Below are 56,362 nucleotides of genomic sequence, written 5' to 3'. Positions count from 1 at the left end.
ACGTTGACGCAGCCGTGCGAGGCGCCGTAGTAGCCCCGGGCCGCGAAGTCCGAGGAGTAGTGGACCGCTTGGCCGCCGCTGAAGAACATCGCGTACGGCATGGACGTGTGGTAGATCGTCGACACGTGGTAGCGCGACTTGAAGTAGACGCTGAACACACCCTCGCGGGTCGGCGTGTACTGCGAGCCGAACCGCACCTCCATCGTCGAGACCGTCCTCCCGTCGATCATCCAGCGCAGGGTGCGGCTGGTCTTGCTGACGCACAGCACGCGGCCCGTCATACAGCGCGGATCCGGCGGCGCGGCCGGCTGCCCGCCGTACGGGTAGAGCTCCCAGGCGGCCGGCTTGTGCGTCATCCTCCGCAGCCGCTCCCAGGTGACGGTGTCCAGCCGGCCGGTGCGCGGCAGGCCCCGTTTGCCCTGGAAGCCCTTCACGGCGTCGACCGTCGGGGCGTCGTACGTCCCCGTCGGCGCGGTGATGAGCCAGGCGACCTGGTGCAGCCGGGCCTGGAGCTCACGGATGTCGGTGCCCTTGTCGCCACGGGACCACAGGACTTTGGGGGCGGGGGCGTCGGGCTTGCCGTCCTCGGGCGTGGAGGTGGACGTGGGCGTGCGCGTCGGTGTGGACGTAGCCGAACGGCCGGCCGGAGCGGGCGGCGGCGTCTTCCCGTGCGCGTCCACGGCCTGTGCCGTACATCCGCTCACCGCGACGAGAGCCGCGACGGCGGCCAGTGATCTCTTCATACCTTTCGTCATACCTGTCGTACGCATCCGGCCCCCCCGTTTCGGCGATGTGTCACCTGAGATGCTCCCCGCGCGTGACCGGTTGCGAACTAGGCGGCATGGTGGAGAGCGAGACCATGCAACAGGTCCGTGAAGCGGTCTGTGAGGAAGGTCCCAGCGTGGGCCACTCCACCGGTCGCACGGCCGCGACTACAGTCCGTCGCGAGGGTCGGGTCCTACTAGTCAGTAGCATCAGCGGGAGGCACAGCACATGGCGCGCGAATCCGAGTCCGGTCTGCCCATCGAACCGGTGTACGGGCCGGAGACGCTGGAGAGCTGGGACCCTGCCGAGAAGCTGGGCGCGCCGGGCTCTTACCCCTTCACCCGTGGCGTGTACCCGTCGATGTACACGGGCCGTCCGTGGACGATGCGGCAGTACGCCGGTTTCGGTACGGCCGTGGAGTCGAACGCCCGCTACAAGCAGCTGATCGCCAACGGCACGATGGGTCTCTCGGTCGCCTTCGACCTGCCGACCCAGATGGGCCACGACTCGGACGCCGCCATCGCACACGGTGAGGTCGGCAAGGTGGGCGTGGCGATCGACTCGGTCGAGGACATGCGGATCCTGTTCGGCGGCATCCCGCTGGACAAGGTCTCCACGTCGATGACGATCAACGCGCCCGCGGCGCTGCTCCTGCTGATGTACCAGCTGGTCGGCGAGGAGCAGGGGGTGCCGGCCGACCAGCTGACGGGCACGATCCAGAACGACGTGCTCAAGGAGTACATCGCGCGCGGGACCTACATCTTCCCGCCGAAGCCCTCCCTGCGCCTGATCGCGGACATCTTCAAGTACTGCAAGGCCGAGATCCCGAAGTGGAACACGATCTCGATCTCGGGCTACCACATGGCGGAGGCGGGCGCGTCGCCCGCACAGGAGATCGCGTTCACGCTCGCCGACGGCATCGAGTACGTCCGTACGGCGGTCGCGGCCGGCATGGACGTGGACGACTTCGCCCCCCGGCTCTCCTTCTTCTTCGTCGCCCGCACGACGATCCTGGAGGAGGTCGCCAAATTCCGCGCCGCGCGCCGGATCTGGGCCCGGGTGATGAAGGACGAGTTCGGCGCGAAGAACCCCAAGTCCCTGATGCTGCGCTTCCACACGCAGACGGCGGGCGTGCAGCTGACGGCGCAGCAGCCGGAGGTGAACCTGGTCCGCGTCGCCGTCCAGGGCCTGGCCGCGGTGCTCGGCGGCACGCAGTCGCTGCACACGAACTCCTTCGACGAGGCGATCGCGCTGCCGACCGACAAGTCCGCGCGGCTGGCCCTGCGGACGCAGCAGGTCCTGGCGTACGAGACGGATGTGACGGCGACGGTGGATCCCTTCGCGGGCTCGTACGTCATCGAGAAGATGACGGACGACGTGGAGGAGGCCGCGGTCGAACTCATGGCCAGGGTCGAGGAGTTGGGCGGCGCGGTCAACGCGATCGAGAACGGCTTCCAGAAGTCCGAGATCGAGCACAGCGCCTACCGCATCGCCCAGGAGACCGACTCCGGCGAGCGGGTCGTGGTCGGCGTCAACCGCTTCCAGCTCGACGAGGAAGAGCCGTACGAGCCGCTGCGGGTCGACCCGGCCATCGAGGCCCAGCAGGCCGAACGCCTGGCGAAGCTGCGGGCGGAGCGGGACCAGGCCGCGGTCGACGCCGCCCTCGCCGACCTGAAGAAGGCGGCGGAGGGCACGGACAACGTCCTCTACCCGATGAAGGACGCCCTCCGCGCCCGGGCGACGGTGGGCGAGGTGTGCAACGCGCTGCGGGAGGTCTGGGGGACTTACGTGCCGTCGGATGCCTTCTGACCTGGGTAATTACTCCGTAAGGGTGATCGGGGGCGGAAACCGCACGCCCCCGGTTACGCTCGTGAAGAGTGACCCCGAAAAGGAGGATGCCGTGGCTGTACTGCAGCACGAGCTGACGTTGGGCGAAGCCGCCGATCAGCTTTCCCGTGCACTGCCTGGGCACCGCGTGGAGATTCTCCAGGGGAGGCTCACTGTGACACCGCCGCCGGACGGCTCGCACGCGCTGTCGCTGACGAAAGCGTGCCGGGCGCTCGAACGTGCGGGCATCGACGGGAGCGGGGCCGAATGGGCCCAGGGCATCGGGCTCTGGCTGCCCACACTGCCCGAGGACTTCGCGATTCCTGACCTCTCCGTCGTGGACGAGGACTTCCGCGACGCCCACGTCACGAAGAACTACTACGCCCCGAACGTCTTCCGTCTGGTCGTCGAGGTGACGTCGTCGAACTGGTCCGATGACCTCTACGTCAAGGTCGAGTGCTATGCCCAGGCCGATGTCCCGGCCTATCTGGTCGTGGACCGCAAGCACGACGAGGTGCTCCTCTACACCGACCCGGCCGACGGCAAGTACCCCGATCCGCAGCGCTTCAAGCGCGGCCAGAGCGTGCCGGTGCCGGAAGCCGTCGGTGTCCGTGTCGATCTCTCCGTGGACACCCTGCTCGACGGCTGACTGCCGTCCCCGTCCCACCCGCGAGATCCCGAAGTGGAGTGTCGTACTCGCATGCGACACTCCTTCTTATGCTCGGTGTCACTGATCTCCCCACCTACCTCGCGGGTCTTGTCCTGATCGTCCTGCTCCCCGGTCCCAACTCGCTGTATGTGCTCTCCGTCGCCGCCCGGCGTGGTGTCCGGGCCGGGTACACCGCCGCCGCGGGTGTGTGGTGTGGGGATACCGTGTTGATGACGCTGTCGGCGGCCGGGGTCGCCTCGCTGTTGCAGGCGAATGCCCTGCTGTTCGGGATCGTGAAGTACGCGGGCGCCGGGTATCTGACATGGCTCGCGGTCGGGATGCTGCGCGCCGCGTGGGGGATGTGGCGGACGCGGCGGGAGAAGACCGTCGCGGACGTCGTCGCCGCGCCCCCCGCCGAGGAGCGGCCCTTCCGACGGGCGTTCGTCGTCAGTCTGTTCAACCCCAAGGCGATCCTGTTCTTCGTCGCCTTCTTCGTGCAGTTCGTGGACCCGGGGTACGCCTACCCCGCCCTCTCCTTCGTCGTCCTCGGCGCCTTCGCCCAGCTGGCGAGCTTCCTCTACCTCACCGCGCTGATATTCAGCGGTACGAAGCTGGCGGCGGCCTTCCGCCGGCGCAAGCGGCTCTCCGCGGGCGCCACGACCGCCGCCGGCGCCCTCTTCCTCGGCTTCGCCGTGAAGCTCACGCTGGCCAGCGCCTAGGAAAGACCCACGAGGGTGGCGTACTCCGCCAGCCCCTGCGACGTAGCGCCCGCCCAGCCGACGTAACCGTCGGGCCGGACGAGGAAGACTCCGGCCCCGTACGCCTCGTAGGAGGCGATCCGCACCCTGCGGACGGCGGGGAGCGGCGGCAGCGTCGTGTCCGTGTCCGTGTCGACCGTCACCAGCGTCCAGCGCGGGCCCCGGAACGCGTCGAAGAGGCGGACGCCGTCGCGGACGCCGTCCGGGGCGCGGTCGCCCGCCTGCAGGGCGTCGTCGGGCAGGCCCGTGCGGGTCTCCGCCGCGAGCGAGCGGCCCCGGTAGCCGAGCCCGAGTTGCCGCGTGGCCGCGCCGCGCCGGACCTCGCCGCGGTGCACCCGGGTGGACAGGCCGAGCATGTCGGCGGCGATGGGCAGGCGCTCCTCCTCGTAGGAGTCGAGCAGGGACTCCGGAGCCCCGTCGCGCAGCACCGCGCCGAGCTTCCAGCCCAGGTTGTAGGCGTCCTGGACGCTGGTGTTGAGACCCTGGCCGCCGGCGGGGGAGTGGACGTGCGCGGCGTCCCCGGCGAGGAACACCCGCCCGGCGCGGAAGCGGTCCGCCATCGCGGCGCGCGGCCGGAAGTCCGAGGCCCAGCGCACCTCGGTCACGTCGTCGGGGGACAGGTGCGAGCGGGCGTCGACGACCTTGCGGATGCCGTCGAGGGACAGGTCGACGTCTGTGCCCTCCGGGAACTGCGCCACGACCTGGAAGTCCTCCGTCCCGGCCAGCGGGCAGATCGCGAGGAACCCGTCGTCGTCCCCGCGCGGCGGGAATACATGCCAGTTGTCGCGGTCGAGCCCGGTGATCCGGACGTCCGCCACCAGCATGGGATTCGGGTCCACGGTCTCCCCGGCCATGCCGATCCCGAGCGCGCGGCGCACCGCTGAACGGCCGCCGTCGGCGGCGACGGCGCAGCGGGCGCGGACAGGGCCACCGGAGGCGAACTCCACCGTCACGCCGTCCTCGTCCTGCGTGAGACCGGTGACCTCCCGCCCGAAGGCGACCTTCCCGCCCAGCTCCGCCAGCCGCTCGAACAGGATCTCCTGCGTGCGCCACTGCGGCACCATCCACGGCTCGGTGTACGGCGAGTCGCCGCTCGCCTCGGCAGGGTCGAACATCCGGTGCTCGCCCACCCGCTTGCCGTCCTGCCAGATCATTCCGACCGGGTACGTGCCGCCCGCCGCGCGGATCGCGTCCAGTACGCCGAGGTCGTCGAAGACCTCCATCGTGCGGGGCTGGATCCCCTTGCCCCGCGACCCGGGGAACAGTCCCTCGGCCCGCTCCACGACGAGTGCGTCCACCCCGCGCCGGGCCAGGTCGACGGCGAGGGCGAGTCCGGTGGGGCCGGCGCCGACGACGAGTACGTCCGTGGTGCCGATTCCGTCGGTGCCGATGATTGCGTCCGTGTTCACGCCGGTCTCGTTCACGCCGGTCTCGTTCACGGCAGGCTCCTTAACGTTGTTAAATTCGGTGCCCGGAGCATGCCCTTAACGGCGTTAAACTGTCAAGCGTGGTTACCCAGAGATCCCCCAAGCTGGACAAGAAGCAGGTCGTCGAGACCGCCCTGCGCCTGCTGAACGAGGTCGGTCTCGACGGCCTCACGCTCCGGGCGATCGCCAAGGAGTTGAACGTGCAGGCGCCCGCGCTCTACTGGCACTTCAAGAACAAGCAGGAGCTGCTGGACGAGATGGCGACGGAGATGTACCGGCGGATGGTCGAGCAAGCCCCGCCCGCCCCCGACGCCACCTGGCAGCAGCGCCTCCTGACGGCAAACCACGCACTGCGCGCCGCGCTGCTGAGCTACCGCGACGGCGCGAAGGTCTTCAGCGGCTCCCGTTTCACCGGCACCCTGCACGCCGTCGAGATGGAGCGGACGCTGCGCCTCTTGACGGACGCCGGCTTCACCCTCGCCCAGGCGGTCCGCGCGACGACGACCGCCTATCTGTACACCCTCGGCTTCGTGACCGAGGAACAGGGCGTCCAGCCCCTGCCGGGCGAGCGCCGCGAGGGATACGACGTCGAAGAACGCGCCCGCCGGATGGCCGACTTCCCTCTGTCGGCCGCGGCGGGCGCGGAGATCTTCGAGGACTACGACCACCACTTCGAGGATGGACTGGCCCTGGTGATCGCGGGGATCGAGACGCGGTACGGGGTCGGCTGAACCGACCGCCGGCTGTCAGCGCGCCCCCGAGCCCCTGCCCACGCGGGCGCTGCGGATCGCGCGGGTGAGGACGGGCGGCAGCAGGTCGGCGGCGATCCGGCGGGTGCGGCTGCGACGTGGGGCGGCGGGTCCGCCCTGCCGGGTGAGGGCCCGGTCCGCGGGGAGGTCGGGCGTGCTCGCGTACCGGGAGTGCGGGAAGCGTGGTGCCTGCATGCCCTTCTTCGACTTGAGGCGGACGATGCGGTGTCCGGCCGCCTGCTGGACGCTCAGGTGGCAGTCCTCGCGCCCGCGCACCGCCGCCAGCAGCTCCTCCTGGACGGGCCCGGGGTCGTCCCAGGTCCCGTAGAGCTTCTGCGTGCTCAGGCAGATCGGGCGCAGGCCCCTGGTGAGCACCGCCTCCCAGGCGGCCACGGAGACACCGGGCGTGTGCTCCGAGCGGAAGTCGTCCAGGACGACGACTCCGCCGGGCAGCAGCGCGTCGCGGGCGGCGCCGATGTCGTCGTACACGTGCTCGTAGAGGTGCGAGGCATCGATGTGGACGAACCGGCAGGAGCCGACGGCGATCTCCGCCGGGACCACGCTGCTGGGGCCCTGCAGGACGCGGGGCAGCGCGTCGTGGAAGGAGAGGTAGTTCTCCTCGAAGGCCTGTCGGGTGAGCGCGCCGTACGACTTCGTCGACTCCGCCTTGTTGGCGTCGTCCGGGGCGGAGCCTTCGAAGAGGTCGCACACCGTGTACCGCTCGCGGTCCTGACGATGACGGCCGAGGAAGATCGCGCTCTTGCCCATGTAGACGCCGACTTCCAGCAGATCACCCCGCATTCCCGATGACTCCTGGCGGTCCAGGAACCACTCGAAGAGCATCTGGTCGAGAACGGGGAACCAGCCGGGTACGTCGTCGAGTCGGCGGGGCGGTCGGGTCGTGCCTGGTACGAGGGTCATATGGAGAGAGCACTCCCTTGTACGGACGGGCCTGTACGGACGAGCTCGCGTGGATGAGCCTGCGCGAACTCCCCGGCGTCTGCCCGACGACGCGTGCCCCAACGGACGACCAGGTGAACGACAGGCCAATTCCTGTGCGTCACTTGTGTGGTTCACCGGTAGGCCCGCGCGCCCCATGCCGTCCCTGAGCGCGCCGCGCAGCCGGACGCCGGCGATCCCGGCGAGCAGTCCGTACAGCTCGGCGCGCAGCCCCGGGCGGGACGCAAATGCCTCCGAAGGCGTCGTGCGGAGCGGTCAGCGCCTCGGGGTCGACAGCGCCGACCGTATCTTCGGCGTCAGCCACTCCTCCACGTAGCGGTTCAGCAGCCAGGCCAGCAGCAGCATCGTGGCGACCGTCAGCAGGAATGTGCCGTACGACGGGATGTGCAACGTCTGGTGGTAGGCCTTGATGACGACCCAGCCCAGGTGTTCGTGGACCAGATAGAAGGGGTACGTCAGGGCGCCGGCGACGCTCAGCCAGCGCCAGTTCGCCCAGTTCAGCCAGCCGAGTGCGATGGCGGCCACCGCCACATAGCCGAGCGTGACGACCAGCATGATGCCGAACGACGAGCGGTAGGAGAAGAAGTCCGGGTTCGGGGCGTGCCACAGCTTCACCACGGCGTAGTGCTGGCCGATCAGCCAGCTGACCCCGACGATGCCCCAGGCGTAGGCGTCGCGCCGGTCGCGGTGGATCAGGTAGAGGCCGACGCCGCCGATGAAGTACGACGCGTACTCCGGCATCAGCACGATGTTCAGCAGGGGCTCGTTCGCGGCCTGCGCGAACGCGGCCGCCAGCGTCCAGCCCGCGCAGAAGAGGATCACCCGCTGCCGGTTGGCGCCCGGCAGGACGATGCACAGGGCGAAGAGGGCGTAGAAGCGGACCTCGGCCCACAGCGTCCAGCAGACGCCCAGCACCCGGTCCACGCCCAGGGGTTGCTGGAGCATCGTCAGGTTCACCAGAGCGTCGCTCGGCGAGACCGCCTTGTATGCGACCACGGGCAGCGCGAACACCGCCGTCACGATGATGATCGCCGCCCAGTACGCGGGAAGCAGACGGGAGGCCCGGGAAGCGAAGAACGACCGCAGGGGCCGGCCCCAGCCGCTCATGCAGATCACGAAACCGCTGATCACGAAGAAGACCTGGACGCCCAGACAGCCGTACGCGAAGTACGAGTGGAGCATGGGGAACTGATGCTTCGCGGAACTGCCCCACGCCTGCGCGATCTCGCCGTCGCGGCCGCCGTAGTGGTACGCGGCGACCATCAGCGCGGCGATGAGCCGCAGTCCGTCGAGCGCACGCAGGCGTGGCGCGTGCGCCCGGGGCAGTATCCGGGGTGGGACTCCGTCCGCACCGGTTTCCGGCGCGGACTTCGGGAGCGTGGTGTCCGCCGGAGCGGACGTGGAGGCCGACGCCGCGGCGGAGGCGGTCATCCGAGCGTCGCCCGCTTCAACGACCGGGCGCGGCGCGCCACGCGGCGTACCGTCGCGTTGCGCGGAATGAAGGCGAGCTGCGAGGGGACCGCCCCGGGCAGCGCCAGCGAGGTGAGCCGTCGGCGCTTGAAGTACCGCCAGGTGTACTGGTCCAGATGGTGCGTCAGATAATCCTCGGCGGCCTTGCGCAGGTCCGGGTAGATCTTCGGCTGCATGGCGAATCCAACGGCGCGTACGAGTCCGGTCAGGGCCGTGACGTCCAGACCGCGCCGCTGCTCGGTGACCGCCGCCTTGTCGGACAGCTCGGGCAGCAGGGCGTCCACGATCGTGACGGGGATGCGGTTGCTGTTCTCGTAGGGCGTGAGTCGGTCGAGCAGCGACTCGGTGCCGATGCGGGCGACCGGCAGGCCGTACAGCGCGGACGCGGTGAGCAGCGCGGTGGAGAAGCAGCCGACGACCAGGGCGGGGCGCATCCGCTGGTAGAGCACCTCGGCGAGGACCGGGGTGTCAAGGACGGTGAGGTCCGCGCCCAGCTTCTCGGCCTCCTTCTCCAGCAGCCGCGACCAGCGGGCCGGGGCCGAGGGGTGCGGCTTGAACACCACGCGGGTGTGACCGAGTGCGAGGGCGCCCTTCAGCATCCGCACGTGGAGGTTCTCCTCCTCCTCGGCGGTGAGGATGTCCAGCGCGGAGAGGTACTGGCCGAGCAGCAGGGCCGGTTCGTCGATCGACGGCAACGCGTCACCGGTGTCGACGAGTTCGGCGAGGACCTTCACGAAGGCGTCCGTGGGCACGATCTCCGGCTCGACGTCGAACTCCGTGAGGAGCAGCGGCTTGAGGCCGGGGACCAGGTCCAGGTGGAGCAGCCGGTCCACCCGGGTGCCGACCAGCGGGTCGATCTTGTTGCGGGTGGGGCCGTAGCTCATCAGACCGTCGGCGTACACGGTGACGGGCGCGCCGGTGAAGATCTGCGCGATGCCGAGCGCCGGGTTCACCTGGATCGACTCGACGGCCAGCTCGATGTCGTCGTCGCCGAGGTTCCAGGCGAGCCGCAGATGCCGCTCCCACAGGGGGACGTCGTCGAGCCGTGGGGCCCAACCTCCGGGGTGGAAGGGGGAGATGGTCTCGTTCCAGGAGATCACGTCGTCGAAGCGGCCGCGCAGTCGCTCGAAGCCGGGCATCTCGTCCACGCCGGGCGTCGTCTCGGGTGTCGCCGCGTTGTTGGAGACGAGCAGGATGCGCCGGTCGGCCGGCGCGAAACACTCGGTGTCCAGGGCGGCGGCGAGCGTGGCCGTGCCGTACAGCGTGGACGCCATGAAGATCTGGGTGGTCACGCGGCCACCCCCGCGGCCGGAGCGGGACGGCGGCGCAGCCGGCGCAGGCGCGTGGCGCGCTGGACATCCATCGAGTCGAGGGCGTCGTCGAGCACGTCCTGCGGCATGCGCCGAAGGGCGACTGCACTCATCGACTTGAGTTTCCGTGCCACCGCTGGCTCGAACCTTTCGATGGATCCCAGGTGATGGGAAATAATCGCGCAATACGTGCGCACGGCTTTGGGCAGGAGCTTTTCCGCGTCACGGTCCGTGGCGGTTTCGGCCACCACCTGGTCGAACGCGCGAATGAAATCGAGCTGACGCACATCACCGATCTGGGTGAGAGAGGAGGCTACGCCACGCCGGTAGAACACGCCGAGCAGCCCCACCGTGGCGAAGGATTCCGCCTCCCGGTGCAGCTTCCAGATCCACGGCCGGTCCTCGGCCGTACGCAGCCCGTCGGTGAAGTGGAGCAGGCCGCGGTCGACCAGCCTGCGGTGGTAGATGCCCGCCCAGGCGTAGGCGTAGTCGACGGAGGTGGACCGGTCGGCGGGCAGGATCGCGTCGCGCGGACGCATCACCACTCCCCGCCGGCCGTGTGGAACGCGGTGGATGCTGCGGGCTCGGGCGGTGCACTGGACATGGTCCGTACGGACGAAGTCGCAGCCCAAGTCCTCGATGGAGGCGAGGAGCTGCTCGTAATAGCCGGGGGCGAGCCAGTCGTCCCCGTCGAGGAACGTGAGGTAGTCGCCGCGCGCCTTGTCGATCCCCGTGTTGCGTGCGGTGGCCAGTCCTCCGTTCTCCTCGTGTCTGACATACACCGCGCCCGGGAGCTCGCGCTCCGCGCGCGCGAGAATGTCCGGTGTCTCGTCGCGCGAGCAGTCGTCGACGAGAATGAATTCGAAGTCTGCGCGAGCGTTCGCACGCAGGCTCTTCAGGGTGTCGGGCGCATATTGCTGCACGTTGTAGAACGGCACGATGACGGAGAGCTTGACCACCCACGTGACGTTAGGCGGCGGCCCGGCATTCGTCTTGACCGGCGGCTTGATGTCAGGTGAACGGCGCGTGGCGAAGCTGTGAACCGGGCTTTTTTGCTGTGCGTAACCGGCCCGATTCGCCATTCGTCGATGTGCTGTTAACCCTTTGTTGCATTCAGGTTGGGCCGCAACTCGAAATGGCTTCCTAGCGTCTTGGACGTGCCAGCAAGTACCACGAAGTCCCTGCGGGTCGCCGTCCTCGCGGATTCCGATACTCGGTGGAAATGGGGTTCGCTCACCGCGAACCGCATTTCTCCTGCCGAATCGGACATTCGCCTCGACGGATTCCTCCTGCGCGGCCGTGCCACTCCCACCGCCCGCCAGCTCGAAGAAGTCGGCGTCCGCGCGGATTCTCTCCGCGAGGTCACCGCTGTCGAATTCCTGCGCGAGATGGCGAAGGAGCAGTACGACGTACTGGTCCTCGCCCTCGTCGGCGGCGCCGTCCAGGCGATGCTGCACGGCCTGGCACATGCCTGGCAGGCGCGCGAGAAGCGGCCCGTGGTCGTCACCGGCTATGTCGGTGTCGTCTATGAGAAGCTCGCCGACGGCCTGCTGCTGCGGCACGGCGCGGATCTCGTCCTCGCCAACTCCCGTCAGGACGCGGACCGTTTCCGGGCCGTGTACGAAGGAGTCGGCGCCGACGCCTCGTCGGTGACCGAGGTCGCACTGCCCTTCCTGGGCGGCAACGCGTACCCCGCCGGGGGACACGACCCGTACACGGTCGTGTTCGCCGCCCAGCCCTCCGTACCGGAGAGCCGCAAGGACCGTACGTACCTGCTGAACCGGCTGATCCAGCACGCACGGCTGCACCCGGACCGCGAGGTCCTGCTGAAGCTGCGCTCCAAGCCGGGCGAGCACACCACGCACATCGAGGAGCTGCCCTACCAGAAGCTGGTGCAGAAGGCGGACCCGCCGGCCAACTTCCGCCTGGTCTACGGGCACATGGGCGAGGTCCTCGACCGCACCGACCTGCTGGTCACCATCAGCTCCACGGCGGCCCTGGAGTCCCTGCACCGTCGGGTCCCCACCGTCGTCCTGAGTGACCTCGGGGTGCGCGAGGCGCTCGGCAACCACCACTTCGTGGGCTCGGGCTGCCTCGCCTCCTGGGACCAGCTCGACGCCGGACACCGGCCGTCGCCCGACGCGGCGTGGGTGGCCCGGCAGGGCGTCGCCGCTGGGGGTCCACCCCCTGGGGGAGGGTCGTACGAGACGGCCTTCGACGTGGCCCGGTTCCGCATCACGGAGCTGCTGGAAGCGGACAAGCTCCCGGCCCTCGCCCCCTACTACACGCCCGTCACCGCGCCCGGCTATCTGCCCGGCATCCTCGCCCGCCACCACCTCGGCCCGGACGGCAGCCCGCTGCCCGGCGCGCCCGCGGCGGACAAGCAGCCCAGCCCCGTACGGCAGATCGTGCGCAGAGCGGCCCGCGGCGCCTACCGCCACGGCGTCCAGCGGGTGGCACCGGTGATCCGGCGCATGGGCGAGCTGTGAGCGATGCAGCCCAGAGCCCTGGGACCCCTCGCCCCCCTCGTCTTTCACGCCTCCCTCGTCAAGGAGAACAGCGCATGACCAACTCCGAAGCGGGCCAAGCGGCGCCAGTGCGCCGCGTGCTCGCGGTGATCCCCGCGCGCGGCGGCTCCAAGGGCGTGCCCGCGAAGAACCTCCTCCCGGTCGGCGGTGTGCCGCTGGTGGCCCGCGCGGTGCGCGAGTGCCGCGCGACCCGGCTCGTCACGGACGTCGTGGTCTCCACGGACGACCAGGCGATCGCCTCCGCGGCCCGCGAGGCCGGCGCCGAGGTCGTGCTGCGCCCCGCCGCCATCGCCGGCGACACCGCCACCTCCGAGGCGGCCGTGCTGCACGCCATGGACGCCCACGAGGCGCTGCACGGCGCGGCGGTCGACGTGGTCCTCCTCGTTCAGTGCACCAGCCCGTTCATCGTCCGCGAGGACATCGACGGTGTCGCCGCGGCGGTCGTCGAGAACGGCGCGGACACGGCCCTGACGGTGGCCCCGTTCCACGGCTTCATCTGGCGGGACGCGGCGGACGACCCGCAGGTCGTCGAGACCACCCGCACGGGTGTGGTCGGCGGCGCCACCAAGGTCGCCAACTCCACGACCACGGAGGGTGGTTACGGCGTCAACCACGACAAGTCCTTCCGCCCGCGCCGTCAGGACCGGCCCCAGGACCTCCTGGAGACCGGCGCCGCGTACGCCATGGACGCGGCGGGCCTGCGCGAGCACCAGCACCGCTTCTTCGGGCGTACGGAACTGGTGCGCACCGACCCGGCCCGCGTGCTGGAGATCGACGACCCGCACGACCTCGCCCGTGCCCGGGCCCTCGCGCCGCTCTTCGACGCGAACCGCCCCGGCACGCTCCCGACCGCAGCCGACATCGACGCGGTCGTCCTCGACTTCGACGGCACCCAGACCGACGACAGGGTGCTGATCGACTCCGACGGACGGGAGTTCGTCTCCGTGCACCGCGGGGACGGCCTCGGTATCGCCGCCCTCCGCAAGAGCGGTCTGACGATGCTGATCCTGTCCACGGAAAAGAACCCGGTCGTCGCCGCCAGAGCCCGGAAGCTGCAGATCCCGGTCCTCCACGGCATCGACCGGAAAGACCTCGCACTGAAGCAGTGGTGCGAGGAGCAGGGCATCGCGCCTGAGCGCGTGCTCTACGTCGGCAACGACGTCAACGACCTCCCGTGCTTCGCCCTCGTGGGCTGGCCCGTGGCGGTCGCGAGCGCCCACGACGTCGTGCGCGGCGCCGCACGCGCGGTCACCACCGTCCCCGGTGGCGACGGCGCGATCCGAGAGATCGCCAGCTGGATCCTCGGCCCTTCTCTCGACTCCCTCGACAAGTAAGGAACTTCTCCACCATGAGCACCAACTCCCGTCTGCGCACGTTCGGTTCGAAGACCGCCGGCCCGGGGCACCCCGTCTACGTCGTCGGTGAGATCGGCATCAACCACAACGGCGAGCTCGAGAACGCCTTCAAGCTGATCGACGCGGCCGCCGAGGCCGGCTGCGACGCCGTCAAGTTCCAGAAGCGCACCCCGGAGATCTGCACCCCGCGCGACCAGTGGGACATCGAGCGCGACACCCCCTGGGGCCGGATGACCTACATCGACTACCGCCACCGCGTGGAGTTCGGCGAGGACGAGTACCGCCAGATCGACGACTACGCCAAGAGCAAGAACATCGACTGGTTCGCCTCCCCGTGGGACACCGAGGCCGTCGCCTTCCTGGAGAAGTTCGACGTCCCGGCCCACAAGGTCGCGTCCGCGTCCCTGACCGACGACGAGCTGCTGCGCGCCCTGCGCGCCACCGGCCGCACGGTCATCCTCTCCACCGGCATGTCCACCCCGAAGCAGATCCGCCACGCGGTCGAGGTCCTCGGCTCGGACAACATCCTGCTCTGCCACGCCACGTCGACCTACCCGGCGAAGGCCGAGGAGCTCAACCTGCGCGTCATCAACACCCTGCAGGCCGAGTACCCGAACGTCCCGATCGGCTACTCCGGCCACGAGACGGGCCTGCAGACCACGCTCGCCGCGGTCGCCCTCGGCGCCACCTTCGTCGAACGCCACATCACCCTCGACCGCGCCATGTGGGGCTCGGACCAGGCCGCCTCGGTCGAGCCGCAGGGTCTGACCCGCCTCGTCCGCGATATCCGCACCATCGAGGCCTCCCTCGGAGACGGCGTCAAGAAGGTCTACGAGTCCGAGCTCGGCCCCATGAAGAAGCTGCGCCGCGTCACGGGCGTCGTCGCCGAGGCGGAGATCGCCGCGGCCGCGGGCGAGCCGGTCGCGGTCTGACGGCCCTGATTTCCTTACGACGGGACGGTCGTACGACGATGAGCCCCCGCGCCGGTTCCGCCGGCTGCCACACTCTCGCCTTCGTCGAGAGTCCGGTACAGCTCCTGAACGTGCTGGAGTGGGCGCACGTGCATGCCCACAGCACCACGGCGCCCGGCGCGGGGCCCTCCGAGGCGAGCGGGCCGGTGTCCGGCGCGGAGGCCTTTGGGATGGCCGGGCCGGTGTCCGGCGTGGGGGCCTCCGGGGTGGCCGGGCCGGTGTCCGGCGTGGGGGCCTCCGGGGTGGCCGGGCCGGTGTCCGGCGTGGGGGCCTCCGGGGTGGCCGGGCCGGTGTCCGGCGTGGGGGCCTCCGGGGTGGCCGGGCCGGTGTCCGGCGCGGGGCTCACCCTCGTCGTCCTCTCTCCCAACGACCCGATGACCCGCGGTCAGCTGCGCCGGATGGCGGAACTGGCCCGCGACGAGGGCCACCAGGTCCGCTGGGAGGAGGCGCGCGGCGGCACCACGGCCCCCTTCCACACGATCGGCGGCCTGGCCCCGCTGCTCCGCAAAGCCAAGCGCATCGTCATGGGAGACCCGTTCTCCCGTTACGTTCAGCTGTTGCTGACGATCACCCGCGCCCGCGACCTGGTCGTGGTCGACGACGGCACCGCGACGATGGAGTTCGTCGCCCAACTCGCCCGCGGCGAGCGCCTGGTGCGCTGGCACCGGCGCGGTGGCCGTCCGGGCGCCCGCGACGTGATCTTCGCCCCGGTGTCCGCGTCGGCGCGCCGCCGGCTGACCCCGAACGACCGCCGCACGGTCGAGGTCTTCTCCTCCATGCCGATCGACTCGGCCCCGGACGGCGTCCGCATCACCGCCAACGACTTCTCCTGGACCCGCGCCCGCTTCGGCCCGCCCCGCATCACCAAGGGCGCGGACCTGGTCGGCACCTCGCTCGTGGAGACGGGCGTGGTGGACCCGGACCGCTACCTGGCGGCGGTCAAGAGCCTCGCGGGGGCGCACGGCGCGACCCGCTACTTCGCCCATCGCCGTGAGAGCACCGACAAGCTGCACCGCCTGGCCGCCGAGACGGGCCTCGAAATCGTCCGCCCCGACCTGCCGCTCGAACTGATCGCCCGCCGCGGCCCCATCGGCCGTACGATCCTGAGCTTCCCGTCGACGGTCGTCCACACCCTCCCGCTGGCCCTGGTCGGCACCGAGGTCCGCGTCGCCGTCTGCGACATCGATCCGACCTGGCTGACGGAGAACGCGTCACCGAGGGCGCAGGGATTCCTGTCGGGAGTCACCGGGACGGCTCGGGATGTGCATCGGCTGTCGTCGGTGGCGGCGGTGTAAAGGCGGCTTGCAGAACCTCGGAGGCGGCTTGCAGAAGCTTCACGGGTGACGCACCGAACGGACATATGGTGTCGGGGACGGGTATATCCGTGTCCGGCACACTTTCATCCGGCACACGGTTTTCCCAAGGCCCACTCCCCGGCGGCCGTACGCGGCCCGAGGGTTCGGTGACCGGATCTTCGGGTCCCTCCGGATGCGGCAAGTCGACCTTCCCGCGCACGCTCAACCGCATGCGCGAGGCCGCGAGAAGGACGAGCTGGTCGAGCAGAGCCTGACCAGGGCCGGCCTGTGGACGGAGGTGCGGGACCGGCTGCGGCAGCCCGGCGGCGCGCTCTCCGGCGGCCGACAGCAGCGTCTGTGCATCGCCCGCGCGCTCGCCGTACGCCCCCGGGTGCTGCCCATGGACGAGCCCTGCTCGGCACTCGACCCCACGTCCACCCGCCGAGGAGACCATCCGCGAACTGGCCGGTCAGGTGACCGTCGTGATCGTCACCCACACCATGCAGCAGGCGGCCCGCGTCTCGCAGCAGTGCGCGTGCTTCCTCGCCGAGCAGGGCACCCCCGGCGGCATCGTCGAGCACGGCCCGACGGAGCACGTCCCAGCACCCCCGAGGGCAGGCGAACGGCGGACTACGTGGCGGGCCGCTTCGGCTGAGCACCGGACACGGTCCGTGTCGAAAGCGCAGCGTGGCGGTGGCGCTTCCGGAATCCGCGGAGCGAGATCTGTGGGACTGTGGGGTACGGGAATGGGCTCGGGCACTCCGGGCGTTTCCCGGACTGAGTCCGTGGGTAACCCCCGGCGGATTCGGATCATGGGATGCCCGACCGGGCTGGTTCAAGATCCAATAGCCCGGAAAGCCGGGCGAGTTTACCCATCCCCGCAGAAACCTATGCGCCGTGCGGCCAGATTTTCTTCCCCTAACGGGTTGAAGTTTTGTTGATCGTGGGTCAGTTGGCCGCCCGATCGCCTTACCCTTCAGAGGGTGAACCAACTGATGTCCCGAGAGTCCGAGGCCGATCTCCCCGGGGACCCGCAGCTCCCCGGCGCGCTGCCCGAGGCACTGCGCGCCGAACTTGTCGCGTTCCGCCGCGACTTGCACATGCACCCCGAGCTCGGCAACCAGGAGTTCCGCACCACGGCGGCGCTGAAGGCGCGCCTGGAGCAGGCGGGCCTGAAGCCGCGCGTCCTCGACACCGGGACCGGCCTCATCTGTGACATCGGCGACTGGGACGGCGTACGGCCCATGCTCGCGCTGCGCGCCGACATCGACGCGCTGCCCATTCCGGACACGAAGACCGAATGCGCGTACCGGTCGACCGTGCCCGACCGCGCCCACGCATGCGGCCACGACGTGCACACCGCGGTCGTCCTCGGCGCCGGGCTGGTCCTCGCCGAGCTGCACCGCGAGGGGCGGCTGCCCCGGCCCGTACGGCTGATCTTCCAGCCCGCGGAGGAGGTGCTGCCCGGCGGCGCTCCGGACGCGATCGAGTCGGGCGTCCTCGACGGCGTCGGGCAGATCATCGGCGTGCACTGCGACCCGAGGGTGGATGCGGGGCGCATCGGTCTGCGGCACGGCGCCATCACCTCGGCGTGCGACCGGCTCGAAGTCTCACTCGACGGCGCGGGCGGTCACACGGCGCGCCCTCACCTCACCACCGACCTCGTCACCGCCGCCGCCCGCGTCGTGACCGACGTGCCCGCTCTCGTCGCCCGGCGGGTCGACGCCCGCAGCGGGCTCGCCGTGACCTGGGGACGGATCGAGTCCGGCCACGCCTGCAACGTCATCCCGCAGCACGCCGAACTCTCCGGGACCGTGCGCTGCCTGGACCTCGACGCCTGGCGGGCCGCGCCCGACCTGGTGCACGCGGCCATCGACGAGATCGCGAACCTGTACCGCGCCAAGTCCGAGATCAACTACATCCGGGGTGTCCCGCCGGTCGTCAACGACCCGGCCGTCACGGAACTCCTCCGCGACGCCATGAGCGCCCGGCGCGGGACGCACTCCATCGAGGACACCGAACAGAGCCTCGGCGGCGAGGACTTCTCCTGGTACCTGGAGCACGTACCCGGCGCGATGGCCCGCCTCGGCGTCCGTGCGCCGGGCGACCGGACCAGTCGTGACCTGCACCGGGGCGACTTCGATGCGGACGAGTCGGCCATCACGGTCGGTGTCGAGCTGTTCACGGCGGCGGCGCTGCTGGATGCGGCGGACTGACCGGAGGCCATCGCCGGGAGGGCGGGAGGCCGAGCGCGCGAGGGGCGTGAGGGGCCGAGAGGATACCGATGGGTGGCTGATTCGATGCCCCCGTTGATACCGTTTCATCCACTTGCGTCACTCGGCCGTAACTGGTGGCGCGCAAACGTAACCCGGTGGCGGCACGGTTCGATAACGGCCACGAGAAACACCGTTCCCCTCCCCTTCTACGCGCGTTACTGTGCGCCGAAATCGCTGCGGTGACGGCGAATTGGGGATGCGGTCCGGCGACGGTGCCGTGGGGATGAAGGGTGCTTGCTGTGCGTCTGATATCTCGGAGGACGAGGTTCTCCCAAGCCGCGGTGACCGTAGCGGTCGTCGCCCTGGCCGCCGCCGGTTGCGGCAGCTCCAGCAAAGACAGCGGAAGCAGCTCCGACGAGTCCGGCAAGTACTCCGGCAAGGGCATCGGTCTCGCGTACGACATCGGCGGCAAGGGCGACCAGTCCTTCAACGACGCCGCGTACGCCGGTTTCCAGAAGGCCGAGAAGGAGTTCAAGATCGGCGGCCGGGACATCGAGCCGCAGGACGGCGAGTCCAACGCCGACAAGGTGCAGCGCCTGGAGCAGCTCGCCAAGGCGGGCTACAACCCGGTGATCGGCGTCGGCTTCGTCTACGCGCCTGCCGTCAAGGAGGTCGCGGCGAAGTACCCGAAGACCACCTTCGGCATCATCGACGACGAGCAGGACAAGGCCGCGAACGTCGCCGACATGGTCTTCCACGAGGAGCAGGCCTCCTACCTGGCGGGCGTGGCCGCGGCCAAGGCGACCAAGAAGAACCACATCGGCTTCATCGGCGGCGTGGACATCCCGCTGATCCACAAGTTCGAGGCCGGTTACGTCCAGGGCGCGCAGTCGATCAACCCGAAGATCAAGATCGAGAAGCAGTACCTGACCCAGACGGCCCAGGAGGGCGGCTTCTCGAGCCCCGACAAGGGCAAGGACGCCGCGAGCGGCCAGATCGAGGCGGGCGCCGACGTCCTCTACCACGCGGCCGGTCTCTCCGGTCAGGGCGTGATCTCCGAGGCCGCTTCCAAGAAGGTGTGGGCCATCGGCGTCGACTCCGACCAGTACTCGCAGACGGCGCTGGCCAAGTACAAGGACTACATCCTGGGCTCGGCCCTGAAGAACGTCGGCGGCGCGGTCTATGACCTGGTGAAGTCGGTGTACGAGGGCAAGCCCAAGACCGGCGTGGTCCGCGGCGGCCTCGACAACGGTGGTGTCGGCTTCGCGGACACCAACCCGAAGTACAAGGCCATGACGGACGTCGTCGCAGCCGTCGACAAGGCCAAGCAGGACATCATCGACGGCAAGGTCACCGTCAACACGAAGTGAGTGCCTGAGGGTACGTAGAAGATGCGTGAACGCCGGCGGGGGTGAAGCTCGGGCTTCACCCCCGCCGACGCGTGCCGCGCGCCCACCGCGGTGACTGAGCCCTTGTTCGCCCCCTTCGCCCCTACCCGTCCCGTATGCCTGGGGGCTGCCGCCCCCAGCCCCCCGCTGACGCGCTCGTCCTCGAACGCCGGACGGGCTGAGGATCTCCGGCGGGGTCCGAATCGTCGAGCATCGACTCGATCTTTCGGCCTCGGCAGGTGGTGGTTCAGCCCGTCCGCCGTTGGGGGCCAGGGGGAACTCTGGTGGGGCTGGGGGCGGAGTCCCCGCCGGGGGTTCAGGGGGCGGCGCCCCTGGCGGGGTCTGGGGCGAAGCCCCAGGAAGAAGGGACGGGTGGGGGCGAAGGGGGCGAAAAACCGGCTGCCCCGGCCTCGCCCAGGTACCGGCCAGGCCCCGCCCCCGAACACCCCCCTTGCCTCCCGCAAGCCCCGTCCCCGCTTCCGTACGTTGTTGTCATTCTGTGGCCACAGCTCGATAACGGACCGGACAGAAGGGGTTTTCCGTCTGGTCTACGCGCGTTACGCTGCGGCGGAACCAGCGCCTGGTTTGGGCGCTTGCACAAAGGAGTCTCGTTCCATGCGCCGGTTGTCCCGTATCGCGGTTGCAGGCGCTGCAACCGCAGCCCTTGCTCTCTCCGTGTCCGCTTGTGGTAGCAGCTCGACCAGTTCTTCCTCCTCCGCCAAGAGCGGCAAGAGCAAGGGCATCGGTCTCGCGTACGACATCGGCGGCAAGGGCGACCAGTCCTTCAACGACGCCGCGTTCGCCGGTCTGGAGAAGGCCGACAAGGCCTTCGGTTACACCAGTTCGGACGTGGAGCCGCAGGAGGGCGAGACGGACGCCGACAAGGTGCAGCGCTTGGAGCAGCTCGCCAAGTCGGGCTACAACCCGGTGATCGGCGTCGGCTTCGTCTACGCGCCGGCCATCAAGGAGGTCGCGGCGAAGTACCCGAAGGTCACCTTCGGCATCATCGACGACGAGCAGGACAAGGCCGCGAACGTCTCCGACATGGTCTTCCACGAGGAGCAGGCCTCCTACCTGTCGGGCGTCGCCGCGGCCAAGGCGACCAAGAAGAACCACATCGGATTCGTCGGCGGCGTGGACATCCCGCTGATCCACAAGTTCGAGGCCGGTTACGTCCAGGGCGCCAAGTCGGTCAACCCGAAGATCAAGATCGAGAAGCAGTACCTGACCCAGACGCCTCAGGAGGGCGGCTTCGCCAGCCCGGACAAGGGCAAGGCTGCCGCCGACGGTCAGATCGACGCCGGTGCCGACGTCATCTACGCCGCTGCGGGCCTGTCCGGCCAGGGCGTCATCCAGTCCGCCAACGCGCACAAGGTGTGGGCCATCGGTGTGGACTCGGACCAGTACAAGCAGGACGCGCTGTCGAAGTACAAGGACTCCATCCTGACCTCCGCCACCAAGGATGTCGCCGGCGCGGTCTACAACCTCGCCAAGTCGGTGCACGACGGCAAGCCCAAGACCGGCGTCGTCCGCGCCAGCCTCGCCACCGGCGGTGTCGGCCTGGCCGACTCGAACCCGGTGTTCAAGAACAACGCCGACCTGCAGGCCGCGCTGAAGAAGGCCGAGGCGGGCATCAAGGACGGCTCGATCACGGTCAAGACCTCCTGAACACGACCATGACGCCGGCCATGGTCAAGACGTCGTCACCAGGTGATAACCAGACGTCGAAACCATGGCCAAGGGCAACGCTGTAATGGCAGCGTTATGGCCACGGAACGGGGTGCGGGAAGGATGACCAGCCCGCGCCCCGTTCGCGCGGCAGAATGCTCGGAACGGATCGAGTGCGATCAGGTCCGGGCACTATTTAAAGCAGGGGCGCTACGCGCGTAGATTGGCCCCTTTTCCAAGGAGAGTGCGCCATCGACGCGTCCAGCAGCCCTCCGCTCACCGCGCAGTCGACCGCGGTCGAGCTGGCGGGGATCACCAAGCGCTTCCCCGGTGTGGTGGCCAACCACGACATCCACCTCAGTGTCCGGAAAGGCACCGTCCACGCCCTCGTCGGTGAGAACGGCGCCGGCAAGTCGACGCTGATGAAGATCCTCTACGGCATGCAGAAGCCGGACGAGGGCACCATCGCCGTCGACGGCGAGCAGGTCACCTTCTCGTCGCCCGCCGACGCCATCGCGCGCGGCATCGGCATGGTCCACCAGCACTTCATGCTGGCCGACAACTTGACGGTGCTCGAGAACGTGGTGCTCGGCAGCGAGAAGCTGTACGGCATCGGTGGCGCCGCCCGTAAGAAGATCAAGGAGATCTCCGACCGCTACGGGCTGAACGTCCGCCCGGACGTCCTGGTCGAGGACCTCGGTGTCGCCGACCGCCAGCGCGTGGAGATCCTCAAGGTCCTCTACCGCGGCGCCCGCACCCTGATCCTGGACGAGCCCACCGCCGTACTCGTGCCGCAGGAGGTCGACGCACTCTTCGACAACCTGCGCGAGCTCAAGTCCGAGGGCCTGTCCGTCATCTTCATCTCGCACAAGCTGGGCGAGGTGCTGTCGGTCGCCGACGAGATCACGGTCATCCGCCGGGGTACGACGGTGGGTACGGCCGTCCCCTCCAAGACCACGCCGCGTCAGCTCGCCGAGATGATGGTCGGCAGCGAACTGCCCACCCCGGAGACCGCCGAGTCGACCGTCACGGACAAGCCCGTGATCGAGGTCGAGGCCCTCACCGTCTACGCGAGGGGCGGCGCCTCGCTCGGCGAGCTCGCCGAGCCGAGCGCCACCGGTCTGCTCACCCAGGACACGGCCGAGACCGCCGACGCGGTCAAGCGCGTCCTCGACGACGTCACCTTCACCATCCACGCGGGCGAGGTCATGGGCATCGCCGGTGTCGAGGGCAACGGCCAGACCGAGCTGATCGACGCGCTGATCGGCCTCAAGAACGCCGACTCCGGCGCCATCCGCTTCCTGGGCGACGACATCACGTCCTGGTCCACGCGCAAGCGTCGCGAGGACGGCATCGGCTACATCCCCGAGGACCGCCACCGCCACGGCCTCCTCCTGGAAGCCCCGCTCTGGGAGAACCGCATCCTCGGTCACGTCACCGAGAAGCCCAACGCGAAGGGCGTCTGGCTCGACATCAAGGGCGCCCAGGCGGACACGCGCCGGATCGTCGAGGAATACGACGTCCGCACGCCCGGCATCGACGTCACCGCCGCCTCCCTGTCCGGCGGCAACCAGCAGAAGCTGATCGTCGGGCGCGAGATGAGCCACAACCCGAAGTTCCTGATCGCCGCCCACCCCACCCGCGGTGTGGACGTCGGCGCGCAGGCCGCGATCTGGGACCAGATCCGCGAGGCCCGCCGCGAGGGCCTGGCCGTCCTGCTGATCTCCGCGGACCTGGACGAGCTGATCGGCCTGTCCGACACCCTGCGGGTGATCTACAACGGCAGGCTCGTGGCGGACGCCGACCCGGCGACCGTCACTCCGGAGGAGCTCGGCTCGGCCATGACCGGCGCCGCCTCCGGACACCTGGAGCATGTAGAGGAAAGCGCCGCCCCGGAGGACGAGGCCCGATGAAGAAGTTCGACAAGGAGCGGGTGCTCCTCGCGGTGGCCGGCCCGGTCATCGCACTCGTCGCGGCGATTGCGCTGACCTCGGTCGTGCTGCTCGCCTCGGGCAAGAACCCGTTCGAGCCGTACTCGCTGATGCTCCAGCAGGCGACGTACTCCGACGTCCAGGTGCTGATCATCAACCAGGCGTCGCTGTACTACCTGGCGGCACTCGCGGTGGCCATCGGCTTCCGCATGAACCTGTTCAACATCGGCGTCGACGGCCAGTACCGCCTCGCCGCGATGACGACCGCGGTGGTCGGCGCGCACCTCGCCCTGCCGTCCTTCCTGCAGATCCCGGTGCTGCTGCTCGTCGGCGTGCTCACCGGCGCCTTCTGGGCCGGTATCGCAGGCGTCCTGAAGGTCACCCGGGGTGTGAGCGAGGTCGTCTCGACGATCATGCTCAACGCGATCGCCACCAGCCTCATCGGCTACCTCACCCTCGACAACATCTGGGGCGTGCAGGTCGGCAACAACAACACCACCGGCGTCATGAAGGAGTCCGGCTGGGTCAAGGGCATCAACCTCGGCGCTGACGTCGGCGAGATCTACGGCCTGGTCTTCCTCGCGATCCTCATGGGCGTCATCTACTGGATCGTCCTCAACCGCACCCGCTTCGGCTTCGACCTGCGCGCCACCGGCGCCTCCGAGACCGCCGCCGCGGCCTCCGGCGTCGACGCCAAGCGCATGGTGCTCACCGCGATGCTGATCTCCGGCGCGGTCGCCGGCCTCTCCGGCCTTCCGCTGCTGCTCGGCGACGCCCACACCTACAGCCTGAGCTTCCCGACCGGACTCGGCTTCACCGGCATCACCATCGCCCTGCTCGGCCGCAACAACCCCGTCGGCATCGCCTTCGCCGCCCTGCTGATCGCCTTCCTCGACAAGGCGTCCCCGGCCCTCGACTACGCGACTCCGGTGGCGTACGAGAAGGAGATCGCCACGATCATGCAGGGCCTGATCGTCTTCGCGGTCGTCATCTCGTACGAGGCCGTACGCGTCTGGGGCCTGCGCCGCCAGCAGAAGCGGGTCGGTGAGGAACTGGCCGCGGCCGCCGCCAACAACAACTCCCCGAAGGAGGTGGCTGCCCGATGAGCACCGCGACCGCCGCCAAGCCGCAGGCGCAGCAGCCCGGCAAGGGCCGCCGCCGTATGTCCCTTCCGGTACTCCTGCTCGTCATCGCGGGCGTACTGATCCTGACCTCGATCGTCCGTCTGATCACCGGCGCGGACGGCATCACCTCCACCGGGCAGATGTCCACGGCGCTGCGCCTCGCGGTGCCGATCGGCCTCGCGGGCCTCGGCGGTCTGTGGGCCGAGCGCGCGGGCGTCGTCAACATCGGCCTCGAAGGCATGATGATCCTCGGCACCTGGTTCGGTGCCTGGGCCGGCTACCAGTGGGGTCCGTGGACCGGTGTCGCCTTCGGCATCATCGGCGGTGCCCTCGGCGCCGTCCTGCACGCCATCGCCACGGTGACCTTCAACGTCAACCACATCGTCTCCGGTGTGGCCATCAACATCCTGGCGCTGGGCACCACCCGCTACCTGTCGAAGTTCACCTTCGAGAACGCCCCGCAGGGCTCCTCCAAGCAGTCCCCGCCGATCGACTCGCTGGGCACCTTCGACATCCCGGGACTGTCCAGCTGGCTGGACACGCTCAACGAGAAACACTGGTTCCTGATCTCGGACATCGCGGGCCTGCTCGGCGGTCTCGTCACCGACCTGTCGCCCCTGACGGTCGTCGCGGTGGCTCTCGTCCCCGCCACCTGGTGGGTGCTGTGGCGTACGGCCTTCGGTCTTCGTCTGCGCTCCTGCGGTGAGAACCCGGTGGCCGCCGAGTCCCTCGGCGTCAACGTGTACAAGTACAAGTACCTCGCCGTGATCATTTCGGGCGGCTTCGCCGGCCTCGGCGGCGCCTTCCTGTCGATCGTCGCGTCCAACGTGTACCTCGACGGCCAGACGGCCGGCCGCGGCTACATCGGTCTCGCCGCGATGATCTTCGGCAACTGGATGCCGGGCGGCCTGGCCCTCGGCGCGGGCCTGTTCGGCTACACCGACAGCCTCAACCTGCGCGGTGGCGGCACCAACGTGCACGCGCTGATCCTGCTCCTCGCGATCCTGCTGGTCTTCGGCGCGGCCTACCTGTTGTGGAAGAAGCGGACGGTCCCCGCGCTGATCACCGCCGTGGTCTCGGCGGGGATGTTCGTCTGGTACGCCGCCACCGACACCATCCCGCAGCAGATCGTGAGCGCCACCCCGTACATCGTGACGCTGCTCGTCCTCTCGCTCTCCGCGCAGCATCTGCGGATGCCGAAGGCGGACGGCCTGCCGTACCGGAAGGGGCAGGGCAAGTGACCTCCGCCGACAAGGGTTCAGCGGCCGTCGACTGGGAGGCGCTACGCGAGGTGGCGCGCGCGGCCATGTCCCGCGCCTACGCCCCCTACTCGGGCTACCCGGTCGGCGCCGCGGCCCTCGTCGACGACGGCCGGATCGTCTCCGGCTGCAATGTCGAGAACGCCTCGTACGGGATCAGCCTGTGCGCCGAGTGCGGTCTGGTCTCCCAGCTGCAGAACACCGGGGGCGGCCGCCTGACGCACTTCACCTGCGTCGACGGACGGGGCGAGATCCTCGTTCCGTGCGGGCGCTGCCGCCAGCTGCTGTACGAGTTCGGCGGGGCCGACCTGCTCCTGGAGACCCCGGCCGGAATCCTGCCGCTCTCCGAGATGCTGCCGCAGGCCTTCGGCCCGGGCCATCTCACCAAGTAATGCCCTGCGGCCCCTCCTGATCGACTGATCCCAGGGAGGGGCCGCTCCTCATTCGGAAGGAAAGCCATGGCCATGGACGCCGTCTCCGTCATCCGCACCAAGCGGGACCGCGCCGAGCTGAGCGACGAGCAGATCGACTGGGTCATCGACGCGTACACCCGCGGCGAGGTCGCCGACTACCAGATGGCCGCCCTCAACATGGCGATCCTGCTCAACGGCATGAACCGCCGTGAGATCGCCCGCTGGACCGCCGCGATGATCGCTTCGGGCGAGCGCATGGACTTCTCGTCCCTGTCCCGCCCGACCGCCGACAAGCACTCCACCGGCGGCGTGGGCGACAAGATCACGCTGCCGCTCGCGCCCCTCGTGGCCGCCTGCGGCGCCGCCGTCCCGCAGCTGTCCGGGCGCGGCCTCGGCCACACCGGCGGCACGCTGGACAAGCTGGAGTCGATCCCGGGCTGGCGCGCGCTGCTGTCCAACGAGGAGATGCTGCACGTCCTCGACACCACGGGTGCGGTGATCTGCGCGGCCGGTGACGGCCTCGCCCCCGCCGACAAGAAGCTGTACGCGCTCCGCGACGTCACCGGCACGGTCGAGGCGATCCCGCTGATCGCCTCCTCGATCATGTCCAAGAAGATCGCCGAGGGCACGGGCTCCCTGGTCCTGGACGTGAAGGTCGGCACCGGCGCCTTCATGAAGACCATCGAGGACGCGCGGGAACTCGCCTCCACGATGGTGGGCCTGGGCACGGACCACGGCGTGAAGACGGTCGCGCTTCTGACGGACATGTCGACGCCGCTCGGTCTGACGGCCGGCAATGCCCTGGAGGTCCGCGAGTCGGTCGAGGTCCTCGCGGGCGGTGGCCCCTCGGACGTCGTCGACCTGACCATCGCACTGGCGCGCGAGATGCTCGACGCGGCCGGCATCAAGGACGCCGACCCGGCGAAGGCGCTGGCCGACGGCTCCGCGATGGACGTCTGGCGCCGCATGATCTCCGCGCAGGGCGGCGACCCGGACGCCGAGCTGCCCGTCGCGCGCGAGCGGCACGTGGTCAGCGCCCCGGCCTCCGGCGTCCTGACCCGCCTCGACGCGTACGACATCGGTATCGCCGCCTGGCGCCTCGGCGCCGGACGCGCCCGCAAGGAGGACCCGGTGCAGGCCGGGGCGGGCGTCGAACTGCACGCCAAGCCGGGCGACACGGTGACGGCGGGCCAGCCCCTCCTCACCCTGCACACGGACACCCCGGAGCGCTTCGCGTACGCGCTCCAGGCGGTCGAGGGCTCCTACGACATCGCGGCGGCGGGCACGGAGTTCGCGCCGGCCCCGATCGTGCTGGACCGAATCGCCTGACCCGGGCACGCGGCGGGAGGCCGCTGATGGGCGGCCTCCGCGGGGCGAACGGGATCGGTGGACCTGCGCACGACCATCGGTCCCGTTCGGCATGTCCGGCGATGAGTTCTCGGCTCCCGGCCGGTCTACTGACTGTGGACGCCACGACCCCCGCCGTACTTGTGCTGCCCGGACCCGTCACCCGTGACGAGGTGCCGCGGCTCTGTGACGACGTACGCGCGCAGCTGGAGGCGACCGGGGTTGGGGTCGTGGTCTGCGATGTCGCGGGGCTCGGCCCGCCCGGTCTCGCCGTCGTCGACGTACTGGCGAGACTGGAGCTGACCGCGCGTCGGGCCGGCGGCCGGATCCGACTGAGGAACCCGGACCCTGCCCTGCGTGCCCTACTGGACCTGGTCGGCCTCAGCTTCGACACCATCGATTCCGCCGGCTTCATCGAGTCGGAGGGGAAGCCCGAAGAGCGGGAACCAACGGGCGGTGTCCAGGAAGCAGTGGAACCCGGTGATTCGCCCCTTTGAGATCTCCAGCGCCTGCACCGCCCAGGGTGTGTAGCCCCCCGCTTCCGGGTCGGGCTTGTACTGCGCGAAGCCCGGCAGGCCGTTGACCTCGACCGGCACCAGGCGGGAGCCCGAGCATGCGGCGCCCAGCGTCGTCATGAAGCCGGTGATGTCGTCCGTGCCGCGCAGCCACAGATCGAACGGCGGCATCGTCATGATCGCGTCCTCGTGAAGCAGCGCCGTCAGCGCCGTCATGTCGTACCCCTCGAACGCGGCGACATAGCGCTCCAGCAGCTTCTGCTGCTCTTCGTCGAGCGGATCCGAGGTGGCGGCCTCCGCGCCGGTGCCGTCGCTCTCGGCGAGGGTGGCGCGGGCCCGCTGCAGCGCGCTGTTGACCGATGCCACGGAGGTGCCGAGCAGCTCGGCGACCTCGCTCGCCTTCCATGCGAGGACCTCGCGCAGGATGAGCACGGCCCGCTGCTTCGGCGGCAGTTGCTGCAGGGCCGCCATGAAGGCGAGGCGCACCGACTCCTTCGCGACCGCCGCCTCGGCCGGGTCGCTGACCGTCGGCAGTACGCGGGCGTCCGGCATCGGCTCCAGCCAGGTGTTGTCCGCGCGGGGGGTGAGCGCCGCCTGGGCCAGCGGCGAGGGGGCGGTGAGATCCATGGGGCGGGCCCTCTTGTTGCCCGCGTTCAGCATGTCGAGGCACACGTTCGTCGCGATCCGGTACAGCCATGACCGCATGGAGGAGCGGCCCTCGAACTTGTCGTAGCTGCGCCAGGCGCGGACCATCGTGTCCTGCACCGCGTCCTCGGCCTCGAAGGAGGAGCCGAGCATCCGGTAGCAGTAACCGGTCAGCTCGACCCGGTGCTTCTCCAGCCGGACGTCCAGGTCTGTCGTCGCCGTACCGTCGCTGCTCATAGCCAACCCACCCCTGTGGCTGCGTTCTGTCCCGCGCGTCGTTGCGCCGGCACTTCGGAAGCTACCGCAGCCCACTGACAATGGCGTGCCGAGCGGGAAAAGGCGCAGGTCGCAGGAGGTTGCGCCGGGGAGCGTTTCGCCCCCGCCGCCCCTGCCCGCCCCGTACCGGCCTTTCGGCTGCCGGCCGGTGGGGGCTTGTCGCGCGGTTCCCCGCGCCCCTGAAAGGGGCGCGGGGAACCGCCCAATTTAGGGGCGGCGGGGGCGACAAACCTCTCAGTGGGCCAGGGCCGGCTTCCGGCGGGACTGGGCCCGGGCCGCGTGGGAGCCGAAGACGGTGATGGTCACGACGCCGAGGACGGCGAGCAGACCGAGGGTCACCGTGCCGGCCCAACCACTCGCGTGAAAGGCCACGGCCCCCAGCGTGCTGCCGGCACTGGAGCCGACGTAGTAGGCCGACTGGTAGAGGGCCGAGGCCTGGGCCCGGCCACGCACCGCGGTGTGGCTCACCGAAGAAGACGCCACCGCGTGCCCCGCGAAGAAGCCCGCGGTGATCAGGACCAGACCCAGCAGCACGAGCAGAAGCGAGTCGGCCAGGGACAGCAGCAGACCGGCGGTCGTGGTGCTGCCCGCCAGGTAGAGCGAGCCGCGCCGGCCCAGTCGTCCGACGAGCTTGCCCGCCGTGGACGCCGACACCGTGCCGACCAGATAGACCAGGAAGATCGAGCCGATGACGCCCTGGGGGAGGGAGAAGGGGGCGTCGGTGAGGCGGTAGCCGATGACCGTGTAGACCCCGCCGAAGACCATCATGAACAGTGCGCCGATCGCGTACAGCCGGCACAGCAGAGGGTTCGCGAGGTGGTCGCGGACCGTGCGCGCCAGAACGCGCGGCCGCAGCGAGCCCGCAGTGAAGTGCCGGGGCGCCGGGAGCAGCAGCCGGAAGGCGATCGCGCAGGCCACCGCGATGATCCCGATCGTGCCGACGGCCACCCGCCAGCCCCACTCCTGCGCCACCCAGCCGGTGATGACCCGACCGCTCATCCCGCCGACACTGTTGCCCGCCACGAAGAGGCCGATCGCTGTGATCAGGGCCTTGGGGCGGACCTCCTCGGCCAGGTACGCCGTCGCCGACGCCGGAAGTCCGGCGAGGGCAGCGCCCTGCACTGCCCGCAGCACCACCAGCGCGCCGATCGAGGGGGCGAAGGGGACCAGCAGTCCGACCGCCACCGCCACCGTCAGCGACGCCGTCATCAACGTACGTCGCCCGAACCGCTCCGACAGCGCGCTCATGGGGAGCACGAAGAGTGCCAGTGCGCCCGTCGCGGCCGACACCGTCCAGCTCGCCTCGCTCGCCGTGACTCCGAAGTCCGTGGAGACGAGCGGGAGGAGGGCCTGTGTGGAGTAGAGGAGCGCGAAGGTCGCGACACCCGCGAGGAAGAGGGCGAAACTCATCCGGCGGTAGCCGGGCCCGCCCGGAGCCATACGGGAATCGACGGACGAAGGCGCGGACGGCGCGGAAGGGGCAGTGGCGGTGGTGGCGGCGTCCACGGTGGTGGACGCCCCGGTACTGGCGGAAGGCATGCTTCGAACCTAAGGACCCGCCACTCATCCGTCCAATGCATGGAAACTCCATAATCGTTCCCATGGCGCATCAGCGGAGGTCAGAAGCTCACCTGTCACCGTACAGTGACACAGAAGACATCGTCGCGGTGCTCGCCCCACGCCTCGCGTACTTCGCCGGGGTCGCCCGCACCGAGCACGTCACACGGGCGGCGCAGGAGATGCAGGTCCCGCAGTCGACCCTGTCGCGGGCCATGGTCCGGCTCGAACAGGACCTGGGTGTCGACCTGTTCGCGCGCAGGGGACGGACCGTCTCCCTCACGGCCGCGGGGCGTACGTTCCTCGGCTCCGTCGAGCGGGCCCTGGCCGAGATCGAGCGCGCCGCCGACGAGGTGCGGGCCGACGCCGACCCGGCCACCGGCAAGGTCGCCTTCGGCTTCCTGCACACCATGGGGTCCGAGACGGTGCCGGGCCTGATCCGCGCGTTCCGCGCCGAGCATCCCCGCGTCCGTTTCAGCCTTGTGCAGAACTACGGCGAGGCGATGCTGGAGGGCCTGCGTTCGGGCGAGTTGGATCTGTGCCTCACCTCGCCCGTGCCGGACGCGCCCGACCTGGTGGGCCGCCGCCTCGACGAGCAGAAGCTCCGGCTCGTCGTACCGGCCGACCACCGCCTCGCCGCCCGCAAACGCATCCGCCTCGCCGAGGCCGCCGACGAGATCTTCGTGACCCTGGAACCCGGCTACGGCATGCGCCGGATCACCGACGACCTCTGCAAGGAGGCGGGCTTCAAACCGCGCATCGCCTTCGAGGGCGAGGAGGCGGAAACACTACGGGGCCTCGTGGCCGCGGGGCTCGGGGTCGCCCTGCTGCCACCACCTGCCGTACCCCGCCCGGGGGTTGTGGAGCTGACCGTCACCGCCCCCCGCGCGGTACGCGAAATCGGGGTGGCCTGGATGGACGGGCACCCCGACACCCCACCCGTGGCCGCCTTCAAGAAGTTCCTGCTGTCGAGGAGGGGACATCTGCTCCCCGACTGAGGGCATCGGCGGCGCCCCTGTCTTCAGGGGCGCGGGCTGTGACACATGAGGCTCCGCCGCGTGGGCGCGACCGGTCCGCTGCACCCCGCGGACACCGACGGCCTAGTGACGCAGGGCCTTCCCGAACCCGGAGGCGAGTGGCATCCGCAGCCCGAGCGGCGGAGGCGCCGCAAGCGCATCCTCGAGCGGGCGGGACAAAGTCCGGCCGAACAGCGCCCCCATCACGAAGTTCTCCGCCAGCGCAAGCACTTCCGACCGGTACTGATGCAGGGCGTGCCCGTCGGAGTGGACCTCGAAGCGGCAGATGTCCCGGTTGGCCTTCTTGGCGCGTGCCGCGAGCCGGAAGGACAGCTCCGGGTCGGTGCGCTGGTCATTGGTGCCGTGCACGATCAGCACGCGGCGCCCGGCCAGCTGCTTCACCGGTTCGGGCGGTGCCGCCACATCTTCCTCGGGCAGCCAAGGGGCGAGCGCCAGTACGGAGTTGACGGCCGTGTGCCCGCCCGCCCGCAGTGCCGCGCGGCCGCCCATGTCCACGCCGGCCAGGCACACCGGGACGTCTCCGTAGCGGCGTACGACCTCGTCGGTGGCCCAGGACGCGTCACGCGCCAGATGTGCCTCGCTGCCGTTCCAGCCGCGAAAGCGGTAGTGCACCACGTGGGTGATCAGGCCTTCCGCGTGTCCCGCGCGGGTGAGGCGGCGTCCCAACGCGCGTACGGAGGCGGTCGCCATCATGGGGGACGGTCTGCGGGCGGAGGTCTCCTCGCCGCCCGGGAGCAGCAGAACCACTCCGCTGACCGACGTCGGCTCCGGGCCGAGCGCCCTGCCCAGCCGGGCTCTGCGAACCGGTGTCGCTTGCTGTGCCATGACAGAACAGTGTCAGAAGCAACGGTGTACGCCACCCGTCCGCACGGTCACCGTTACGTATCGACGGATTCGTACAACGGGAGATCTACGCGCGTAGGGCGTACAGTGCGAAAATGACGAGCCAGATCCAGAACACCCCGAGCTCGGAACAGATCCGCCGGGCGCCCAAGGTCCTGCTGCACGATCACCTCGACGGGGGGCTGCGCCCCGGGACGATCGTCGAACTCGCCCAGGAAACGAGTTACTCCCACCTCCCCGAGACCGATCCCGACAAGCTCGGCATCTGGTTCCGCGAGGCCGCCGACTCCGGTTCCCTGGAACGATATCTGGAGACCTTCGCCCACACCTGCGCCGTCATGCAGACCCGCGACGCCCTCGTCCGGGTCGCTGCCGAGTGCGCCGAGGACCTCGCCGAGGACGGCGTCGTCTACGCCGAGGTCCGGTACGCGCCCGAGCAGCACCTGGAGGCCGGGCTCACCCTCGAAGAGGTCGTCGAGGCGGTCAACGAGGGCTTCCGGAAGGGCGAGCGGATCGCCCGGGAGAACGGGCACCGGATCAGGGTGGGTGCCCTGCTGACCGCCATGCGGCATGCGGCCCGCGCCCTGGAGATCGCCGAACTGGCGAACCGCTACCGGGACTTGGGTGTCGTCGGCTTCGACATCGCCGGCGCCGAGGCCGGCTACCCGCCCACCCGGCACCTGGACGCCTTCGAGTACCTCAAGCGGGAGAACAACCACTTCACCATCCACGCCGGTGAGGCCTTCGGGCTCCCCTCGATCTGGCAGGCGTTGCAGTGGTGCGGCGCCGACCGGCTCGGTCACGGCGTGCGCATCATCGACGACATCCACGTCCACGAGGACGGCTCCGTGGAGCTCGGCCGGCTCGCCTCGTACGTGCGTGACAAGCGCATCCCGCTGGAGATGTGCCCGAGCTCCAACCTCCAGACCGGCGCGGCCGACTCGTACACCGCTCATCCGATCGGACTGCTGCGGCGGCTGCATTTCCGGGCGACCGTGAATACGGACAATCGACTTATGTCGGGCACCAGTATGAGCCGGGAATTCGAGCACCTTGTCGAGGCTTTCGGTTATACGCTCGATGATATGCAGTGGTTCTCTGTCAATGCTATGAAGTCAGCATTCATTCCTTTCGATGAACGGCTGGCAATGATCAATGACGTGATCAAGCCCGGATATGCGGAGCTGAAGTCCGAATGGCTGTTCCAGCAGACTGCTTCCACCAGGGGGTCTGTGGAGAATCAGACCTGATCGGAGGGGTCGGAAAGCGGCCGGGTCTTCACTCCTTCTCCATGACTCGATCGCTTTTTGATGTTTGCGGAGGTCGGCTCTGCGTGTTTACGTTTTTGGACCGCTCACATCCCCGTCTCACGGATCCAAGGACGCATCCAAAATGAAGCAGTCTGCTGCCAAGACCCTCGGTGTCGCCGCTCTCGGTGCCGCCTTCGCCGCTGCCGGCGCGGGCGCCGCGAACGCGGCGCCGGCCGTGCCCGACGCCTCCTCGGCGCTGGACACCGTCACCCAGACGCTGCCGGCGGAGAACGTCGCCAAGGCGCTGCCGGGGGCCGGTGAGGCGCTCACCCAGGGAAAGAGCGCGCTCGGCGGGGGTCTGGCCGCGGCCCGGCCCGCCGCCGCGAAGGTGCTCGCCGACGGGCCGGCCGCGCCCGTGGCCGGGCTGCTCGGCGGGCTGCCGGTGCATGGGCTGCCGGTGAACGGGATTCCGCTGGGCTGAGGTCCTCCACTTCTGCGAACGCCGGTGGGGCGCACCCTGGTTGGGTGCGCCCCACCGGCGCGTGTGCGAGGGCAGCTGGGCTCACCAGGCCGTGCGGGCGGCCTTGTCCTCGGACGGGAACAGGATCCACAGCGCTATGTAGAGCAGGAACTGCGGGCCCGGGAGCAGGCAGGAGAGCACGAAGAGCACGCGCATCGTGGTCGCGGAGGTGCCGAAGCGCCGTGCCAGCGCTGCGCACACTCCGCCGATCATGCGGCCGTTGGTGGGGCGGGCAAGGGCGGTCATGGTGGCTCCTTCGCGAACCGTCGTTGAGTGCCGGGGTGTCCGGCTTCGATGTCTTCAACGCTACGGGGACGAAGTGGGCCAAGCCTCGCTCTACGGTGCGATCCCGACCCTGGGAATCGTCGGGGTCCGACCCTGAGCCGTGTCCTCCCGGGGGAGGGCCGCGCGGCGTCGGGTCTCGGCCCGGCGGCGGAGCCTGGCCCTGGCGGCGGGCACGATCGCGATATGGGCGAGTGCCACGCCGACCGTGTTGAGCAGCAGGGAGTCCACGTCCACGACCTGGCCCGGGACGCCGGTCTGCAGGAGCTCGATGCCCAGGGAGAGCAGGGCGCCGGCGGCGACCGTGCGGATGAGGGAGCCGAGCGGGGAGACGGCGAGCTTGCCGCCCGCCATCGGGAGCAGGACGCCCAGCGGCGCGAGCAGGCCCAGGCCTTCCGCGATGCGGCGGGCCGCCACCTCCGGGCCCAGTGTGAGGTCGGCTCTGATGCCCGCGAAGGGCCGCAGGTTGGCGGCGCTCACCCAGGGGACGTCCAAGGGGCGCAGTGTGATCCAGGCGACGAGGGCCAGGTGTGCGACGAGGAGGACACCTCCTGCCACACGGACGCGGGTCACGGCGCTGCCGCCGTCTGAACCTTGACGCTGCACGCCCCCCAAGACGCGGGGTGCGGCACGATCGGTTCCGGGCGGTGTGTTTTCGCCCGGTTCCGCTCGCTCCTTTGTGGGGCGCGGGGAACTGCGCGATCTTTTGAGTGGGGGTCCGGGGGTGCGGCCCCCGGGTACGGGACGGGTAGGGGCGGAGAGGGCGAACAAACTCAGCGCGCCGACACGTCACGCCCCCCCGACCGTCGTCGACGGTGGTGACTTGGTGAGGGGATCGGAGCGGACCTCGGGGGTGCACTCGTAGCTGAGGAGGGGGGACGGGGCGGGGCCGCCGAGGATGACGGAGCCGTCGTCCTGGGCCGCGGCCGAGTCGGAGAAGGTGCAGATGATCTGGGCGAGGGCGGAGGACGTGAGGTCCTCGGGCGACGTGCTCAGCCGGAGCGTGTCCTCGGGATCCTTGTCCCGGGGCCCACTGACCGTCATACCGCCGCGCACGTCCGTCGTGTACCCGGCCTGCTGCTCCGGCGCGGAGGGCGTCTCGGCGAGCTCGTCGAGGAGCCCCTGGGCCACCAGGACCCGCCGCGCCGCCTCCGCCGTACCGTCCGGGATCCGGACCGAGCGGTCGACCGTGACCAGTTGCCCGGAGCAGAGGAGGAAGACCTGGACGGGCACGCCCCGGGAGGACTGGGTGGAGATGTCCGGGCCGGACAGCGCACAGGGCACCCGCGACGGCGCCGGACCGAAGTCCGTCGGGACCTGAGTGGACCGGATGCCGCAGCCCGCCAGCAGCGCGGCGAGCAACGGAACGACCAGCCAGGGCCGCAGGCCCCGAAGACGTGGCAGACCTGCGGGACCTGCCGGACGCGGCAGGCCCGCCGGACCCGCTGAACGCGGCCGACCTGCCGGACGCCGGACACGCGGGAGCCGTGCGACGCGCCCGCCCTGCGAGCGGAGGGATCGTGCGCGTCCCGTGTCACGGAGGTGGACGAGCCGTACCTGGCTCGTGCCCCGGCGGCGAAGGAGCCGTGCGCGGCCCGCGCCTCGGCGGTGGAGGAGTCGTGCGGTCGTCATCCGGCGGTGTCCTCTGTGCTGTTCCCGCTCCCGTGTCCGTTCCCGGGGCCGTTCCCGTGCCCGTTCCCATTCGCGTCGCGGAGGTCGTCGGTGAGCAGTTCCGACGCGTCCTGCGGCAGGCGCAGCGTGAAGACCGCACCCCCCTGGGGCGCGTTCGCCGCGGTGATCTCGCCGCCGTGGATGTGCGCGTTCTCCAGGGCGATGGAGAGGCCCAGGCCGCTGCCCTCCGAGCGGGGGCGGGACGCGCTCGCTTTGTAGAAGCGGTCGAAGACGTGCGGGAGTACGTCTTCGGGGATGCCGGGACCGTGGTCCTGGACCTCGATGATCAGCTCTTCGCCCTCCACGCGCACGGACACCCGTACCGGCGAACCCCCGTGCTTGAGCGCGTTGCCGATCAGGTTCGCCAGGATCACGTCGAGGCGGCGGGGGTCGAGGCGCGCGGTGATGCCGCGCTCGGCGTCCAGGTCCACCGCGTCCAGCCAGGCGCGGGCGTCGATGCACGCGGTGATCTGGTCGGCGATGTCCACGTCGTCGAGGACGAGCCGGGCGGTGCCCGCGTCGAAGCGGGTGACCTCCATCAGGTTCTCGACGAGGTCGTTGAGGCGCCGGGTCTCGCTGACGACGAGCCGTACGGCCGGCTCGATCATCGGGTCGACACTGCCCGTCTCCGCGTCCAGTTCCTCTTCCAGGATCTCCGTCACGGCGGTGATCGCGGTGAGCGGCGTGCGGAGTTCGTGGGACATGTCCGCCACGAAGCGGCGGGACGCCTCGTCGCGGGCGCTCATGTCGTCCACGCGTTTTTCGAGGGCCTCCGCCGTGTGGTTGAACGTACGGGAGAGGTCGGCGAGTTCGTCCGTGCCCGACACCCGCAGTCGCGTGTCCAGCTTGCCCTCGCCCAGGCGGCGGGCCGCGATGCCCAGCCGGTGCACCGGCTTGAGGACCGTGCCCGCGGCGGCCTGGGCCAGCAGCGCCGAGCCGATCAGGGCCAGGCCCGTGGCGATGCCCAGGGACCAGGCGAGCGAATTGAGATCCTTCTCCTCGGGCTCCAGGGACTTGAGCATGTAGCCGGTGGTGGTGCCGCCGATCACCTTCGCGCCGCCCACGAGGTACGGCTTGTCGTGGTCGGTGATCCGCTGCCAGTAGAGGTGGTACGCGGACTTGTTGTTCGAGGACAGCGGCTGCTTCTTGTTCACCGCCTTCTGGAGGGACTTGGGTACGTCCTCCAGCGTGAAGGTGTCCAGCTCGGAATTGCCGACGACGGTCTTGCCGTTCGTGTCCTGGGCGACCAGCAGCACGCTGAAGCGCTGGCTGCTGTTCGCCATCTGTCCGGCCGTGCGCTGGAGTTCGTCCTGCGCGGGGTGCACCGGCAGCATGCTCGCGTGGTTGCGCATCTCCTGCTGGAAGTCGCGCAGCACCGCGTCCTGGGTGCGCGTCAGCACGGCCTCGCGGTTGAGCCAGTACGCGATGCCCGACGCCGACACGGCGGCCGTGAGTGCGACGAGTCCGAACACCACGACCAGCCGCAGTCGCAGACTGGTGAAGCGCAGGCCGGACAGGATCGCCTTGCGCGCCGCGGCCCAGCCGCGGAGCTCGTCCTGCGGTTCTGTCACTGAGGATTGTCCAGCCGGTAGCCGACGCCGCGCACGGTACGGATCAGGGTGGGCGAGGACGGCACGTCCTCGACCTTCGCGCGCAGGCGCTGCACGCAGGCGTCCACCAGACGCGAGTCGCCCAGGTAGTCGTGCTCCCACACCAGACGCAACAGCTGCTGGCGGGACAGCGCCTGCCCGGGGCGGCGGCTCAGTTCGAGGAGCAACCGCAGCTCGGTGGGTGTCAGTTGCAGATCCTCGCCGTTCTTGGTGACCGTCATCGCGGCGCGGTCGATGACGAGCGAGCCGAACGTCGCCGAGTCGTTCGCCTCGCGCTCACCGCGCCGCAGCACGGCACGGATCCGGGCGTCGAGCACCCGGCCCTGCACGGGTTTGACGACATAGTCGTCGGCGCCGGACTCCAGACCGACCACGACGTCGATGTCGTCGCTGCGCGCGGTCAGCAGAATGATCGGCAGCTGGTCGGTGCGCCGGATGCGCCGGCACACCTCGAATCCGTCGATGCCGGGCAGCATCACATCCAGCACGATCAGGTCGGGCCGCTGTTCACGCAGCAGCTTCAGACCGTCCTCGCCGGTGGCAGCAGTGGCCACACGGTGTCCCTGGCGAGTCAAAGAGAGCTCCAGGGCCGTACGGATGGCGTCGTCGTCCTCGATCAGCAACAGGGAAGGCACGAACGTCATTCTGGCCCATGTCATGGCCGGGTATCGACCGTTGGAGCGCTCCCACCCATCTCCCGTACAGAAGGAGGGCCCCTCTCGGGCGACGGCGAGCCCCCGAGTGGTCATCTGCGTAGTCGTACCGCTCTTCTCTGTGATCGGGCTGTGACGCGCCTGCGGATGGGCCCTGTGACAGGTCTGTGACAGTCGGCGGACACGGCCATGAAGTGGCCCGGGCAAGCTTTTCGACACAAGCAAGGAAGCACGACCGAACGAACCGAAGAACCGGGACTCCACGACGGGGGGCGCGAGATGAACACGCTGCACAGCACCAGCACTAGCGCAGTTGTCACGCGGCTCCACGATGTCACCCGGGGCTCGGAGAAGTCCGGTGCCGTGAGCGGGCGGGGGTGCGCTCGCGGCACCGGGCGTCAGCACACCGCGTACATGACGGTGGTTGACGCGTTCACGGGGGAGAGCCCCGCGGCGGCAGCTGCGGGCACGGTCGGGGGGAAGGCTCACGGGGGAGCCGCGTACGGGGAGGACACGGGGGAGCGTCGCTCGGTGTCGGAGGCGGAGTTCACCGCCTACGTCCAGGAGCGCCGCGCCTCCCTGTACGCAACCGCCTACCACCTCACCGGTGACCGGTTCGAGGCCGAGGACCTGCTGCAGAGCGCGCTGTTCTCGACGTACCGGGCCTGGGACCGGATCAGCGACAAGGCCGCGGTCGGGGGCTACCTCCGCCGCACCATGACCAATCTGCACATCAGCGCGTGGCGCCGCCGCAAGCTGAACGAGTACCCGACCGAGGAACTGCCGGAGACGCCCGGTGACACGGACGCGATGCGCGGCACCGAGCTGCGCGCCGTGCTGTGGCAGGCGCTCGCCCGGTTGCCCGAACTCCAGCGCACGATGCTGGTCCTCCGTTACTACGAGGGCCGCACCGACCCGGAGATCGCGGAGATCCTCGACATCAGTGTCGGCACGGTGAAGTCCAGCATCTGGCGGTCGCTCCGCCGCATGCGTGAGGACGAGGTCCTCAGCTTCGGCCGTGACGAGGAGGAGTCCTTCGGGGAGCTTGTCGCCTGAAGGTCTGGGGGGAAGCAAGGGGAAGCAAGGGGTAACAGGTAGTACGGGGGAGCGGTACCGGGGGGGAACCAACGGGGTCACGGGGGACCACGGGGGAAATGAGAAAGGTCCAGGCGGACGGGGGGTCCGCCTGGACCTCTTTTCGTTCTCCGTAGCTTGCCGTCCGGCCTACCGCGCCGCCTTGTCGGCCGCCACGATCGACTCCGCCTTCTCGACCATGCGCCGCTTGCGTTCCTTCACCGCCGCGAGCGTGTCCTCGTGCTCTTCGATGAGCTGCTTCTGGTGGCCGGACTCGACGGCGTGTCGGGTCACGACGTAGTCGGTGGCGGTCTTGCAGCGCACATCGGCCTGCGCCGTGCGGATCTCCTTGGCCGAGGGCGCGGGGAAGTTCGGGTGCGGGCCGTTCGGGCTCGTCTTCTGGGTGCGCCAGGTCGAGTCGTCGACGGCGGAGAGCGGGTCGGGGTAGTTCATGCCGGACTTGCGCATACAGGCGCTCCACCGCTTGTCGAGCGCGACGGTCGCCGGGTCCTCGCGGGTGGTGGCGGAGGCCTGGACGAACAGGTTCTGAACCGTCATCAGGTCGTCGGCGGCCCGGTCGGCCAGGGCCTGGCGCTGAGCCTGCCCTTGGCAGCCGCCCCGGGGAACGCCGGCCGGGACCTCGGCTGCGGCCGCGCCGCTCTTCTTGTCGGCCTGCTGCGCGGTGCCGGTGGAGACGGCCGTGGCGGCGGGAGTGATGGCCTGTTCCCGTGCCGCGTCCCGCTGTTGCGCGGCCACGGCCTCCTGCCTGGTGACGCCGTCGGGCAGCGGCGGCTTGTAGCCGTACACGCGGACCGATGCCAGGTCGGTCGGCCCGTACTTGCGCGCGTTGGTGGGAATGCTGCCCGGGGGCGCCTCGTAGGCGGGCCGGCTCACGCCGAACTTCTTCATGCAGGAACGGGTCAGGACGTCGACCGCGCGATTGACCGTCTCGGTCTCTTCCGTGGTCGGCTTGTAGGCGTCCAGGGGGTACGCCTTGGGAGCGTGGGCGAATGAGGTGGCGACGACCGGCGTGGTGTCCTCGCGGGCCGGTCCGCCCTGTGCGCCTCGGTCCGCCTGCCCGGAGGAGCAGGCCGTGGCCAGGAGGGCGACGGCGGTCGCCAGAGTGATCGTCGCGCCGGTGCGGGCCACCGTGGTCGTCCTGTTACGCATGTTTCAGGTGATCACTCGTGATGCGCACCGTCAAGTGCCCCCAGACGAAAGACAGTTCGAGTATGCGCTTTCCGGTCGTGGTCGACGATCTTTCGGCCATTCACGGGAACGTGATCCCGTACGGCGCCGGTTCCTGTGCCAGGGTCACGTGCGCAGTCGGCGCTCCCGGCCCGCGAGGGCGGGGGGCCTCACGGCGCCGGAAGGAAGGGTACGGAATGAAGAGAGCACGCGGTCTCGCGGTGGCATCGGTGATGTCCGTCGCGGCGGTCTTCGCGGCGATGACCCCCGCTCAGGCGGCCAGCAACGACGGAACGTGCAACACGGACGAAGCCTGCATCTACCGCCTCCTGGACTACTCGGGCGGCATCTACGACACGCTGTCCAGCAAGAAGAGCTACAGCGGCCTCGTCTTCCACGGCACGTCGACCACGATCGACAACAAGGCGAGCTCGGCCAGGAACAAGGACCCCGACAGCAACCTGTGGTTCTACCAGTTGGACAACTGGGCCGGCGACACCTGGGGTCTGCCGGCCGGTTCCTCCACCAACTTCAGCGGTTCGGACGACAACAAGTGGTCCTCCCACTGCTGGACCGGCGCGACCGCGGGCTGCCCGGGCGGCTGACGGAAGCGGCGGCCCCGGGAGCCGGTGACTACGCCGCCGTCGGGCGGGCGGTCGCGCGGCGCCCGGCGGCCGCGGCGGTCAGGCGGCCCAAGGCCTCGTCCTTGTCGCAGGGATGGGCGCCCAGGGCGGCCTGACGGGCCACGATGGAGCGCTCGGCGCGCATCAGGCGCCATCCGCGGCGCAGCAGGAAGGGCACCGACTTGCGGCCCTCCTTGAGATCCCGCAGGAAGCGGCGGCGGAACGTGGTGACCGGGCCCCGCGACAGACACAGGGCGTCGGCCAGCACGCCCAGCTTCCGGCAGCGCTCGACGATCTCGGCGGCGAAGATCCCCTCCGCGATGAACAGCGGCGTCCGCTCGATGCGCAGGGCCTCCGTGCCGGTACGGGCGCTCAGCGAGATGTCGTACACGGGGATCGTCGTACGCCCCGTACGGCACAGTTCCTCGATCGCGGCGACCGCCTTGTCCGCGTCCCAGGACAGCGGGTGGTCCCAGTCGATGTCGGCGCTGCCCTCCACCTGCGGAAGCGTCGCGTCCGTGCCCTCCTTGTAGAAGTCGTCGAGGCGGAGCACGGGGAGCCCGGAGTCGGCCGCGAGAAGGGACTTTCCAGAGCCGGAGGGTCCGCAGAGCAGCACCACGCGGGTGGGTATCGGGGGATGGGAACCCAATTCTCTGTACCTTCTGTGAATCGACTTGGTACGGCCGCGCATCGGACGCGTCGAGGACATTATCCCTTCCTCCGGGCACGCCCCGGACCTGGCGGGTATCGGTCGGTCCGGCTTCCCCTGCGGACTGGCGCTGATATGTCAGTTGACCCGCACAGGGGAATCCGTCGTTCGGGGCGCCCTGAAGTGGAGCCGGTCAACTACGCTGCGTGTCAAACCAGTTGCTCTCTGCTCTTCGAAGAGGAAACCTGATGGCGCGACATGCAGCCCAGCAGACCACCATGGCCCGTACGACCGCGCGCATCGCCGCCGCGGTCGGCGTGGTCGTTGCCGGTGCGGCCGCGGCCGCACCGGCCGTCGCGGACACGGACCCTGTCGTGGACGTCATGCGCACCCGGCCCACCTCGATGGGCAACATCGACCCGCAGGCGGGTCTCGCGGCCCTGACCGGCACGGTCGGCTACGTCACCGGCCCCGTCCAGGGCCTCAAGCCCAATCCGCTGGCGGGCACCGGGGTCGACCCGCTCGACAACGGGGTCGGCACCCAGCTCGCCGACTTCAAGCCGCTCTCCTCGCAGGCCTTGACGCGGCCGGTGGCGCAGGCCTCGTCGGTGGGGAGCATCCCGCTCCTGGGGCAGGCGACGGGACTGCTGCACTGAGCGACACATGAGAGGGCCGCGCTCCCCCTGGACGGAGGGGAAGCGCGGCTCTCCCGTTGACGGGGCCCCGGGGACACTGATCGGGGCCCCGAAACTCGGTGCGCCTCAGTAGGACGATCCGGAGGCGCCCAGAGAACCCGTCGGGTGCCAGACCGTCTTCGTCTCCAGGAAGGCAGTCAGTCGCTCGATGCCGGGAGTCACCGAATAATCCACAGGCTGTGGACGAAGAACGCGCTTCAGGTTGTCCGCGGCCGCGATCTCCAGCTCCTTCGCGAGCACGTCGTCCGCGCCCGCGAGGTCGATCGCGTTGACGTCCTGGTGTGCGGCCAGCGGAGCGGAGATCTCCGCCGTCCTGCCGGAGAGCACGTTGACCACACCGCCGGGCAGATCGGAGGTGGCCAGTACCTCGCCCAGCGACAGCGCCGGGAGCGGGGACTTCTCGGAGGCGATGACGATCGCCGTGTTGCCGGTCGCGATCACCGGTGCGATCACCGAGACCAGGCCCAGGAACGAGGACTCCTGAGGGGCCAGGACGACGACCACGCCCGTCGGCTCCGGGCTGGACAGGTTGAAGAAGGGGCCCGCGACAGGGTTGCCGCCCCCGACCACCTGGGCGATCTTGTCGGTCCAGCCCGCGTACCAGACCCAGCGGTCGATCGCGGCGTCGACGACAGCGGCCGCCTTGGACTTCGACAGCCCCTCGGCGTCCGCGACCTCGCGCACGAACTGCTCCTTGCGGCCCTCCAGCATCTCCGCGACGCGGTAGAGGATCTGGCCGCGGTTGTACGCGGTCGCGCCGGACCAGCCGCCGAACGCCTTGCGGGCGGCGACGACCGCGTCACGAGCGTCCTTGCGGGAGGAAAGAGGTGCGTTCGCCAGCCACTTGCCCTTGGAGTCGCTCACCTCGTACACCCGGCCGCTCTCGGAACGCGGGAACTTCCCGCCCACGTACAGCTTGTAGGTCTTGAAGACGCTCAGACGCTGCTGCTCGGACTTCTCAACTGCGCTCATCTTCATCGCTCGCCCTCCGGGCTCGACGGGGCGAGGTACGCCTCCAGGCCGTGACGACCGCCCTCGCGGCCGAAGCCCGACTCCTTGTAGCCGCCGAACGGCGAGGTGGGGTCGAACTTGTTGAACGTGTTGGACCAGATGACGCCCGCGCGGAGCTTGCTCGCGACGGCCAGGATCCGGGAGCCCTTCTCGGTCCAGATGCCCGCCGAGAGGCCGTACTGGCTGTTGTTGGCCTTGGCGACCGCCTCGTCCGGAGTGCGGAAGGTGAGGACCGAAAGGACCGGGCCGAAGATCTCGTCGCGGGCGATGGTGTGCGCCTGGGTGACGTTCGTGAAGAGCGTCGGGGCGAACCAGTAGCCGGAGGAGGGGAGTTCACAGGCCGGGGACCAACGCTCGGCGCCCTCGGCCTCGCCCTGCTCGACGAGCGAGGTGATGCGCGCGAGCTGCTCGGCGGAGTTGATGGCGCCGATGTCGGTGTTCTTGTCGAGCGGGTCGCCCAGGCGCAGCGTCGAGAGGCGGCGCTTGAGCGAGTCCAGCAGCTCGTCCTGGATCGACTCCTGGACGAGCAGGCGGGAGCCGGCGCAGCAGACCTGGCCCTGGTTGAAGAAGATGCCGGTGACGATGCCCTCGACGGCCTGGTCGATGGGGGCGTCGTCGAAGACGATGTTCGCGCCCTTGCCGCCGAGTTCGAGGGTGACCTTCTTGCTGGTCCCGGCCACCTGGCGGGCGATCGCCTTGCCCACGGCGGTGGAACCGGTGAAGGCGACCTTGTTCACGTCGGGGTGCTCGACGAGGGCGGCACCCGTGTCGCCGTACCCCGGAAGGATGTTGACGACGCCCTTGGGCAGGCCCGCCTGGCGGCAGATGTCCGCGAAGAACAACGCCGACAGGGGAGTGGTCTCCGCGGGCTTCAGGACGACCGTGTTGCCGGTCGCGAGCGCCGGGGCGATCTTCCAGGCGAGCATCAGCAGCGGGAAGTTCCAGGGGATGACCTGGCCCGCCACGCCCAGCGGCCGTGGGTTCGCGCCGAAGCCGGCGTGGTCGAGCTTGTCGGCCCAGCCCGCGTAGTAGAAGAAGTGCGCGGCGACCAGGGGGAGGTCGGCGTCGCGGGTCTCCTTGATGGGCTTGCCGTTGTCCAGCGTCTCCAGGACGGCGAGCTCGCGGGAGCGCTCCTGGATGATCCGGGCGATGCGGAACAGGTACTTGGCGCGCTCGGAGCCGGGCAGCGCCGACCACTTCTCGAAGGCCTTGCGGGCGGCCTTCACGGCGCGGTCGACGTCCTCGGCGCCGGCCTGGGCGACCTCGGCGAGGACCTCTTCGGTGCTCGGGCTGACGGTCTTGAAGACCTTGCCGGCGGCGGCCTCGGTGAACTCGCCGTCGATGAACAGCCCGTACGACGGGGCGATGTCGACGACGGAGCGGGACTCGGGCGCCGGTGCGTACTCGAATGCGGATGCCATGATGATCAGTCCACCGTCACGTAGTCGGGGCCGGAGTAGCGGCCGGTGGCCAGCTTCTGACGCTGCATCAGCAGGTCGTTCAGGAGCGAGGACGCGCCGAAGCGGAACCAGTGGTTGTCCAGCCAGTCCTCGCCCGCGGTCTCGTTCACCAGGACCAGGAACTTGATGGCGTCCTTGGTGGTGCGGATGCCGCCGGCGGGCTTCACGCCGACCTGGATGCCGGTCTGGGCGCGGAAGTCGCGGACGGCTTCCAGCATCAGGAGGGTGTTCGCCGGCGTCGCGTTGACCGCCACCTTGCCGGTGGAGGTCTTGATGAAGTCGGCCCCGGCCAGCATGCCGAGCCAGCTCGCGCGCCGGATGTTGTCGTACGTCGAGAGCTCACCGGTCTCGAAGATGACCTTCAGGCGGGCGGCGCCCGAGGCCTCCTTCACGGCGACGATCTCGTCGTACACCTTCAGGTAATTGCCCGCGAGGAAGGCCCCGCGGTCGATGACCATGTCGATCTCGTCGGCGCCCGCGGCGACGGCGTCACGCACGTCGGCCAGCTTGACGTCGAGCGCGGCGCGGCCCGCCGGGAAGGCGGTGGCGACGGAGGCGACCTTCACGCCGGAGCCGGCGACGGCCTCCTTGGCGACGGCCACCATGTCGGGATAGACGCAGACCGCGGCCGTGGTCGGCGTCGTACGGTCGGTCGGGTCCGGGTGGACCGCCTTGGCGCCGAGCGCCCGGACCTTGCCCGGGGTGTCCGCGCCTTCCAGCGTCGTCAGGTCGACCATCGAGATGGCGAGGTCGATCGCGTACGCCTTCGCGGTGGTCTTGATGGAACGGGTACCGAGCGAGGCGGCGCGCGCCTCCAGGCCGACCGCGTCGACGCCGGGCAGCCCGTGGAGGAAGCGGCGCAGCGTGCTGTCGGACGCGGTCACGTCGCCGAGTGCGTGTGCAGCGTGTGCAGTGGTGGGCATGGTCACCAGACGAGCATATCTACGCGCGTAGCGGCTGTACACCCCCGGGTACGGAGGCGGGAGTTGTTCCGCCCCTCGGGAAGCGCCCCGCAGGGGGCGCGGGGAACCGCGCGACCAGCCCCCACCCACGCACTGCCAAAGACGAACGGGGTCTGGGGGCGGAGCCCCCGGGTGACGGGAATGGGCAGGGACGGAGGGGGCGAAAAACCCACCACCCACCAGCCCCGCCGCAGACGTCCGGCACAATCGGGACCATGAGCACCCCCGACCCCCAGCCCCCCGTACCGGACGCCTCGCGACCCGAGTCGAAGGACCGGATCTACCGGTCGCCCGCCGGTATCGCGGGCGGCGCCCTGCTGCTGATCATCGCGGGCTGGCTCGGCATCGACGCGCTGATCTCGGGCCACGGCCGCACCCCCTGGCTGGCCCTCGCCGCGCTGATCCTCATCGTCCCGTTGGTGTCCGCCTTCACCCTGCGCCCCGCGGTCTACGCGAACGAGGACCGGCTGCGCATCCGCAACCCGTTCCGCGTGATCGTGCTGCCCTGGGGCAAGGTCGCCACCCTGCGCTCCAGCTACTCGAACGAGGTGGTCGACACCTCCGGCACGAAGTACCAGTTGTGGGCGATCCCCGTCTCGCTGCGCGCCCGCAAGAAGGTGGCCAAGCAGCAGGCACGGGGTGCGGCCGCGGGCAACGGCGGCGGCCGGATGTCCCAGATCGGCCGCACGTCCGCGTTCGGCCGTCCGTCGTCGGTCCACGCCGAGCCGACCCGCGCCCAGACCGACCAGATCATGGACGACCTGCGTGAACTGTCCGAGGCCCGGGCGGCCACCGAGGGGGCGCAGGGCGAGGTCAGCGTGCGATGGGCGTACGAGGTGATGGGGCCCGCGATCGCGGGCGCGATCCTGCTGGCCATCCTGCTGGCAGTGGGCTGACCGACCCTTCAGGACGTCGGCGCACGCGTCAGGACGTCGGCACACGCGGAATTCACAGGCGGCTCGGCTACATACGGGACAACCACCCCTCCGGCCCGACTGTCTGGGAAACGATGAGTGCGCATCTTGGCGGGCCGCCGCGGCTGCCCGCGTCCGAGGTACCCGACGGCTGCCGTCCCTGGGACGGCGAGTCCGCGCGACGCTGGACGGACGCGCTGCCGCCGCGCGGGGTGCCCCTGCGGATACGCCCGTGGTTCAACGGGCTGCGCCGGACCCGGCACATCGCCTGGGACCACATAGGGGTCGTCCGGTGCAAAGGCGCCGAACTGAAGGTGGACAGCCACCGCGCGAGCTTCGACGAATGGACGGCCTTCGGACCGAGCTGGCCCTGGCTGGAGCGCAAGCTGCGCCTGATCCACCCGTACGAGAGGACGGCCGCCGAGATCACCGCCATGTGGCGGGACCCGGCCCTGCGGCCGACCGCCGAGAGCGGTGAGCGCGAGCGGGGGCGGCGGTTGTGGCCGCTGGCTGTGGTGCTCGGCGTGGTGTGGGTGGCCACGACCGTGCTGCTCCCTTAGCGGCCGCGGTTCACGGCGCGCTCGGCCACACCAGCGCCATGTACGCGCTGCAGTAGGCCGAGCCCAGTACCGCGGCCGTCAGGCTCAGTGCCCGGAAACGCGGCGAGGCGCGGGCGAGGTACAGGGCCGCCGGGAGCAGGAGCGGGAAGCCGGGGAGGAGGAAACGGGCGCGGGGGAAGTAGACGCCGCCGCTGCCCAGGACGATGAGCAGCAGGACCCCGGTGAAGACGAGCAGCGGGAGCGGCTGGCGGTCCCATGCGGAGAGGACGTAGAGCGCCACCGACGCGAGCAGCGTGACGGTCACCATCACCAGGAACAGCTCGGGCGTCGAGTCGGCCCCGAGCACCTCCCGCAGCCGGCGCACGGTCTCCACGCCGCCGTCCCACTCGTTGTGCCACAGCCGCTGTACGGCGAAGTAGCCGTCCCAGCGGCCCAGGCGCAGGCCGACCCAGCCCACGTACGCGAGCCAGCCGGCCGGGGCGAGGGCGGCGGCCGCGAGGGCGCGTGCCGAGAAGCCGTTGCGGAGCGAGACCAGGGCCGCCACGGTGACCGCCGCCGCCACCGCGATGCCCGTCGGGCGGGTCAGCCCCGACAGCGCCGCCAGCGACCCCGCCCACAGCCAGCGCCCGGTGAGCACCCCGTACAGCGACCACGCGGCGAACGCCGTGAACAGCGACTCCGTGTAGCCCATCCACTCGACCAGGCCCACCGGGAGAGCCGCCCACAGGACGGTCAGCAGCACGCCCGCCCGGTGGCCGTGCAGATGGCTGCCGACCGAGTGGATCCCCCACGCGGCGAGGAACGAGCACGCGATGGCGATCGCCCATCCCGTCGTCGCACGGGTGCCCGGCGTCAGCGCCGCGGCCGCCTTGACCAGTACGGGGTAGAGCGGGAAGAACGCGAGGTTGTTCGCGTCGTACGCGGTGCCCAGGTGGTGGGTGTAGCCGTGATCGGCGATGCCCAGGTACCAGTCCGCGTCCCAGTGTGTCGCCAGGATCGGCCAGACGCCGTGGTGCCGGCGGTGGGCCCACACGGCGAGCGCGAGCAGGCCGGTGACGCGGACGGCCGCGTAGGCGAGGAGGGCGGGGGCCGCGCGGTGCAGATGGGCGCGGACTCTGGCCGCGGGAGTGGCTTTCCGGGGTGGGCGCCGGGTCTTCGGGGTCTTCGGTGCCCTCGGGACGAGTCCGCTTTGGGCGTTCCGGGGTGGGGCGGATGTCGGCCGGGAAGCGGTCGAGGGCACGCGGCAGCTCCTGGGACTCGGTGGTGCGCTACCGGTAACCGTTCCTCGGTCTTCCGGCAGCGCACGGGAGCGCTGCGTCAACTGCCGTGCGGAAATCACCCGCCAGAGCGACCGGGGGTGCCTGGGCGGGCTCGCCGGACAGGGCGATCAGGGTGTGCCCGTGCGGGCCCACTGGACAGTGGGCCCGCACGGGCGGCCCGCAGGTCAGTGGGCCCGTATCGACGCGTCAGATACCGGCCGCCGCCGACAGGTCCCGCTTGATCGCCGACAGCAGCTCGGCGGCCTTCGCGTGGGCGGCGGGGAGGTGGTCCCGGGTGCCCACGGGCACCACGACCTCCAGGTAGCACTTGAGCTTCGGCTCCGTGCCGCTCGGGCGGACGATGACGCGGGCGCCGTCCAGCGTGTAACGCAGGCCGTCCGTCGGCGGCAGCCTGTCCGTGCCCTTGGTGAGGTCCTCCGCCTTCGTGATCGCCAGACCGGCGAGCCGCGTCGGCGGCTGCTCGCGCAGGCGCCGCATGGCGTTCGCGATGATCGACAGGTCCTCCACACGGACCGAGAGCTGGTCGGTGGCGTGCAGGCCGTACGCGACGGCGATGTCGTCGAGGAGGTCGAGGAGGGTCCGGCCCTGCTCCTTGAGCTCGGAGGCCAGCTCGGTGACGAGGAGAGCTGCGGTGATGCCGTCCTTGTCGCGTACGCCGTCCGGGTCGACGCAGTAGCCCAGCGCCTCCTCGTACCCGTACCGCAGACCCTCCACGCGCGCGATCCACTTGAAGCCGGTGAGGGTCTCCTCGTACGGCAGGCCCGCCTTCTCGGCGATCCGCCCGAGGAGGGACGAGGACACGATCGACTCGGCGAAGGTGCCCCGCGCTCCGCGTCGCACCAGGTGCTCGGCGAGCAGCGCGCCGACCTCGTCGCCGCGCAGCATCCGCCAGTCCGCGCCGTCCTTCACGGCCACCGCGCAGCGGTCGGCGTCCGGGTCGTTCGCGATGATCAGGTCCGGGTCTGTCTCGCGGGCCTTCGCGAAGGAGAGGTCCATCGCGCCGGGCTCTTCCGGGTTGGGGAAGGCGACGGTGGGGAAGTCCGGGTCGGGCTCGGCCTGTTCGGCGACGAGGACGGGGGTGGGGAACCCGGCCCGGGCGAAGGCCGCGAGCAGCACGTCCTTGCCGACGCCGTGCATCGCCGTGTAGACGGTGCGGGCGCTGCGCGGCGACCCCTGCGCCAGTACGGCGTCCGTACGGGCCAGGTAGGCCTCCAGGACGCCCTCGTCGAGGGTTTCCCAGCCGGAGTCGGGGCGCGGGACCGTGCCGAGGCCGGTGATGGCGTCGATCTCGGCGGCGATCTCCGCGTCCGCCGGGGGAACGATCTGCGAGCCGTCGCCCAGGTAGACCTTGTAGCCGTTGTCACGGGGCGGGTTGTGGCTGGCGGTGACCTCCACGCCGGCGGCCGCGCCGAGGTGCCTTACGGCGTAGGCGAGTACGGGGGTGGGGAGCGGGCGGGGCAGTACGGCGGCGCGCAGCCCCGCACCCGTCATCACGGCCGCGGTGTCGCGGGCGAAGTCCGCGGACTTGTGCCGGGCGTCGTATCCGATGACGACGAGGCCGTCCGTCTGCCCCTTGCTCTTCAGGTACGCGGCGAGGCCGGCGGCGGCACGGATGACCACGGAGCGGTTCATGCGCATCGGGCCGGCGCCGAGTTCTCCTCTGAGGCCGGCGGTGCCGAACTGGAGGGTGCCGCTGAAGCGGGCGGCGAGCTCTGCGACGTCTTTGGCGTCGATGAGCTTGGCGAGTTCCTCACGGGTCTCCGCGTCGGGGTCCTCGGCCAGCCACGCCTCGGCCCGTGCGATGAGTTCGTCCTGCACCTCGGGTGCACCTCTCTCTTCGTTCGTACGTTGCTGTGTACGCCGGGTTCGTCTCGCCCCCCGCCGCCCCTACCCCATCCCGTCCCCCGAGGGCTCCGCCCCCAGACCCCCGTATCGGCTTGAACGGCCTCGCCCTCAAACACTGGACGGGCTGAAGACCTCCGGCCCCGGCGTGCGGGAGATTCAGCCCCTGCGGCGCATGAGGAGCGGGGGCCAGGGGTCGGCCCCTTGCTCGGTGAGGGGCAGCGCCCCTTGGCGGGTCGTGGGGGCTGAACCCCAGGGGGCACTGGGGGTGCCCCCCCCGGCGGGGACGGGGGCGGAACCCCGGGCAGGGGTCCGGAGGGCAACGCCCCTCGACGGGCTCTGGGGCGGAGCCCCGGGAGGAAGGGACGGGTAAGGGCGGAGGGCGAAGAAACCCGTTGTACGGCGCTCGCGCCCGTTGCCCTCGCTTACAGGCGGTCCAGGACCTGCGTCAGAAGCTCACCCATGCGGGCGGCCGAGTCGCGGCCCGCCTGGAGGACCTCTTCGTGGTTGAGGGGCTCGCCCGTCATGCCGGCAGCGAGGTTGGTGACCAGGGAGATGCCCAGCACCTCGGCACCCGCCTCACGCGCGGCGATGGCCTCGAGGGTCGTCGACATGCCGACGAGGTCCGCACCGATGACCCGCGCCATCCGGATCTCGGCCGGCGTCTCGTAGTGCGGCCCGGGGAACTGCGCGTAGACGCCCTCTTCCAGGGTGGGGTCGACCTCCTTGCACAGGGCGCGGAGACGCGGCGAGTACAGGTCGGTGAGGTCCACGAAGTTCGCCCCGACGATCGGCGACGTCGCCGTCAGGTTGATGTGGTCGCTGATCAGCACCGGCTGACCGGGGCGCATGCCCTCGCGCAGACCGCCGCAGCCGTTGGTCAGCACGACGGTCTTGCAGCCGGCGGCGACCGCGGTCCGCACGCCGTGCGCGACGGCGGCGACTCCGCGGCCTTCGTAGTAGTGGGTGCGGCCCAGGAAGACCAGGGCACGCTTGTCGCCGATCTTGTACGAGCGGACCGTGCCGCCGTGGCCCTCGACCGCCGGCGGGGGGAACCCGGGCAGCTCGGTGACCTGGAACTCGGCTTCGGGGGAGCCGAGCGCGTCCACGGCCGGCGCCCAGCCGGAGCCCATCACGAGGGCGACGTCGTGGGTCTCTGCGCCTGTGAGCTCACGCAGGCGCGCGGCGGCGGCGTCGGCGGCGGCGTAGGGGTCGCCCTGGATGTCGTCCGGAAGAAGAGATGCGTTCACGCGCATGAGGGTAGCCGGTTCGGGCCTACGCGCGTAGATGACAGAGCTCACGGTCTTGCGATCGTTGTCTTGTCGTTTCCAACAAGGGGCACCGAGAGGCAGGGCGGAGACGCCGGCGAAAGAGGGCACCGACTCAAGGGGCCGAACGGGTGGGCGGGTGGGAAACGCGCCGCGGAGCGGCGAAGGGCGGGGCCTGTTGAGCAGGCCGACCGGGCGGGCGGCCGGGCGAACTCGCCGCGGAGCGGCGCAGCAGAGTGCCTGTTCAGCGTGCCGATCGGGCGGGCGTCTGGGCGAACCCCGCCCCGGAGGGGCGCGGCAGCCCCGCACGGGCAGAGCTCAGCAGGGCCGCTTGCGGAGCTCCATGACGTAGTCGTGGGGCGCCCCGGCAGACTCCGCCGCGTCGGCGATCTCCCCGAGATACCGCGCCGAGGGGAGCCCTCCCTCGTACCCGTTCAGTACGTACACCCACGCCGGCTCCTCCCCCTCCAGCGTGTGCACACGTACGCGCATCCGCCGGTAGATGTCGAGGCCCACGCCCTCCCACCGGTCCATGGAGTCCTCGTCCAGGGGGGCGATGTCGTACAGCGCCACGAAGACCTGGGACCGCGGTGCCTCGACGATCGTCGCGAGCGCGCCTTCCCAGCCCATGTGCTCGCCCCCGAACGTCAGCCGCCAGCCGTTCAGCCAGCCGGTGGCGCGCAGCGGCGAATGCGGAGCGCGACGCGTCATGAGCCGCGGGTCGAGATTGCCGGCGTACGCGGCGTAGAGCGACATGGGGTCGAGGGTACGGCAGGTACACGTACGCCTCTCGCGTAACAGAAGCAGCTCGGATGCAAGGACTCCGGGCCCCTGGGCGGAAGCACCTTGAAGCGTGCGGGACAATGGAGTACGTGACTCGGATCGTGATCATTGGTGGCGGACCCGGCGGATATGAAGCGGCGCTGGTGGCCGCGCAGCTCGGCGCGGAGGTGACCGTCGTCGACTGCGACGGTCTGGGCGGGGCGTCGGTGCTCACCGACTGCGTGCCGTCGAAGACTCTTATCGCTACGGCCGAGGTGATGACCACCTTCGACTCCTCGTACGAGGAGCTGGGGATCATCGTCGCCGACGACACGCCACCCATGGAACAGGCGGCCCGGGTGGTGGGCGTCGATCTCGGCAAGGTCAACCGCCGTGTGAAGCGCCTGGCGCTCGCGCAGTCGCACGACATCACGGCCTCGGTGACGCGTGCAGGCGCCCGCGTCCTGCGCGGTCGCGGCCGGCTCGAGGGCATGCAGGCCCTGGACGGCTCGCGCAAGGTCGTCGTACGCGCCGCGGACGGCACCGAGGAGACGCTCACCGCCGACGCCGTCCTCATCGCCACCGGCGGTCACCCCCGTGAGCTCGCCGACGCCCAGCCCGACGGCGAGCGCATCCTGAACTGGACCCAGGTGTACGACCTCGACGAGCTGCCCGAGGAGCTCATCGTGGTCGGTTCCGGTGTCACCGGTGCCGAGTTCGCCGGCGCCTACCAGGCACTGGGCTCCAAGGTCACCCTCGTCTCGTCCCGCGACCGTGTGCTGCCCGGTGAGGACCCGGACGCCGCCGCCGTCCTCGAGGACGTCTTCCGCCGCCGCGGCATGAATGTCATGGCGCGCTCCCGCGCCGAGTCCGCCAAGCGGGTCGGCGACCGGGTCGAGGTCACGCTCTCCGACGGCCGGGTCATCAGCGGCTCGCACTGCCTGATGGCTGTCGGCGCCATTCCGAACAGCAGCGGGATGGGCCTGGAGGAGGCCGGGGTCAAGGTCAGGGACTCCGGGCACATCTGGACCGACAAGGTCTCGCGCACGACGGCTCCCGGCGTGTACGCGGCCGGTGACGTGACCGGCATCTTCGCCCTCGCGTCGGTCGCCGCCATGCAGGGACGTATCGCCATGTACCACTTCCTGGGCGACGCGGTGGCCCCGCTGAACCTGAAGACGGTCTCGTCCAACGTCTTCACCGACCCGGAGATCGCCACCGTCGGCTACTCGCAGGCCGACGTCGACGCGGGCAAGATCGATGCCCGGGTCGTCAAGCTCCCCCTCCTGCGCAACCCGCGCGCCAAGATGCAGGGCATCCGCGACGGATTCGTCAAGATCTTCTGCCGCCCGGGCACCGGCATCGTGGTGGGCGGTGTCGTCGTGGCTCCGCGTGCCTCGGAACTGATCCATCCGATCTCGATCGCGGTCGACAACAATCTGACGGTCGAACAGATCGCGAACGCGTTCACCGTGTACCCCTCCCTGTCGGGCTCGATCGCCGAGGTGGCTCGGCAGTTGCACACACGGAAGACCGCGGGCGAGGGCTGAGACGTATCGGCGACTCTCCGCTGGTCACGGGGAGTTGTCGACCATTCGTACGGCATAGGCGGCGCGAGTAGGCGCGTATACCACTTCACGCCCTGCCATGCGAACAACTTCTGTTATTCGGCGCAAACTGCTGAAAGCAGACGGTCGTTGGGGTTACTGTCAGTTTCGTGTTCGCTGCAGAACGTCGCCAATTGATCCTCGAAATGGTGCGAGCGAATGGAGCCGTGTCGCTCCGCGAGCTCGCCCGCGTCGTCCAGACCTCCGAAGTGACCGTACGGCGGGACGTGCGCGCACTGGAGGCAGAAGGACTCCTCGACCGCCGGCACGGCGGTGCGGTATTGCCGGGCGGGTTTACGCGGGAGTCCGGCTTTCCGCAGAAATCGCATCTCGCGACCGCCGAGAAGACAGCCATCGCCGATCTCGCCGCGGGTCTCGTCGAAGAGGGCGAGGCCATCGTGGTGGGCGCGGGTACGACCACGCAGGAGCTGGCTCGCCGGCTCGCGCGGGTGCCCGGGCTGACCGTCGTCACCAACTCCCTCCTGGTGGCCCAGGCGCTGGCCCACGCCAACCGTGTGGAAGTCGTGATGACAGGCGGCACCCTGCGCGGTTCCAACTACGCCCTGGTCGGCTCCGGTGCCGAGCAGTCCCTCCAGGGGCTGCGGGTCTCCCGGGCCTTCCTCTCCGGGAGCGGGCTGACCGCCGAGCGCGGGCTCTCCACGTCCAACATGCTGTCGGCCTCGGTCGACCGCGCGCTGGTCCAGGCCGCCGCCGAGGTCGTCGTCCTCGCCGACCACACCAAGCTCGGTACCGACACGATGTTCCAGACCGTGCCGACCGACTTGATCACCCGCCTGGTCACGGACGGGCCACCCGGGCACGACGACCGCGCGGTCACCGAACTGCAGGCCCTGGCCGACCAGGGCGTACAGATCGCGGTGGCCGGGTCATCGGCCTCGGGCGGCGGGGGAGGCGATCCCGTCCCGGCGGGGCGCCAGCCACGCCGGGACGTACCGCTCCCCGGCCCCCGCCGCGGCCAGCCGATCCCCGGCACAGGCCCCCAGCTACGCAGCGCCACTGCCTTGGGCGACCAGCCCCAGCCAGAACGCGCCAGGGTCGCCGACCTCCGCCGCCGCTGACCCCTTCCCTCCAAGGGCGGAGGGAAGGGCAGACGGGGCCACGAAGTGACCGCAATGCTCGGCTTCACGTGGCCCGGAATCGCCGAAGGACCCTCAGGGCTTCAGGCCCCGTAGCGTCAGGGTCAAGAGGCGGTTGGCCAGTTGCGGCTCGTCCGGGGTTTCCTCGGCTGCCAGCGCGATGGCGTTGGTCAGCTGGAGGAGGTCACCGATGGAGATGTCGGGGCGTACCGCGCCTGCCTTTTGTGCGCGGAGCAGCAGGGCGCTGCCCGCCTCGTGCATCGGGCCGCTGCATCGAGCGAGGTCCGAACCGTTGTCCTGCGAGGCCGACATGAGGGCGCGGGAGAGGCCGCGGTACTCGCTCGCGTGGGTGATGATGTCGCGCAGCCAGTCCACGAGGGCGGCGCACGGCTGCGGGGCGTCGAGGAGTTCGCGCGAGCGGGCCAGCAGCTCGTCGACCGCGTCCTGGAAGACTGCGCTCATGAGGGCGTGCCGGTTCGGGAAGTGGCGGTACAGCGTGCCGATTCCCACGCCCGCGCGCCGGGCCACGTCCTCCAGGGACGCGCCGGTGCCGTGCTCGGCGAAGGCGGACCGCGCCTCGGCGAGCAGCCGTTCGTAGTTGCGCCGGGCGTCGGCACGCATGGCGCGCGGCACCCCCGGGTTCTCCACGGGCCCCTGTGTCCCCGCTCTCTCCGGTGCGGTCGCGCCCGCCATGGCATCCACCTGCCCTCTCCTGCCGCGCGGCTGCGGTCCAGCATGCCATCAGGGGCTCCCGAGCGGCTCCAGCATGCCATCGGGGGCTTCTGAGTGGCTCCCCGGGCTGGGCGAAAGCCGCCCCTGCTTCGAGTACGTCCCTGTGGCTCGGCCCCCTGCGCATCTCTTTGTACGCCCCTTTTTGTACGCCCTTTCACGTCCCTTGGCGGAGCAGTAGCGGAAGGGCCACCGGTACGGGGGAGAACGAAGCGCCCGGTGGACTGGCTGGTCCAGTCCACCGGGCGCTTCGGGGTGTCACAGGGAGACCTGCGGATCAGTCCTTGATTTCGCAGATGGCGGCGCCGGAGGTGACGGAGGCGCCGACCTCGGCGCTGAGGCCCTTGATGGTGCCGGAGCGGTGGGCGTTGA

51 protein-coding genes and 1 pseudogene (1 of these 52 cut by a window edge) are annotated in these 56,362 nt (G+C 70.2%); 28 read left to right on the top strand and 24 right to left on the bottom strand.

The genetic code is table 11. The features are described 5' to 3' along the window. Positions 1-743, bottom strand: partial view of a L,D-transpeptidase family protein gene (locus ACIBK0_RS07980; protein WP_399076850.1) — the 5' portion only. Its footprint begins 73 nt before the window's first position; 743 of the gene's 816 nt are visible here — the first part of the coding sequence; it begins with the start codon at positions 741-743; its stop codon lies off the left edge, out of view. Between the two features lie 250 nt (positions 744-993). On the opposite strand from ACIBK0_RS07980, the gene ACIBK0_RS07975 reads away from it, so the two are divergent. The 3 genes from ACIBK0_RS07975 (at position 994) to leuE (ending at position 3,960) form a co-directional block, all read left to right on the top strand. Beyond that, positions 994-2,574 (top strand): methylmalonyl-CoA mutase, encoded by a 1,581-nt coding sequence (locus ACIBK0_RS07975; RefSeq protein ID WP_399076848.1) that lies wholly within the window; start codon positions 994-996, stop codon positions 2,572-2,574. A gap of 91 nt (positions 2,575-2,665) precedes the next feature. Next, positions 2,666-3,241, top strand: a complete 576-nt coding sequence (locus ACIBK0_RS07970; RefSeq protein WP_399076846.1) for a Uma2 family endonuclease — start codon at positions 2,666-2,668, stop codon at positions 3,239-3,241. A gap of 68 nt (positions 3,242-3,309) precedes the next feature. Next, positions 3,310-3,960 (top strand): leucine efflux protein LeuE, encoded by a 651-nt coding sequence (leuE, locus tag ACIBK0_RS07965; protein WP_399076844.1) that lies wholly within the window; start codon positions 3,310-3,312, stop codon positions 3,958-3,960. On the opposite strand, the gene ACIBK0_RS07960 is transcribed toward leuE, so the two are convergent. Then, on the bottom strand, positions 3,957-5,375 hold the full coding sequence (locus tag ACIBK0_RS07960; RefSeq protein WP_399077342.1) for an FAD-dependent oxidoreductase: 1,419 nt from the start codon (positions 5,373-5,375) through the stop codon (positions 3,957-3,959). The two genes, leuE and ACIBK0_RS07960, sit on opposite strands and share 4 nt — an antisense overlap. 131 nt (positions 5,376-5,506) lie before the next feature. Here ACIBK0_RS07960 and ACIBK0_RS07955 point away from each other — a divergent pair, with 131 nt between their 5' ends. After that, a complete protein-coding gene (locus ACIBK0_RS07955) occupies positions 5,507-6,157 on the top strand; it encodes a TetR/AcrR family transcriptional regulator (RefSeq protein ID WP_399076842.1) in 651 nt (216 codons plus the stop codon). 15 nt (positions 6,158-6,172) lie between these two features. Here ACIBK0_RS07955 and ACIBK0_RS07950 read toward each other — a convergent pair whose 3' ends face one another. The 4 genes from ACIBK0_RS07950 to ACIBK0_RS07935 form a co-directional block, all read right to left on the bottom strand. Further along, positions 6,173-7,096: a class I SAM-dependent methyltransferase gene (locus tag ACIBK0_RS07950; protein WP_399076840.1), complete on the bottom strand. Its 924-nt coding sequence runs from the start codon at positions 7,094-7,096 to the stop codon at positions 6,173-6,175. A gap of 294 nt (positions 7,097-7,390) precedes the next feature. Continuing rightward, a complete protein-coding gene (locus tag ACIBK0_RS07945; protein WP_399076838.1) occupies positions 7,391-8,566 on the bottom strand; it encodes an acyltransferase family protein in 1,176 nt (391 codons plus the stop codon). Continuing rightward, positions 8,563-9,897, bottom strand: a complete 1,335-nt coding sequence (locus ACIBK0_RS07940; RefSeq protein ID WP_399076836.1) for an alpha-2,8-polysialyltransferase family protein — start codon at positions 9,895-9,897, stop codon at positions 8,563-8,565. The genes ACIBK0_RS07945 and ACIBK0_RS07940 overlap by 4 nt, the downstream gene beginning before the upstream one ends. Continuing rightward, positions 9,894-10,874, bottom strand: a complete 981-nt coding sequence (locus ACIBK0_RS07935; RefSeq protein ID WP_399077340.1) for a glycosyltransferase family 2 protein — start codon at positions 10,872-10,874, stop codon at positions 9,894-9,896. The genes ACIBK0_RS07940 and ACIBK0_RS07935 overlap by 4 nt, the downstream gene beginning before the upstream one ends. A 198-nt stretch (positions 10,875-11,072) precedes the next feature. On the opposite strand from ACIBK0_RS07935, the gene ACIBK0_RS07930 reads away from it, so the two are divergent. The 14 genes and pseudogenes from ACIBK0_RS07930 to ACIBK0_RS07865 form a co-directional block, all read left to right on the top strand. Continuing rightward, positions 11,073-12,404 carry a DUF6716 putative glycosyltransferase gene (locus tag ACIBK0_RS07930; protein WP_399076834.1) on the top strand — a complete coding sequence of 444 codons (1,332 nt, stop codon included), beginning with the start codon at positions 11,073-11,075 and terminating at the stop codon, positions 12,402-12,404. A 74-nt stretch (positions 12,405-12,478) separates the two neighbouring features. Then, positions 12,479-13,777: a cytidylyltransferase domain-containing protein gene (locus ACIBK0_RS07925; protein WP_399076832.1), complete on the top strand. Its 1,299-nt coding sequence runs from the start codon at positions 12,479-12,481 to the stop codon at positions 13,775-13,777. Positions 13,778-13,791: 14 nt separating this feature from the next. Continuing rightward, positions 13,792-14,730: an N-acetylneuraminate synthase family protein gene (locus tag ACIBK0_RS07920; RefSeq protein ID WP_399076830.1), complete on the top strand. Its 939-nt coding sequence runs from the start codon at positions 13,792-13,794 to the stop codon at positions 14,728-14,730. Between the two features lie 38 nt (positions 14,731-14,768). Next, positions 14,769-16,064 carry a hypothetical protein gene (locus ACIBK0_RS07915; RefSeq protein ID WP_399076828.1) on the top strand — a complete coding sequence of 432 codons (1,296 nt, stop codon included), beginning with the start codon at positions 14,769-14,771 and terminating at the stop codon, positions 16,062-16,064. Between the two features lie 193 nt (positions 16,065-16,257). Continuing rightward, positions 16,258-16,719, top strand: a complete 462-nt coding sequence (locus ACIBK0_RS07910; RefSeq protein ID WP_399076826.1) for an ATP-binding cassette domain-containing protein — start codon at positions 16,258-16,260, stop codon at positions 16,717-16,719. 340 nt (positions 16,720-17,059) lie between these two features. After that, positions 17,060-18,280, top strand: a complete 1,221-nt coding sequence (locus ACIBK0_RS07905) for a M20 family metallopeptidase (RefSeq protein ID WP_399077338.1) — start codon at positions 17,060-17,062, stop codon at positions 18,278-18,280. A 341-nt stretch (positions 18,281-18,621) separates the two neighbouring features. Beyond that, the gene (locus ACIBK0_RS07900; protein WP_399076823.1) at positions 18,622-19,650 is read left to right on the top strand and encodes a BMP family protein; all 1,029 of its coding nucleotides are present in this window, start codon (positions 18,622-18,624) and stop codon (positions 19,648-19,650) included. 633 nt (positions 19,651-20,283) lie between these two features. Further along, a complete protein-coding gene (locus ACIBK0_RS07895) occupies positions 20,284-21,336 on the top strand; it encodes a BMP family protein (RefSeq protein ID WP_399076821.1) in 1,053 nt (350 codons plus the stop codon). A 251-nt stretch (positions 21,337-21,587) separates the two neighbouring features. Next, positions 21,588-23,249, top strand: a complete 1,662-nt coding sequence (locus tag ACIBK0_RS07890; protein ID WP_399077336.1) for an ABC transporter ATP-binding protein — start codon at positions 21,588-21,590, stop codon at positions 23,247-23,249. Then, entirely contained in the window at positions 23,246-24,373 is a 1,128-nt protein-coding gene (locus tag ACIBK0_RS07885) for an ABC transporter permease (protein WP_399076819.1), read from the top strand. The genes ACIBK0_RS07890 and ACIBK0_RS07885 overlap by 4 nt, the downstream gene beginning before the upstream one ends. Beyond that, entirely contained in the window at positions 24,370-25,632 is a 1,263-nt protein-coding gene (locus ACIBK0_RS07880; RefSeq protein ID WP_399076817.1) for an ABC transporter permease, read from the top strand. The genes ACIBK0_RS07885 and ACIBK0_RS07880 overlap by 4 nt, the downstream gene beginning before the upstream one ends. Beyond that, positions 25,629-26,042, top strand: coding sequence for a cytidine deaminase (locus ACIBK0_RS07875; protein ID WP_399076815.1), 414 nt, complete (start codon positions 25,629-25,631; stop codon positions 26,040-26,042). Before ACIBK0_RS07880 ends, ACIBK0_RS07875 begins: the two co-directional genes overlap by 4 nt. A 66-nt stretch (positions 26,043-26,108) precedes the next feature. After that, positions 26,109-27,392: a thymidine phosphorylase gene (locus tag ACIBK0_RS07870; protein ID WP_399076813.1), complete on the top strand. Its 1,284-nt coding sequence runs from the start codon at positions 26,109-26,111 to the stop codon at positions 27,390-27,392. A 26-nt stretch (positions 27,393-27,418) separates the two neighbouring features. Next, positions 27,419-27,733 (top strand): annotated as a pseudogene (locus ACIBK0_RS07865) (STAS domain-containing protein); the annotation flags it as partial. A gap of 39 nt (positions 27,734-27,772) precedes the next feature. Here ACIBK0_RS07865 and ACIBK0_RS07860 read toward each other — a convergent pair. Both ACIBK0_RS07860 and ACIBK0_RS07855 read right to left on the bottom strand, forming a co-directional pair. Then, positions 27,773-28,807 (bottom strand): sigma-70 family RNA polymerase sigma factor, encoded by a 1,035-nt coding sequence (locus ACIBK0_RS07860; protein ID WP_399076811.1) that lies wholly within the window; start codon positions 28,805-28,807, stop codon positions 27,773-27,775. Between the two features lie 273 nt (positions 28,808-29,080). Continuing rightward, positions 29,081-30,385 (bottom strand): MFS transporter, encoded by a 1,305-nt coding sequence (locus ACIBK0_RS07855; RefSeq protein ID WP_399076809.1) that lies wholly within the window; start codon positions 30,383-30,385, stop codon positions 29,081-29,083. A 62-nt stretch (positions 30,386-30,447) separates the two neighbouring features. Between ACIBK0_RS07855 and ACIBK0_RS07850 the strand changes: the two genes are divergently transcribed. Further along, positions 30,448-31,401 carry a LysR substrate-binding domain-containing protein gene (locus tag ACIBK0_RS07850; protein ID WP_399076807.1) on the top strand — a complete coding sequence of 318 codons (954 nt, stop codon included), beginning with the start codon at positions 30,448-30,450 and terminating at the stop codon, positions 31,399-31,401. Between the two features lie 102 nt (positions 31,402-31,503). On the opposite strand, the gene ACIBK0_RS07845 is transcribed toward ACIBK0_RS07850, so the two are convergent. Beyond that, positions 31,504-32,265, bottom strand: coding sequence for an alpha/beta hydrolase (locus tag ACIBK0_RS07845; protein WP_399076805.1), 762 nt, complete (start codon positions 32,263-32,265; stop codon positions 31,504-31,506). 113 nt (positions 32,266-32,378) lie between these two features. On the opposite strand from ACIBK0_RS07845, the gene ACIBK0_RS07840 reads away from it, so the two are divergent. Further along, a complete protein-coding gene (locus ACIBK0_RS07840; RefSeq protein WP_399076803.1) occupies positions 32,379-33,533 on the top strand; it encodes an adenosine deaminase in 1,155 nt (384 codons plus the stop codon). A gap of 142 nt (positions 33,534-33,675) precedes the next feature. Continuing rightward, positions 33,676-34,014: an ATP-binding protein gene (locus ACIBK0_RS07835; protein ID WP_399076801.1), complete on the top strand. Its 339-nt coding sequence runs from the start codon at positions 33,676-33,678 to the stop codon at positions 34,012-34,014. Positions 34,015-34,095: 81 nt separating this feature from the next. Here the strand turns inward: ACIBK0_RS07835 and ACIBK0_RS07830 are convergent, their stop codons facing one another. The 5 genes from ACIBK0_RS07830 to afsQ1 form a co-directional block, all read right to left on the bottom strand. After that, positions 34,096-34,299 carry a PspC domain-containing protein gene (locus ACIBK0_RS07830; protein WP_399076799.1) on the bottom strand — a complete coding sequence of 68 codons (204 nt, stop codon included), beginning with the start codon at positions 34,297-34,299 and terminating at the stop codon, positions 34,096-34,098. Positions 34,300-34,389: 90 nt separating this feature from the next. Next, positions 34,390-34,941: a VanZ family protein gene (locus tag ACIBK0_RS07825; protein ID WP_399076797.1), complete on the bottom strand. Its 552-nt coding sequence runs from the start codon at positions 34,939-34,941 to the stop codon at positions 34,390-34,392. A 183-nt stretch (positions 34,942-35,124) separates the two neighbouring features. After that, positions 35,125-35,697, bottom strand: a complete 573-nt coding sequence (locus ACIBK0_RS07820; RefSeq protein WP_399076795.1) for a hypothetical protein — start codon at positions 35,695-35,697, stop codon at positions 35,125-35,127. A gap of 266 nt (positions 35,698-35,963) precedes the next feature. Next, positions 35,964-37,577, bottom strand: a complete 1,614-nt coding sequence (locus ACIBK0_RS07815) for an ATP-binding protein (RefSeq protein ID WP_399076793.1) — start codon at positions 37,575-37,577, stop codon at positions 35,964-35,966. Continuing rightward, the gene (gene afsQ1 / locus ACIBK0_RS07810; protein ID WP_099505496.1) at positions 37,574-38,251 is read right to left on the bottom strand and encodes a two-component system response regulator AfsQ1; all 678 of its coding nucleotides are present in this window, start codon (positions 38,249-38,251) and stop codon (positions 37,574-37,576) included. Before afsQ1 ends, ACIBK0_RS07815 begins: the two co-directional genes overlap by 4 nt. A gap of 297 nt (positions 38,252-38,548) precedes the next feature. Here afsQ1 and ACIBK0_RS07805 point away from each other — a divergent pair, with 297 nt between their 5' ends. Next, entirely contained in the window at positions 38,549-39,325 is a 777-nt protein-coding gene (locus ACIBK0_RS07805) for a SigE family RNA polymerase sigma factor (RefSeq protein WP_399076790.1), read from the top strand. Positions 39,326-39,493: 168 nt separating this feature from the next. On the opposite strand, the gene ACIBK0_RS07800 is transcribed toward ACIBK0_RS07805, so the two are convergent. Further along, positions 39,494-40,513 carry a hypothetical protein gene (locus ACIBK0_RS07800; RefSeq protein ID WP_399076788.1) on the bottom strand — a complete coding sequence of 340 codons (1,020 nt, stop codon included), beginning with the start codon at positions 40,511-40,513 and terminating at the stop codon, positions 39,494-39,496. 215 nt (positions 40,514-40,728) lie between these two features. On the opposite strand from ACIBK0_RS07800, the gene ACIBK0_RS07795 reads away from it, so the two are divergent. Then, positions 40,729-41,136 carry a peptidase inhibitor family I36 protein gene (locus tag ACIBK0_RS07795; protein WP_399076786.1) on the top strand — a complete coding sequence of 136 codons (408 nt, stop codon included), beginning with the start codon at positions 40,729-40,731 and terminating at the stop codon, positions 41,134-41,136. 28 nt (positions 41,137-41,164) lie between these two features. Here the strand turns inward: ACIBK0_RS07795 and ACIBK0_RS07790 are convergent, their stop codons facing one another. Next, positions 41,165-41,803 carry a uridine kinase gene (locus ACIBK0_RS07790; RefSeq protein WP_399076784.1) on the bottom strand — a complete coding sequence of 213 codons (639 nt, stop codon included), beginning with the start codon at positions 41,801-41,803 and terminating at the stop codon, positions 41,165-41,167. Positions 41,804-42,051: 248 nt separating this feature from the next. Here ACIBK0_RS07790 and ACIBK0_RS07785 point away from each other — a divergent pair, with 248 nt between their 5' ends. Then, complete coding sequence (locus ACIBK0_RS07785; protein WP_399076782.1) at positions 42,052-42,459, top strand: hypothetical protein; 408 nt, start codon at positions 42,052-42,054, stop codon at positions 42,457-42,459. Between the two features lie 105 nt (positions 42,460-42,564). Here ACIBK0_RS07785 and ACIBK0_RS07780 read toward each other — a convergent pair whose 3' ends face one another. From ACIBK0_RS07780 to deoC, 3 genes are read right to left on the bottom strand one after another with little or no spacing between them, the layout of a single operon-like run. Next, positions 42,565-43,470: an aldehyde dehydrogenase family protein gene (locus tag ACIBK0_RS07780; RefSeq protein WP_399076780.1), complete on the bottom strand. Its 906-nt coding sequence runs from the start codon at positions 43,468-43,470 to the stop codon at positions 42,565-42,567. Between the two features lie 2 nt (positions 43,471-43,472). Next, the gene (locus tag ACIBK0_RS07775; RefSeq protein WP_399076778.1) at positions 43,473-44,930 is read right to left on the bottom strand and encodes an aldehyde dehydrogenase family protein; all 1,458 of its coding nucleotides are present in this window, start codon (positions 44,928-44,930) and stop codon (positions 43,473-43,475) included. Between the two features lie 5 nt (positions 44,931-44,935). Beyond that, entirely contained in the window at positions 44,936-45,892 is a 957-nt protein-coding gene (gene deoC / locus ACIBK0_RS07770) for a deoxyribose-phosphate aldolase (protein WP_399077334.1), read from the bottom strand. A 254-nt stretch (positions 45,893-46,146) separates the two neighbouring features. On the opposite strand from deoC, the gene ACIBK0_RS07765 reads away from it, so the two are divergent. After that, entirely contained in the window at positions 46,147-46,827 is a 681-nt protein-coding gene (locus ACIBK0_RS07765; protein WP_399076776.1) for a PH domain-containing protein, read from the top strand. Positions 46,828-46,940: 113 nt separating this feature from the next. After that, positions 46,941-47,405 carry a hypothetical protein gene (locus ACIBK0_RS07760; RefSeq protein WP_399076774.1) on the top strand — a complete coding sequence of 155 codons (465 nt, stop codon included), beginning with the start codon at positions 46,941-46,943 and terminating at the stop codon, positions 47,403-47,405. Positions 47,406-47,415: 10 nt separating this feature from the next. Here the strand turns inward: ACIBK0_RS07760 and ACIBK0_RS07755 are convergent, their stop codons facing one another. The 4 genes from ACIBK0_RS07755 to ACIBK0_RS07740 form a co-directional block, all read right to left on the bottom strand. Then, entirely contained in the window at positions 47,416-48,645 is a 1,230-nt protein-coding gene (locus ACIBK0_RS07755) for a hypothetical protein (RefSeq protein WP_399076772.1), read from the bottom strand. Positions 48,646-48,871: 226 nt separating this feature from the next. Next, positions 48,872-50,503, bottom strand: coding sequence for a phospho-sugar mutase (locus tag ACIBK0_RS07750; protein ID WP_399076770.1), 1,632 nt, complete (start codon positions 50,501-50,503; stop codon positions 48,872-48,874). A 449-nt stretch (positions 50,504-50,952) separates the two neighbouring features. Continuing rightward, positions 50,953-51,777: a purine-nucleoside phosphorylase gene (locus ACIBK0_RS07745; protein ID WP_399076768.1), complete on the bottom strand. Its 825-nt coding sequence runs from the start codon at positions 51,775-51,777 to the stop codon at positions 50,953-50,955. Between the two features lie 336 nt (positions 51,778-52,113). Next, entirely contained in the window at positions 52,114-52,551 is a 438-nt protein-coding gene (locus tag ACIBK0_RS07740) for a gamma-glutamylcyclotransferase (protein WP_189191684.1), read from the bottom strand. Between the two features lie 107 nt (positions 52,552-52,658). Between ACIBK0_RS07740 and ACIBK0_RS07735 the strand changes: the two genes are divergently transcribed. Both ACIBK0_RS07735 and ACIBK0_RS07730 read left to right on the top strand, forming a co-directional pair. Then, positions 52,659-54,107 carry an NAD(P)H-quinone dehydrogenase gene (locus tag ACIBK0_RS07735; protein WP_399076766.1) on the top strand — a complete coding sequence of 483 codons (1,449 nt, stop codon included), beginning with the start codon at positions 52,659-52,661 and terminating at the stop codon, positions 54,105-54,107. Positions 54,108-54,274: 167 nt separating this feature from the next. Beyond that, positions 54,275-55,243 carry a DeoR/GlpR family DNA-binding transcription regulator gene (locus tag ACIBK0_RS07730; RefSeq protein WP_399076764.1) on the top strand — a complete coding sequence of 323 codons (969 nt, stop codon included), beginning with the start codon at positions 54,275-54,277 and terminating at the stop codon, positions 55,241-55,243. Between the two features lie 93 nt (positions 55,244-55,336). Here the strand turns inward: ACIBK0_RS07730 and ACIBK0_RS07725 are convergent, their stop codons facing one another. After that, entirely contained in the window at positions 55,337-55,954 is a 618-nt protein-coding gene (locus ACIBK0_RS07725) for a TetR/AcrR family transcriptional regulator (protein ID WP_399077332.1), read from the bottom strand. Positions 55,955-56,362 lie beyond the last annotated feature (408 nt).

The organism is Streptomyces sp. NPDC050564, assembly GCF_044457265.1.
Classification (GTDB): domain Bacteria; phylum Actinomycetota; class Actinomycetes; order Streptomycetales; family Streptomycetaceae; genus Streptomyces.
The sequence above is the reverse complement of the archived record's forward strand: the minus strand, read 5'-3'. Positions and strand labels throughout refer to the sequence as shown.

Excerpts from the sequence above, each read along its gene's own strand:
- ACIBK0_RS07975 (WP_399076848.1), top strand. The coding sequence starts at position 994 with ATGGCGCGCGAATCCGAGTCCGGTCTGCCCATCGAACCGGTGTACGGG.
- leuE (WP_399076844.1), top strand. The coding sequence starts at position 3,310 with ATGCTCGGTGTCACTGATCTCCCCACCTACCTCGCGGGTCTTGTCCTG.
- ACIBK0_RS07950 (WP_399076840.1), bottom strand. The coding sequence starts at position 7,096 with ATGACCCTCGTACCAGGCACGACCCGACCGCCCCGCCGACTCGACGAC.
- ACIBK0_RS07945 (WP_399076838.1), bottom strand. The coding sequence starts at position 8,566 with ATGACCGCCTCCGCCGCGGCGTCGGCCTCCACGTCCGCTCCGGCGGAC.
- ACIBK0_RS07925 (WP_399076832.1), top strand. The coding sequence starts at position 12,479 with ATGACCAACTCCGAAGCGGGCCAAGCGGCGCCAGTGCGCCGCGTGCTC.
- ACIBK0_RS07920 (WP_399076830.1), top strand. The coding sequence starts at position 13,792 with ATGAGCACCAACTCCCGTCTGCGCACGTTCGGTTCGAAGACCGCCGGC.
- ACIBK0_RS07915 (WP_399076828.1), top strand. The coding sequence starts at position 14,769 with ATGAGCCCCCGCGCCGGTTCCGCCGGCTGCCACACTCTCGCCTTCGTC.
- ACIBK0_RS07910 (WP_399076826.1), top strand. The coding sequence starts at position 16,258 with ATGCGGCAAGTCGACCTTCCCGCGCACGCTCAACCGCATGCGCGAGGC.
- ACIBK0_RS07905 (WP_399077338.1), top strand. The coding sequence starts at position 17,060 with ATGTCCCGAGAGTCCGAGGCCGATCTCCCCGGGGACCCGCAGCTCCCC.
- ACIBK0_RS07895 (WP_399076821.1), top strand. The coding sequence starts at position 20,284 with ATGCGCCGGTTGTCCCGTATCGCGGTTGCAGGCGCTGCAACCGCAGCC.
- ACIBK0_RS07885 (WP_399076819.1), top strand. The coding sequence starts at position 23,246 with ATGAAGAAGTTCGACAAGGAGCGGGTGCTCCTCGCGGTGGCCGGCCCG.
- ACIBK0_RS07880 (WP_399076817.1), top strand. The coding sequence starts at position 24,370 with ATGAGCACCGCGACCGCCGCCAAGCCGCAGGCGCAGCAGCCCGGCAAG.
- ACIBK0_RS07870 (WP_399076813.1), top strand. The coding sequence starts at position 26,109 with ATGGCCATGGACGCCGTCTCCGTCATCCGCACCAAGCGGGACCGCGCC.
- ACIBK0_RS07860 (WP_399076811.1), bottom strand. The coding sequence starts at position 28,807 with ATGAGCAGCGACGGTACGGCGACGACAGACCTGGACGTCCGGCTGGAG.
- ACIBK0_RS07855 (WP_399076809.1), bottom strand. The coding sequence starts at position 30,385 with ATGCCTTCCGCCAGTACCGGGGCGTCCACCACCGTGGACGCCGCCACC.
- ACIBK0_RS07850 (WP_399076807.1), top strand. The coding sequence starts at position 30,448 with ATGGCGCATCAGCGGAGGTCAGAAGCTCACCTGTCACCGTACAGTGAC.
- ACIBK0_RS07845 (WP_399076805.1), bottom strand. The coding sequence starts at position 32,265 with ATGGCACAGCAAGCGACACCGGTTCGCAGAGCCCGGCTGGGCAGGGCG.
- ACIBK0_RS07840 (WP_399076803.1), top strand. The coding sequence starts at position 32,379 with ATGACGAGCCAGATCCAGAACACCCCGAGCTCGGAACAGATCCGCCGG.
- ACIBK0_RS07835 (WP_399076801.1), top strand. The coding sequence starts at position 33,676 with ATGAAGCAGTCTGCTGCCAAGACCCTCGGTGTCGCCGCTCTCGGTGCC.
- ACIBK0_RS07830 (WP_399076799.1), bottom strand. The coding sequence starts at position 34,299 with ATGACCGCCCTTGCCCGCCCCACCAACGGCCGCATGATCGGCGGAGTG.
- ACIBK0_RS07805 (WP_399076790.1), top strand. The coding sequence starts at position 38,549 with ATGAACACGCTGCACAGCACCAGCACTAGCGCAGTTGTCACGCGGCTC.
- ACIBK0_RS07800 (WP_399076788.1), bottom strand. The coding sequence starts at position 40,513 with ATGCGTAACAGGACGACCACGGTGGCCCGCACCGGCGCGACGATCACT.
- ACIBK0_RS07795 (WP_399076786.1), top strand. The coding sequence starts at position 40,729 with ATGAAGAGAGCACGCGGTCTCGCGGTGGCATCGGTGATGTCCGTCGCG.
- ACIBK0_RS07785 (WP_399076782.1), top strand. The coding sequence starts at position 42,052 with ATGGCGCGACATGCAGCCCAGCAGACCACCATGGCCCGTACGACCGCG.
- ACIBK0_RS07780 (WP_399076780.1), bottom strand. The coding sequence starts at position 43,470 with ATGAGCGCAGTTGAGAAGTCCGAGCAGCAGCGTCTGAGCGTCTTCAAG.
- ACIBK0_RS07775 (WP_399076778.1), bottom strand. The coding sequence starts at position 44,930 with ATGGCATCCGCATTCGAGTACGCACCGGCGCCCGAGTCCCGCTCCGTC.
- deoC (WP_399077334.1), bottom strand. The coding sequence starts at position 45,892 with ATGCCCACCACTGCACACGCTGCACACGCACTCGGCGACGTGACCGCG.
- ACIBK0_RS07765 (WP_399076776.1), top strand. The coding sequence starts at position 46,147 with ATGAGCACCCCCGACCCCCAGCCCCCCGTACCGGACGCCTCGCGACCC.
- ACIBK0_RS07760 (WP_399076774.1), top strand. The coding sequence starts at position 46,941 with ATGAGTGCGCATCTTGGCGGGCCGCCGCGGCTGCCCGCGTCCGAGGTA.
- ACIBK0_RS07740 (WP_189191684.1), bottom strand. The coding sequence starts at position 52,551 with ATGTCGCTCTACGCCGCGTACGCCGGCAATCTCGACCCGCGGCTCATG.
- ACIBK0_RS07735 (WP_399076766.1), top strand. The coding sequence starts at position 52,659 with ATGGAGTACGTGACTCGGATCGTGATCATTGGTGGCGGACCCGGCGGA.
- ACIBK0_RS07725 (WP_399077332.1), bottom strand. The coding sequence starts at position 55,954 with ATGGCGGGCGCGACCGCACCGGAGAGAGCGGGGACACAGGGGCCCGTG.